Here is a 46,439-nt window from a genome sequence, read left to right as displayed (position 1 = left end):
CAGTTGCGCTCGCGTCACACACCACGGTCTACCGGATCAGGACCCGCCGCGAAGGTGAATCACACAGATTGATCACGACCGAATACGTGCCCTAGTGGGAGTCGAGGAGCGCTCTCACCGTTTCCTCGGTCTGCAACAGACCTGGAAAGAAATGGTTCTCGTACCAGTTGAGTGCCACCGCCTCGGCTTCGTACTTCATGTAGTCCTCGGCGGACGACGGATATTTCTCAGGTTTCAGGAACTGCGCCCCCGCCGCCAGGATCCCCTTCGCGTCGCACATGTCGTCCGCCACCTGCAGCAGGTGCATCGAGGGCTTGCGCCGCCCCGCCTCCATGGACCGCAGGCTCTCGATGCCGTACCCGGCTTCGGAGGCCAGGTCCTCGCGGCTGACGCCGGCACGCGTCCGCCACAGCTTGATCTGGTTGCCGCAGTACTTCCACGACATCGGCGGCGGCGCGGCGGACGAGGGCGCGTTCACGGGATACCTCCAGGCCGATCGGTGCGAAGTTCGACGCTAGACGCCCGATGGCCTGGAGGTATGCGAATCAGCCCGAAACCATCCCCCCGGGTGACCCGAGCAGGTGCGCGAGCCCGTCGGCCAGGCCGCCGCGCCAGCAGGCGTAGTCGTGGCCGCCGTTGAACTCGCGGTAGGCGAGGCCGTAGCCGCGGGCCGTGAGGACGTCGCGCAGGTGGCGGTTCTGGGCGAGCAGCATCCACTCCTGGAGCCCGACCTCGATCCAGAAGCGGGCCTGCCGTCGTTCCTCGGCGGCGAGGCGCCGGGTCAGCCATTCGCTGCCCGCGTCGAACTCGGTCTCGTCGGGCCACCAGAAGGAGCCGGATTGGGAGAGCGCGTTGCCGAAGCGTTCCGGGCGGCGGTAGGCGGCGTAGGCGGCGGTGAGGCCGCCCGCGCTCTGGCCGGCGATCACGGTGGCGGCCGGGTCGTCGCTCGCGCCGAACTCCTCTGCGGCCCAGGGCAGCAGGTGGTCGGCGAGGAGGTCGATGAAGGCCGGGTTGCAGCTCAGGTCGTCCGGGCGCTTCGGCCCCATGGTGTGCACCAGCAGGGTGACGGTGGGCGGGATGGCGCCGTCGGCCGTCAGGTTGTCGAGGGTGTCGCCGACGGAGAGCACCTCGCCCCACATCTCGCCGTCCAGCAGCACCGCGACCGGGTACGGGCCGCCGTCCGCCCGGTGTCCGGCGGGGAGGTGGACGTCGACCCGCCGGCCGGCCACGGTGTGGGCGAGCGTCCGTCCGCGTGGCACGCCTTCGCGCCGCGCCACGTACGGCTGCGCGGGGGCGGCGGGCAGGCTGAGCACCGAGGCGGGGTGGCGGCCGTCGCGGGCGGGCAGCCGGGGTTCGGTGTCGTACGGGTCGGGGCGGGCCTGGTCGAGGACGCGCAGCCAGTCGGGCCGGGTGGTGCCGGGGGCCTCGCCGCGGAACGGGTACAGCTGGTAGGAGGCGCGGTGGTCCTCGCGCAGCCGGTAGGTGATCGCCCATGTCCCATTCGTCTGACGCTCCATCAGATGCGGTGTCAGGTTACCGGAGTGGCGGTCCTTGTCGGTGACGGTGTGCAGCAGTGCGAGCACGCCGTCGCAGTCGCCGTCGTGATGGGTGAAGGTGACCAGGCGGTAGGCGGGGTCGTCGGGGCAGAGGGCGACGAGCGGGGTTTCCACAGCAGTGACTCCAAAAGGCTTAGGCGGGGCTGCCCTTGCGGCCGAGCAGCACCCAGAGCAGGAAGGGGCCGCCGAGGACGGTGGTGACGATGCCGACGGGGATCTCCACCCCGGCGAACAGCACTCGCCCCAGGGTGTCCGCGAGCACGACGAGCAGGGCGCCGGTCAGGGCCGAGCCGAGCACCGGGACCCGGGCGGGCCCGGCGAGTCGTCCGGCGATCACCGGCGCGGCCAGGGCCACGAAGCCGACCGGCCCGCAGACGCCGACCGCCAGCCCGGCCAGGGCGACGGCCAGCAGCAGGCAGGCGAGTCGGACCCGGCCCGGGTCTACGCCGAGTGCGGAGGCGACGTTGTCGTCGAAGCGCAGCACCGCCAGCCGCCGGGCCACCGCCAGCGCGATCGGTACCAGTGCCGCGAGTCCGATCAGGACGGGCGTGGCGACGGCGAGGTCGCGTCCGTTGAGGCTGCCGTTGGTCCAGATGTACAGCGAGCCGGCGGAGTTGAGCGAGCGCCGGGCCATCGCGACCTGGATGACGGCCGAGGCGAGCGCCGACATGGCGAGCCCGACCACCAGCACCCGGTAGCCGCGGGCGCCGAGTCCGCCGGAGGCCAGGGTGACGACCAGGACGGCGACCAGTGCGCCGAGCGGTCCGGCCCACCAGGCGCCGAAGGTGCCCGCGGTGCTGGCGGAGATGAGCACGGCGGCGGTCGCGCCGTCGTTGACGCCGAGGAGTTCGGGGGTGGCCAGGCGGTTGCGGGCGAGGGTCTGGGTGAGGCAGCCGGCCAGGCCGAGGGCGGCGCCGGCGGCGAGTCCGGCGACGATCCGGCCGAGCCGGAACTTCTGCACCAGCAGGACGTCCAGCCGGTCGCCGTAGCCGAACACGGCCTGGAAGGTGCGGGCGAGGTCGAGTTCGCTCTGTCCGGCGTGCGCCGAGACCACGACAGCGGCCAGTAGGGCGCCGGCCAGGCCGAGCGAGGCCAGCAGTGCCCGGCGCGGCAGCAGCAGCGACCATGTTCCGTGCCGCAGGGTCAAGTCCGGCTTGGGCGGCGCCGGTTCGCCGCGTTCCGCGGCCGGCGTGGACTCGGCGGGGTCGGCCATGGCCAGGGCGGCGGAGTGCCGGGAGCGGACGATCGCGATCAGGGCCGGGGCGCCGATCAGTGCGACGATCACCGAGACCGGCGCCTCGAAGGGTCGGGCCACCACCCGGGCGAGCACGTCCGCGCCGGTCAGCACGGTGGCGCCGAACAGCGCGGCGAGCAGGGTGAGTCGGCCGATCCGGGGGCCGGCGACGGTGCGGGCGAGGAAGCCGGAGAGCAGCCCGAGGAAGGCGATCGGCCCGGCCAGCGCGACCGCCGAGGCGGTCAGCAGGGTGACGGCGACGGCGACGGCGGCCCGGGTGGCGCCGGGTCGGTGGCCGAGGCCGCGGGCGAGGTCGTCGCCGAGGGCGAGCGCGGTCAGCGGACGGGTGGTGAGGGCGGCGAGCAGGAACCCGGCGCCGAGCACCGGGGCGAGCTGGCGCAGGGTCGTCCAGCCTTCCACCCCGGCCAGCGAGCCGAGCACCCATACCCGGTACCGCTCGTAGGCCTCGGGGGAGTTGACGATCAGAACGTCGGTGAGCCCGCGGAAGATCGCCGCGACGGCGGAGCCGGCGAGCACCAGCCGCATCGGCGATCCGCCGCCCCGGCTGCTGGCGACCAGCAGCACCACGGTGCTGGCGAGCACCGCGCCGCCGAAGGCGAAGGCGAGGTAGCCGAAGGAGGTCTGCACGCCGAGCACGGCGATGCCGAGCACGACGCCCAGCGAGGCGCCGGCGTTGACGCCGAGCAGGCCGGTCTCGGCCAGCGGGTTGCGGGTGACGGACTGCAGTTGCGCCCCGGCGACGCCGAGAGCGGCGCCGACCAGCAGGGCGGTGAGGGTGCGCGGCAGCCGCAGGTCGCCGACGACCAGGGCGAGCCGGCCGTCGGCGCGGGCGCCGTCGTGGTTCAGCAGGTAGTCCAGCACCCGCCCGGGGCCGACCTCGCCGGCGCCGACCGACAGCGAGAGCACGGCCAGGGCGAGCAGGAGGACCACCGCCGCCGTGACGGCCGGCCAGGTGGGGCGGGCACCCTCGGGCCGACGGCTCCGCCAGCCCGGTGGCGGCGAATCCGGCGCGGTGGCGGGGGGCGCCGCGCGGACGCCGGCTTGCGAGAATGTCATAAGGTAAGGCTAACCTAATGGCCGAGCTCGTCCCGTGGGGCACCCCCGTCCCGTCGAACTTCTCGCACGCCGCTCAACTTCCGTACCACCGTTGCCCGGAGGCACCCATGCCGTTCGCCCGTCGCCCGCTCAGCCCCGTCCGCCGCCGTGCGGCCCAGGCGCTGGCCGTCACCGGGGCGGCCGCGCTCCTGCTCACCGGCTGCGGCTCCTCCGGTTCCTCGGGCTCCTCGGGCTCCTCCACGGCCGCGTCCCCGGCGGCGGACGCGGTGGGCGGCGGGAGCGGCGGCAAGCGGACCGTCAAGGACGCCACCGGCAAGGCCGTCGAGGTCCCCGCCGAGCCCAAGCGGATCGTCACCCTCACCCAGGAGGACCTGGACGCGGTGCTCGCCCTGGGCGTCAAGCCGGTCGGCATCACCAACGGCCAGGGGCTGGCCGAGCCGCCCGCGTACCTCAAGGACAAGGTGCAGGGGATCCCGGTGGTCGGGAACCTGCTCCAGCCCGTGATGGACAAGGTGATCGCCGCCAAGCCCGACCTGATCCTGGCCGGCGACATGCAGGACGAGCAGGTGCTCAAGCAGCTGCGCGAGATCACCCCCGCCACGCTGGTCACCATGGCGCCCACCGACGACTGGAAGCTCGCCTTCCGCGGCATCGGCAACGCCGTCAACAAGCTCGACCAGGCCAACAAGGTGATCGGCGACTACGACGCCAAGGCCGCCAAGGCGGGCGCCGAGCTCACCAGGAACAAGGGCGCCGCCGTCTCCATCGTGCGCTGGAACCCCACCGGCCCGAGCTGGATGGAGAAGAAGCAGTTCGCCAGTGGCGTCGCCCTGGACATGGGCCTGACCCGCCCGGCCGCGCAGGACAAGGACGGCAACGCGCACAGCCCGGCGCTCAGCCTGGAGAAGCTCAACGAGATCGACGGCGACTGGCTGTTCCTGTCCACCCTGACCGACGACGGCAAGGCCGCGCTCAAGGACGTCCAGTCCAAGCCCGCCTACCAGGACCTGGGCGCGGTGAAGAACAGCCACGCCGTCACCGTGGACGGCTCGGTCTGGTCCACCCGGGGCGGCCCGCTCGCCGCCGACGTGGTCATCGGCGACTTCGCCAAGGCGCTCGGGGGCAACTGAGCGCACGTCGAACCAGGGGGAGCTGCCATGGAGTTGACCATCCAAGGGCTCAGTGCCGGCTACGGGCCGGGGCGCCCGGTGCTCAGCGGCGTCGACCTCACCGTTCCGGCCGGACAGGTGGTGGCGGTGGTCGGCCCGAACGGCTGCGGGAAGTCCACCCTGCTGCGGTCCGTCGCGCGGCTGCACCGCCCGGACGGCGGGCGGGTCCTGGTCGGCGGCGAGGACGTGTGGCGGCTGCGCCCGCGCCAGGCCGCCCACCGGGTCGCGCTGCTGCCGCAGAGCCCGCAGGCCCCGGAGGCGGTCACCGTCGCCGGGCTGGTCCGCTACGGTCGCCATCCGCACCAGGGGCTGTTCCGCCAGTGGTCGGCGCAGGACGAGCGGCTGACCGCCGAGGCCCTGCGCGCCACCGGTGTGGAGGGCCTCGCCGACCGTCGCCTCGACCGGCTCTCCGGCGGCCAGCGCCAGCGCTGCTGGCTCGCCATGGTGCTCGCCCAGGACACCCCGGTGGTCCTGCTCGACGAGCCGACCAGCGCGCTCGACCTCGGGCACGCGGTGGAGGTGCTGGAGCTGGTCCGCCGGGTCGCGGCGGGCGGGCGGACGGTGGTCATGGTGCTGCACGACCTCGCGGCGGCCGCCCGCTACGCGGACCTGCTGGTCGCGCTGCGGGACGGCGCGGTGGTGGCCTGCGGGCCGCCGCGCGAGGTGGTGGACGCGCCGCTGGTGCGGGCGCTGTACGACATCGACAGCCATGTGCTCGCGGCGCCGGGCGACGGTGCGCCGGTGATCGTGCCCCGGGCGCCGTCGGTCTGACGGGTACGGAGGAGCGGGCGGGGGGGAGGGAGGAGGAGCGGGCGGGGCGGAGGGACGGGCGGGGCGGCTGCTTTCGAGCGGCCGCCCCGCCCTTTTCGTCTCCTCGATCACTCGTTCGAGTGGTTTGAACTTTGCATGTCACGGCCCGAGTTCACCCCGCCCGTCGCGTTGTCAGTGGGCCTCGCTACGTTCCTCGCATCGCTGGTCAGCAGGCGATCGACAAGTGTTTCCCGGTGGGAGGAGTACGGCCGTGGCATGGGTGGAGACGGACGCGGGAGGGTACCGCGTCGCGCTCGACGGGGAGGGCAGGGTGGCGTGCCGCAACGCGGCGGGGCGCGACCTCAAGTCCCTGCCGTCGAAGCTCGGTGACGACCGCGTGGTCATCCAGCTCAAGCAGCTCGCCGAGTGGCTGGCCGCGCACGAGCGCGGCTGCCTGGAGGACGTCGAGCGCTGGATGGTCCGCTCGCTGCCGGTGCCGGCCGCCGTGCTCACCGCCGTGTGGCCGGACGAGGCCTGGCAGGGCGTCCTGAAGGACCTCGTGGTCACCACCACGGACGGCTCCGTGGCCGGTTTCCTGCGCGGCGCCGACGCCGAGCGCGGCCTCGGCCTGGTCGACCTGGACGGCGACACCGTGCGCCTCACCGACGGCGAGGTCCTGATACCCCACCCGGTCCTGCTCCAGGACCTCGACGAGCTGCGCGAGTTCGCCGTCGAGCTCGGCGTCTCCCAGCGCGTCCAGCAGCTCTACCGCGAGGTCTGGCACCGGCCCGCGGAGGCGCCGGCGGGCACCGAGGTCACCACCTACGCCGGTGGCCGCTACCGGGAGCTGCGCGAGCTGGTCGGGCGCTGCATCCGGCTCGGCTGCCGGGTCCGCGGCGGCTCCGCCGTCCAGCCGGTCACCGAGGGCGGGCGCACCGTCGAGGCCCGGGTCTGGGTCGGCGACTACTACGAGTACGACGCGTGCGAGACCGGCGCGCTCAGCTGGGCCGGCCCCGACGGCCGTGCCCTGCCGCTCACCGAGGTCGGACCGGTCGCCTGGTCCGAGGGCATGCGGATGGCCGCCGCCCTGTACGCCGGCCGCACGATCCAGGGAGAGGAAGCCGCATGACCGTCACCGCCGCCACCCACCGGGCCGCCTCGCCCGAGGAACTGCTCGACGCCGGAGCCGTGCTCCCGCCCGGCACCCTGCCCGGGGCCGGCCGCCCCGACAGCGCCGCCGACGTTCTCACCGCCCGCGGCTACACCCACCCCGCGCTCGACGGGCGCCGGATCGTCCGGCTCGTTCCCGGGGCGCTCGGCCCGGCCGAGGACCTCGCCCTCGACTTCCTCGGCCTGGCGCCGGAGGCCGCGCCCGCCGAGGTCGGCCAGGTCCGCCAGGAGGCGCTCGGCTTCCCCGCCTGGGCCCTGGTCCACGACCCGGCCAACGGCCACCACGCGCTCGCCCTGGTCAAGGAGCTGGAGCGGCTCGCCCGCCAGGCCGCCTCCAAGCCCGGCGCCGCCAAGGACGGCTTCGGCGAGCTGTCCGTCCGCCTCGGCCGGGCCGTCCCGCACTTCCTGCCCACCTTCTGCGAGGAGGTCGGCCGGATCTTCCTGCGCCACGAGAACCGGACCTACGCCGCCGCCTGGTTCGGCAAGGCCCGCGAGGCCGAGCGCACCCACGGCCTGGCGGTGGACGAGGAGCGGCTGCGCGCCGTCTTCCTGGAGTTCGCCCTGGCCGGCGCGCTCACCGTCAAGTCCCTGCGCCAGTACGTCAAGGAGCTCGCCCAGCGGCTCGACCCGCTGACCGCCTGGCAGCGCTTCCGCCAGCTGTGCACCGAGCGCTCCGCGGCCGGCATGGCCCCGTACGCCGGGGTCGCCGAGGACGCCCGCGCGCTGATCAAGGCCGCCGGGCTGGACCGCGCCGAGCACGAACGCGCGCTGCTCGCCGAGCTGCTGGACTCCCCGGCGGTCACGCGGGCGCCCGCCGCGTTCTGGAAGTCCTGGCACGGCGCGCTGGTCGAGCTCGGCCGCAGCGACGCGGCGGTCCGCGCCCGCTTGCTGGAACTGCTGCCCGACCCGTCCTCCTCCGAACCGGCCGCGCACGACACCGTCTGGCTGGCGCTGCTCGCCGAGACCGGCGCCGAGGACCTGCTCACCGGCCCCCGCCCCGAGGGCGCCGAACCGGCCGCCGCCTGGCTGCAGCGCTGGTGCAACCACCTCGGCCGCGGCTGGCGCAGCCGGCCCAGCTGCCCGGACACCCTCGCGCTGGCCCGCCGGATGGTCGAGCGGCTCAAGGCCGACGCCGTCCCGGTGGACCTCCACACCGGCATCCGCACCAGCCGGACCAGGATCGACCTGCTGGACCTGCTGCTCACCGCGGGCGTGCCGGTGGCCGGTCCGCCGGACGGCCTCGGCATCGAGCTGCACGACTGGGTCTCGGAGTGCGGCCCCGACAGTCCCGCCCTCGCCGCCGTCGGCGCCGACGAGCGCTACCGGCCGCTGCTGCGCCGAGCCGCCCCGGCCGCCTGGAAGACGGCCGCCGAGCGCGAGGTGCCCGCCCTGCCGCTGCTGAACGAGCTGTTCGCCGAGTGGGCCGAGGAGCGCTCCGAGGAGCTGTTCGCCGCCCGCGGCCTGGCCGCCGCCGCCGACCTGGTCCGCGCGTTCGGCCAGCACCGCACCGCCGTCCGGACGGTCGCGCCGGCCGTCGCCGACCGGGTCGCCGCCCTCGACGTTGCCGCGCTTCTCACCGACGCCCTCCGGGCCGGCATCCTGGACGAACTCGGCTGGCCCGCCCTGGAGGAGGCACTCGGCAAGATCGCCGACCCGCCCGCCGCCGACGCCCCGCAGCACCCCGTCCCCAGCCTGGGCGGCGCGGGCCTGAGCGGCCTGGTCGTCGAGGACGCCTGGCCGCACCTGATCCTCGCCCGCCTCGACCGGGCCGTCGTGGTCGGCCCGGAGGGCATCGTGCTGGAGCACACCCTCCGGCTGCCCGAGGAACTGCACCAGCGCAACCGGATCCGGCTGCGCCTGGTCGACGGCGAACTGCTGGTCGTCTGGTCCCACGAGGGCAAGCAGCTCGCCTACTGGTCGAGCCGCCCGGACGAGCGGTTCGAGCTGGAGGGCGAGACCATCGCCGGCTACTACTACGGCGACCGCGAGCCCGAGCCGCCCTCGCTCCAGTTGCCCGACGGCGGCCGCACCACCGGCGAGCGCCCGCTGCACGCCGGCGACACCCGGATGCCCGACGAGCACCCCGTCCTCGGCGACGGCACCGGCTACTGGACGGTGCGTTACGCCTCCGACGGCGAGGACGTCCTGCGCGAAATCGACCCGGCCACCGGCGCCCTGGGCCGCGCCGCCGAACCGCCGGTGATCGCCGCCACCGCCCAGGCCGGCCGGCTCGTCCGGAGGAGCACCTGGCTGCTGCCGCTGCAGCCCGGCCTGGAGCGGACCCCGCTCGGCACCGACGGCGCCGTGCTCGGCAGCTGGGCCAGGGTCGAGCCCCACAAGGCCGTCACCACCTTCACGGCCGACGGGCAGCGCATCGTGCTGCCGCTGACCGGATACCGGTCGGACACCGTCCCGGTCGGCCGGCTCGCCCTGCCGGGCGCGGCCGCCCCGGTGGTCAGCCACACCTCCGGCGAGCACTTCTCGCTCAACCTGCCCGACCTCACCGGCCGCGCCGACCGCACCGTCGACCTGCACCCCTGCCGCGCCGGTGAGCTCTCCGCCGCCGGCACCCCGCTCGTTCCGCCGTTCCCGCACTGGCACGCCCTGCGCCCGCGTGACGAGGCCGGCTCCACGGTGCTGCGCGGCGTCACCTCCGAGCAGGCCGCCCGGCTGATCGACGCCGCCTGGCCGACCGACAGCGAGCCGGTCCCCGAGGACGAGCAGCGCTGGCTCACCGTCCAGGGCGTGCGCCGTCCGCTCGCCCGGCGCACCCCGCGCACCCTGCCCGTCCCGGAGGTCGGCGCGATCCTGCCCGGCATCGCGGACCAGCGGCTGCTGGCCGGCGTCGCCGGCCTCGCCCGCCTCGCCGCCGACCTGCTGGACCGGATCGCCCGGTTCGTCCCGCAGCCGGAGGCCGAGCGCCCGAGCACGAAGCAGGACACCGAGTGGCAGCCCGAGCACGGGCGCGACCACGAACTGCGCGACGCCGTGCGCGCCGTGCTGCCCGAGATCGGCGGCTTCGGCAACAACTGGGGCTCCGCCGCGCACTGGTGGGTGCTCAACAACCTGCGTGCCGTCACCGGGGTGCTGGCCGCCCCGCCCGCCGCCGACGGCGAGGGCTGGAGCAGCCCCGCCACCGTCACCCTGCGCAACGGAGACGTCAGCCACGGCTGGCTGCACCTGCTCGGCCGGGTCCACGCGCTGGCCCACGCGGTGGCCTCGCCGTTCACCGAGCCCGCCCACCGCTCCTCGCTGGTCCTGCTGCTCGGCGAGCTGACCAAGGGCCCGCTGGCCGGCCGTGGCACCACCCTGCGCGAGATCGTCCTCGCCGAGCAGGTCCCGGTGGCCGTGAACGCCAACGGTGGCCGGCCGGTCGCCCAGCGCCAGGGCGAGGTGCTGCGGCACGGCGGGCGCACCGTCGTCATCATCGGCCACCAGCGGCAGTACGCCGACGGCATCGTGCACTGGCTCGCCGTCGACCACGACCCGAGCGGGGAGTTCGGGCCCGTCGCGCACTTCACCACGGTCGAGGAGCGCGACACCGGGGAACTGGTCGACGCCGCCTGGGTCGCCAAGTTCTGGCGGGTCGCCGCCCTGCGCGGCGCCGTCCCGTACGACCGGGCCAGGGCCGAGGCCTTCAGCGGGCTCACCGGCATCGGCACCGCCCGCTCCGCCCTGCTGCTCAGCCCGCCGTCCGGCCTGCTGTACTGGACCGACATCGCCGTGCCCGCCGAACTCGGGCTCAAGGCCGCCGATGTCAAGGCCGCCCGGAACTGGCTGCGGGGACGCGACCACACCGGCCTCGCCGCCGTCTGGGGCGCCCTGCTGCCCGCGGACCCGAAGACCCTGTGGACCGACGGCCCCGACCTCGCCGCCGGGGCCGAGGAGTGGATCCGGCGCTTCGGACGCCTCGTCACCCTCCCCGAGGAGGCGCTGGCCACCGTCCAGGGGGTGTCCATCGACACCGTCGAGGCGGTGCTCAACCCCGCCCACACCCCGTGGCTGACCGGCCGCACCGGCTTCCGGTTCATCGACGTGGGCGGAGCCGGACCGCGGCTGGCACCCGAGGACGAGTCCGCCGTCCCCGAGCGGAGCGCGCTGAGCTCCACCATCGCCGCACTGCGCTGGCTCGCTTACCACCTGCCCGCCGACAGTCCGCTGCGTCCGCTGCTGCCCACGGCCGCCGAGGCGCTGCGCGACCGCCTGGCCGACCCTGAGCTGCTGCTCGACTTCGACCTGGTGCGCACCGCCAAGGGCACCTCGCTGTCCGCCGTCCTGCGCACCCACTTCGGCCTGCCCGCCGAGGGCGGCGGCGACCGGGACGGCCTGGTTCACTGCGGACCGGCACTCGTCCTGACGCCGTACCACGAGGAGACGGAGCGGGTCTGGCTGCGTCCGGCCGCCCTCACCGGACCGGACGACCCACTGCTCGAACTGCTCGAAGGGCTCTCCAACAGCTACTGGTACCAGGCCGAGCGGCTGGCCATCGAGTCCGTGCTGCGCGGCGAGCCGGAGCGGCTGGCCGCCTCCGCCGCCGCGGTGCCGGCCCCCGACGAGGGCCCCGCCTGGCTGCAGAACCCGCAGCTGTCCGTCCCCGGGCTGGTCGCCGAGGTGTCCCGCACCCACGGCCTGGGCGAGGATGCGGCCGTGCTCTACCTCCAACTGCTCGCCCTGCCCGACCCGACCGACCGCAACGCCGCCCGCTGGACGGGCTGGAAGCCCGCCCGGCTGAAGAAGGCCCGCGCCGAACTCGCCGCCACCGGCCTGGTGCTGGAGGCCAAGCGGGCCCGGGCCGGCCGCGGCCTCTTCCTGCCCGGCGGCTGGCAGGAGGCCAAGGCGCCGGCACTGCCGGCCGAGACCTGGAAGGCCGCCCTGTACGAACTGCACACCCACCGGCCCGCGCTGGTCCCCCTGCCCGTCCCCGAGCTGTTCGCCCGGGCCTGGCAGCGGACCGTCGACGGCGACGCCCCCGGTTACGAAGAGCTCCAGACCAGCAAGCGCAGGAAGGCCCGCCGATGACCGCCACCGAGACCACCCCCGGCGCGACCGCCACCGTCGCCGCCGCGGACCGGCAGACCGTCCCGCCCGAGGAGAAGTACGCCGCCGAACTGGAGTTCCTGGCCGCCCACGACAGCGGCCCGCGCCCGCCCGGCTGGCGGCTGACCCCGCGCGCCGTGGTCACCTTCGTGATGGGCAGCGGCGGCGAGAAGCTCAAGGCCGGGCGCAAGGGCCTGGTCATCGAGCCGAAGTTCGTCGGCGAGCGCGCCCTGGTCGAGCGCTGCGTCGTCACCCTCGCCGGGGAGCGCGGCCTGCTGCTCGTCGGCGAGCCCGGAACCGCCAAGTCCATGCTCTCCGAACTGCTCGCCGCCGCCGTCTGCGGCACCAGCGCGCTCACCGTCCAGGGCACCGCCGGCACCACCGAGGACCAGCTCAAGTACGGCTGGAACTACGCCCTGCTGCTCGCCAAGGGGCCCAGCCGCGAGGCCCTCGTCCCCTCGCCGGTGCTCACCGCGATGACCGCCGGCGCGGTCGCCCGGGTCGAGGAGGTCACCCGCTGCCTGCCCGAGGTGCAGGACGCCCTGGTCTCGCTGCTCTCGGAACGGCGCATCGCCGTCCCCGAGCTGGCCGGCACCCCGGACGGGCAGCTGCACGCCGCGGCCGGCTTCACCCTGATCGCCACCGCCAACCTGCGGGACAAGGGGGTCAGCGAGATGTCCGCGGCGCTCAAGCGGCGCTTCAACTTCGAGACGGTCGGCCCGATCGGCAGCCTCGCCGCCGAGGTCGACCTGGTCCGCCGCCAGTCCACCGCCGCCGTCGCCCGGGCCGGCGCCGCCTACGCCGTGGACGACGCCGTCCTGGAGGCCCTGGTCACCGCGTTCCGCGACCTGCGCACCGGCCGCTCCACCGAGGGCTGGGACGTCGAACGCCCGTCCACCGTGATGAGCACCGCCGAGGCGGTCTCCGTCGCCACCTCGCTCGGCGTCAGCGCCGCCTACCTGCCCGACGGCGGGGACCTGCTCGGCCGGCTGCCCGGCCAGCTCCTCGGCGTGGTCCGCAAGGACGAGCCGGCCGACGCGGCCCGGCTGCTCGGCTACTGGGACGGCCCGGTCCGCCGCCGCGCCGAACAGGGCGCCGCCACCTGGCGCACCCTGTGGGACCTCCGCTCGGCACTGGAGGCCTGATCCGATGAGCAGCGCGGAGATTCCCCGCCCGGACGACGCGGACCGGATGGTCCGGGCCGAGGCCGACCGGCTGGCCGCCTCCGGCACCGGCCGCCCCGGGCCCCACCTGATCGGTGTGCGCCACCACGCGCCGTCCCTCAGCGCGGTCGTCCCCGCGCTGCTCGACGCCGCCCGGCCGGACGCCGTCCTGGTCGAGCTTCCCGCCGAGTTCCAGCCCTGGCTCGGCCGGCTCGCCGACGAGGCCACCCTGGCCCCGGTCGCCCTCGCGGCGGCTCCGACCGGGCCCGAGGAGGCGGCCGGGCCCGCCTTCTACCCGTTCGCCGACTTCTCCCCGGAACTCGCCGCCCTGCGCTGGGCCCGGCGCAACGGGGTGGAGGCCATCGCCTGCGACCTCCCGCTCGCCCACCGCGCCGCCGCGCGGGCCGGCGAGCGGGCCGGGGAGTCGAGGCGCACCGACGGGGGCCCGGAAGCGCCCGGCGTCGCCGACGCGCTGCGCCACCGCCTCACCGGCCGGGACGCCGACGACGACCTGTGGGACCGTCTGGTCGAGACGGCCGCCCCCGGCTCCTCCCCGGAGGCCGTCCGGCGCGCCGCCCTGCTGGTCGGCTGGGCGCTGCGCCGGGACGCCGAGAGCGGCCCCGGCGTAGACCCGTACGACCTGCGCCGCGAGGCCTGGATGCGGGCCCGCATCCAGGACGCCTCGGCCGGCGGGCGCCGGGTCGCCGCCGTGATCGGCGCCTTCCACGCCCCCGCCCTGCTGGACGGCCCCCTCGCCGCCGAGGAGCCGCCGCACCCGGACGACCCCGGGCACGTCCTGTCCCTGATCCCGTACACCTACCCGCTGCTCGACGCCCGCTCCGGCTACCCGGCGGGCATCCGCGATCCGGAGTGGCAGCACACCGTCCTGGACGCCGGCGGCGACCCGGAACGCCTCGCCGAGGCGCTCACCACCACTGCCGTCCGGATCTGCGCCGCCCTGCGCAGCCAGGACCACCCCAGCGGCCCGGCCGACGCCCGCGAGATCGTCCGCCTGGCCGGCGACCTCGCCCGGTTGCGCGGCCACGCCGCCCCCGGCCGCGGCGAACTCGTCGAAGCGGTGCAGACCGTCCTCGCCCAGGGCGAACCCCTGGGCCGCGGCCGGGCCGTCGCCCGCGCCCTCGAACAGGTGCTGGTCGGCACCCGCACCGGCCGTCCCACCCCCGCCGCCCCGCGCAGCGGACTCGCCCCCGCCGTCGAGACGCTCCTCGCCGGCCTCGGCCTGCCCGGCCCCGCCGACCCCGGCCCGCGGGACCTGCGCCTCGACCCGCTGCGCAGTGACCTCGACCGCCGCCGCGAGATCCTCCTGCACCGGCTCACCGTCTGCGAGGTTCCCTACGCCGAGTCCGTCGCCACCACCGGCGCCGGCGGCACCGAAACCCTCGGCACCCGCTGGCGCCTGCACTGGACGCCCGCCAGCGCCGCCATGCTCACCGTCGCCGGCACCCGCGGCGTCACCCCCGCCCAGGCCGCCGAGGGCGCCCTGCGCGCCGGCCTCACCGACCAGCCGACGCCGCGCGAGATCATCGACGGCCTCACCGCCGCCGCCTCCTGCGCCCTCCCCGCCCTCGCCGAGACCCGCCTCGCCCAACTCACCACCGTCCTCCCCGCCTCCGCCACCCTGCCCGACCTCCTCGACGCCCTGGCGCTCGTCGACCGGCTGACCGCGGGCCACTTCCCCGGCTACGCCCCGGTCGCAGGGGAGGCGTCCGCCTCCGCCGTTCCGGCGGGTCGGCCCGTGCTCGCCGCGGCCGGGGAGGTGCTCACCATTGCCGCCGTGCGGCAGCTGGAGGGCGTGGGCGGGTCGGACGATCCGCAGGACGCGCGGGCGCTGGTGGAGCTGGTGCGGCGGGCGGACCGGCTCGGCGGAGTGCGGCTGGCGTACACGCTGGCCGAACTCGCCGAGCGGGGGAGCCCGTTGGTACGGGGCGCGGCCGGTGCGGTCCGGGTGCTGCTCGGGCAGGAGCCGGCCGAGGCGCTGGGCGGCCGGGCCGCCTCCTGGGTGGACGGTGCGACCGGTCCGAAGACGCGACAGGCGCTCGGGCGGGCGCTGGTCGGCCTGCTGACGGCGGCGGAGGGGCTGTTCGACTCCGCGCCGCAGGCACTGGAGCCGGTGCTGGAGCGGGTCACCTCGCTGCCCGACGACGCGTTCCTGGACCGGCTGCCCGCCCTCCGCGGCGGGTTCGACACGCTCAGTCCGGCCGCCCGCGACCGGCTGCTGACCCTGGTCGAGGAGAGCCTGGGCTCCCGGCTCGCCGCGCTGCCCGAGGAGGCCGGCCCGGTCGTGCTCGCCGGCTGGGTGCGGGCGGATCTCGCGGCACGGGCGGCCCTCGCCCGCCGCGGCCTCCTGCCCCCGGCGGCGGCCGACACCCCGGCGGCGGAGCGGCCTCCCACCCGGCTCCCCGCCACGACCACCACGATTTCCACGACCACCACAACCACCGCGCCCCGCACCCTCGCCCCCGCCGAGCGCTGGCGGCTGCTCCTCGGCCGCCCCGGCGACGCCGGCCTGACCGGTCGCGGTGCCCGACTCACCACGGCCCTGGACGAGTTGTACGGCACCGGCCACGGCGAGGGCTCCGGCCCGGGCCTGGACAGCCGGGGCGGCAGGGGAGGCCGCGAGGCCCCGTACCCCGGCGTGCGGGAGTGGGCCGAGGAGCTGGACTCGCTGTTCGGCCCCGGCGTGCGCGAGGAGGTGCTGGCCGCCGCTGTCGCCCAGGGCCGTACCGACGTCCTGGAGACGATCGACCCCGCCGCCGTCCGCCCGTCCGTCGAGCTGCTGCGCACCGTGCTGGACCACGCGGGCGGTCTGCCCGAGGCCCGGGTGGCCCGGCTGCGCCCGCTGGTGCGGCGGCTGGTGGACGAGCTGAACCGGGAGCTGGCCACCAGGCTGCGCCCGGCGCTGACCGGGATCGCCGTGCCGCGCCCGTCCCGCCGCCCGGGCGGCGGGCTGGACCTGGACCGGACCATCCGGGCCAACCTCGCGACCGCCCGGCCCGGGCCGGACGGCGGCACCCTGATCGTGCCCGAGCGCCCGGTCTTCCGGACCAGGGCGCGGCAGGCCAACGACTGGAGGCTGATCCTGGTCGTGGATGTCTCCGGGTCGATGGAGGCCTCCACGGTGTGGGCCGCACTGACGGCCTCGATCCTGGCCGGGGTCCCCTCGCTGAGCACCCACTTCGTGGCCTTCTCCACCGAGGTCCTGGACCTCACGGCACGGGTGGACGACCCGCTGAGCCTGCTGCTGGAGGTGAGGGTCGGCGGCGGCACCAGCATCGCGAGCGGGCTGCGCTACGCGCGGGAGCTGGTGACGGTGCCGTCCCGCACGCTGATCGCGGTGATCAGCGACTTCGAGGAGGGCGGGCCGATCGGCGGGCTGCTGGCCCAGACCCGGGCGCTGGTGGACTCCGGCGTGCACCTGCTCGGCTGTGCGGCGCTGGACGACACCGGGACGGCCCGCTACTCGAAGGCGGTCGCGGGCCAACTGGTCGCGGCCGGAATGCCCGTGGCGGCGTTGAGCCCGCTGGAACTGGCCCGCTGGGTGGGGGAGAAGGTGCGATGAGTGTGACGGCGCGGACGAGCGACTGGCCGAGTGTGCGGCCCGAGGTGGTCGCCGAGGTGGTGGCCGGGCTGAGCGCCCGGCTGCAGAAGCGGCTGGACGGTGCGGCGGCGAAGCTGGCGGAGCGGCCGGTGGCCCGGGAGGGCGACGAGTGGCGGGTGGAGGTGGACGAGGAGACGCTGCTGGTGCTGCGGGCCCCGGGCGGGGTGGTCGTGGTGGAGGCCGCCGTCCGCTGCGGCTGCCTGCTGGCCCCGGCCTGCGTGCACCGGGCCGCCGCCGTCACCCTCTGCCCGCTCGCCGAGGCCGAGCCCGAGCCCCAGGTCGAGCCCGAGCCTGAGGCCGAGGCCGGGCCCGAGGCCAGGTCCGGACCCGCGCCCGACGGCGGCACCGGGTCGGCGGCCGCGGAAGGCCGGGAAGGAGCCCCGGAGACCCCCGGGGCGCCGACCGGTCAACCGGCCTCCGCCCCGCTCACCACCGCCGAACTCGCCGCCGTCCGCCACCTCCACGCGGCCGCGGCCGCCGTCCTGGCCGCCGGGGTGAGCGGGGCGGGCGCCGTTTCCCAGGCCGAGCTGCTGCGCGCCGCCCACCGGGCACGCCTCGCGGGCCTGCACCGCCCGGCCTCGGCGGCGGTCACCGTCGCGACGAGGGTCCGGGCGGCGCGTTCCGGCGCGCCGGACCACCGCCTGGTGGATCTGGTGGCGGGCCTGCGCGAACTGCTCGGCCTCACCACCGCCCTGGCCGCCAGCGCCGCCCCGGCCGCCGGCGTCGCCCCGAATGCCGAGTTGCGCGGCACCGCGCGCCAGGCCTACCGGGAAGAGGGGGGTCTGCGGCTCTACGGCCTGTTCGCCGAGCCGGTGCTGACGGCGACGCACGCGGGCGCGGTCAGCTGGGCGGTGGATGCCAACGGGCGCCTGAGCACGATCGCCGAGGTGATGCCGCACGACGACGTGTCGGCCGCCGCCCCGCAGGCGGTCGGGGCGGGCAACCGGACGGTCCGGCTGGGTGATGCCGCGCTCAGCCACCGCGAGTTGAGCCGGGCCGGGCTGGCCGTCCAGGGCGCGACCAGGTCCACCGGCGGCCGACTGGGCGCCGGCGCCTCGGTACGGGCGGTGCGTGCGGCGGGCGCGGCGTGGACGGCGGAGCCGGCCGCCCGGCTCTGGTCCGAACCGGCTCCCGCACAGGTGGCCCGGGCGCTCGCGGCACAGGAACGGCCGTACGAGAGCCGCCCGGCCGGGAGTGACCTGCTGTTCCTGGACGTCACCCTGCTGGGCACCACCTCCACCGGCCCGGCCGGGACGCCGCAGCTGCTGGCGCGCTGCACGGCGGGCGGCCCGGCCGAGGGGGCCGCGGGCAGCCCGGCGGAGGACAGCCCGGCGGAGGGCGGTCCGGGAGGCCCGGGCGGTCCGGTGATCGTCCTGTGCCCGGCGCACGAGCACCCGGACCTGCCGTTCCGGGCGAACCTCGCGCTGCTCGCCACCGCGCCCGGCCTGCGGCTGCGGGTGATCGGCCGATTGGAGCGCGCGGACCGTCCGGAGCTGCGCCTGCTCGCGATCGGCACGCCCCCGGGCACGCCGGACCGACTCGCCCTGCCCGCGGCCCGGGCGGGCCGGGTCAACCTCGGCCTCGAACGCCTCCAGACCGCCGACCTCGCGGGGCCCGGCCCGGTCGGTGGGCCGGCGGACGGGCCGACGGCCCCGGCGCCGTACGGCCCGCCCGTCCACGTGCTCGGGCGCCGGGTCGAGCAGACGGTCACCACCGGCCGGCACGGCCTCGCCCCGAGCGAGGCCTCAGCGGCGGCCGACCGCGCGCTGCTGCGCGCCGCCGGGCTGGCCACGGCCGCCGAACTCCTCGACGCTCTGCGGGCCACCGCTGCCAACCGGCAGCGCGACGTCTTCGGCCGGATCGTCACGGACGACCACGAGGACTTCGCCGCCGCCTGGCTGGCGGCGGCCTCCTACACCGAGGAGCTGGCCACGGCGCTGTGCGCGGCGGCCTGGTCCGGGGAGGGGTGAGGGGACTTCCACGGCAGGCCGGCCGGGGAGGGGACGCCGGGGTATAAGTCGAACTATTTGCACAGACCGGTATTCCGCGCCAACTGGCATACTTGTCGTAGGAAGACACAGGACGAGACCTCGTACGAGAGTCGGTACGAGACCTTGCACGGGGCCTCGTCCGGCACACGGCACGAGCAGCGCGACGGAAGGGTGGGCGAGCCATGGGAATCCGCGACGATGCGGCCGAGGTCCGGGCCAGCGGCTGGCGGACGCTCGCCGCGCTGCACGGGATGATCGACACCGCACTGGAGAAGGCGCTCCAGGCCGAGTTCAAGCTCTCGGTGGTCGAGTACACGGTGCTGGACGCGCTCTCCCGCCAGGACGGCTGGCACATGCGGATGCAGCAGCTGGCCCGCGCGGCGGCGCTGAGCAGCAGCGCGACGACCCGGCTGGTGAGCCGCCTGGAGGACCGGGGCCTGCTCAGCCGCTTCCTCTGCGCGGACGACCGGCGCGGCATCTACACCGAGCTGACGGTCGAGGGCCGTGACCTGCTGACGGCCGCCCGGCCGGTGCACGACGCCGCCCTGGAGGCGACGCTGGCCGAGGCCACCGAGGTCCCCGAGCTGGCCCCGCTGGTCGGGTCGCTTACCGAGCTCCACCCGGTCCACAGCAAGGCCTGAGGCCGAATCGGCCCGCTCGCTCGGGCCGGCGGGCCACCCGGGCCGGGGCCTTGCCGCCGTCCGGCGGCTCCGGGTCTCGTGCGGGAGCGGGGTGAGCCGGAGCGGGGTGCGCCGGAGGGCGCGGGACCGCTCGGCGTCCGGTGGTGATCGTGCGGGGGCCCGATGCGCCGCGTCGTCACTGTTCGCCCCGGGGCACGTCCGGCCCGGCGTCGAGGGCCCGCCGCGGCAGGGTCCGGGGCGCGCGCGGTCCGCGGTCCGGGTCATCGCCCGTGCCGTCCTTCGGGTCGGTCCCTGGGCCGGTACCCGGGCCGTCGGCGCGGCTGACGGCGGGCAGTCCGGCCGTGTGTCCCCCCGTGGGGCTGCCCGACAGGTCGTACATGCGAGGCAGTACGGGCCGGGGCACGACCACGGCGCCGGGCAGCCCGGGGATCTCGGCGCCGACGGCCAAGCCCCCGTTGGCGGGCGGCGGATCGGCGCGGACGGCACCGGCGACACCCGCGACCCCGGGGACACCAGCAACACCGGTGACATCGCCGAGCCCTGCGGCGCCCGCGCGGGGGCCGTCCGTGGCGTAGGGGACAGGGGGAGCCCCGGGGAGGCCGAAGGGCCCCGGAGCCTGCTGGACCCCGCCCAGCGGCCCGCCGAGCCCCTCTGTCGCCGCGTCCGACGGTCCCGGCCCGAGGCCGTCGGGCCCGGGACCTGAACCGGAGCCGGACCGGCCGTCGGAGCCGGAGCCGGAACCGGAACCGGAATCGGAACCCGAGCCGCCCTCGGCCCCCGCCTGCCCCGCCTGCCCCGGAGGCCCCTCGGACACCGGAGCCCGGGTGATCCGGGCCCCCGACGGCAGCCCGGGCACCGCGGCCGGGTGTCCGGCCTGCTCCAGCAGCGCCGAGGGCACCAGCACCACCGCCCGGGTGCCGCCGTACGGGGACGGCCGCAGCGATACCCGGACCTCGTGCCGGGAGGCGAGGCGCGCGACGACGAACAGGCCGAGCCGCAGGTCGTCGCCGAGCGCGGAGACGTCCAGCTCGGGCGGGGCGGCCAGGTACGCGTTGAACCGCTGGTACTCCTGCTCGGTCATGCCGAGCCCGCGGTCCTCGACCTCGACCGCCAGGCCCTCGGTGACCTCCTGCGCCGAGACCTGCACCTGGGTGTACGGCGGGGAGAAGGTGGTGCCGTTCTCGATCAGCTCGGCGACCAGGTGGATGACGTCGGCGACGGCCTGCCCGTCGAGCGAGACGCGCGGCACGCCCTGGACGACGACCCGGGAGTAGCTCTCGGTCTCCGAGACGGCGCTGCGCAGCACGTTGACCATGGGCACGGCATTGCGCCAGCGCCGGGCGGGCAGGGCGCCGCCGAGGATGACCAGGTTCTCGGCGTTGCGCCGCATCCGAGTGGCCAGGTGGTCGACCGCGAACAGTTCGCGCAGCAGTTCCGGGTCCTCGTGCTCGCGTTCGAGCGCGTCCAGCATGCTGATCTGCCGGTGGATCAGGATCTGGGTGCGCCGGGCGATGTTGAGGAAGACCTTCTTCGTCCCTTCGCGCCCCTGGGCCTGGTGGACGATGGCGGCGATCGCGGCCTGGCGGACGGCGGCGAGGCCCTCCGAGGCCTGCTGGACGTCGTCGCCGGCCCGCCGGGACGGCGCCCAGACGGCCGGGGCGGGCACCTGTTCCCCGGCACGCAGCCGTCCGACCACCTCGGGTATCTCCTGCTGGGCGAGCGCGAAGGTGTCGGTCCGCAGTCCGGACAGCCGCGCGGACAGCGCCCAGGCGGTCCGGATGCCACGGACCAGGCTGATCAGCAGCACCAGGGCGACGGCCGCGCTGCCGGCCAGCACTGCCGTGCGCTGTCCGGAGTCGCGGAGCAGGTGGACGGCGTAGCCCCAGGCGGCGGCGAGGCCCAGGCTGGGGACCAGCACGAGGGAGAGGAGCGGGCCGCGGAGCGAGCCGGACCGGCCGGCGCGGTGGCCCGTGCGGGGGGCCGGTATGCCTGGCATCTGATTCCTTGCTGCAGGGCCGAGTCGCGGGACCGGGACGCCGGTCCGGACCGGTGGGTCCGAGCGGCGGGGTCGATCCCGTACGGCGCGGCCGGGCTTCAGGGAGTCGGGGCCGGGGGTGCCGGAGCCGGTGACGTGCTGTCACTGCTCCGGCGCGGTGCAGCACGGCCGTCGACGGCACGGAACGCTATCAGCCCCGGGCGGCGTCGACGCAATATCAACTGGCCCGGCCCGAGGGGCTGATGGCGTCGGACTGGCGTCGGAACGGGGTTCGGGCCGGAGCGTCCGCCGGTGCATCGCCGCAGCTCGCGGCCCCCGCCCCGATGGTGCCGACGGTTCCCGGAGGGCGAGGGCAACCCCCCGAGGAATTCGCCAGGAACAGGTCAAGTGTCGTCGTGGCGGGCGGGGCCTCAGCCCGCCAGTGGCATCGGCAGCACCCGTCCGCCCCTCCCCGGCGGCTTCTCCACCGAGGCCTCCCGCTGGGCGGCGAGCTCGCTCCAGGCCCAGCTGGTCAGGTCGGACAGCTCCGCCGACCACTGCTTGCCGTACGTGCCCGAGGCGAACTGCCCGAGCCGCAGCCGCTGGACGTCCGAGGTGCCGGCCGGCGGGTAGACGTGGGTGGCGTCCCGCAGGTAGCGCTCGATGCCGAACTCGGGCTGGAGGCCGCGGGCGGCGTGGATCTCCATGGCGTTGCGCGCGGAGTCCAGCGCGTACTCGGTGTTGATGAGCTTGGCGTTCATCAGCTCGGCGTCGCAGGCGCGGCCGTGGTCGAGCAGGTGGGAGGCGTGGTAGGCGGCGAGCCTGGCGGTCATCAGCCGGGACTGCATCTCGCCCAGCTTGAGCATGATGTTCGGGAGCTGGCTGAGCGGCTGGCCGTACAGGACGCGCCCCCCGGCGAACCGGACGGTGTCCTCGACGATCGCGGTGTGGATGCCGAGCGCGACGGCGGCGAGGTTGATCCGGCCGTAGAGGGTGGAGGAGGAGTAGGCGACGTCCAGCCCCTGCCCCTCCCGGCCGAGCCGGTTGCCGGCCGGGACGCGGCAGTCCTCCAGGAGGATCTCGCCGAAGCTGAAGCCGTGCAGCCCGCTCTGCGACCCGGGGGAGCCGGTGCGGAACCCGGGCCGGTCGCTCTCGACCAGGAAGGCGGACAGGCCCCGGCTGCCCCGGCCGGTGCGCAGGACCACGCCGTGCACGTCCCCGATGTGGGAGTTGCCGACGAACCACTTGCGGCCGTTGAGCACGTACTCGTCGCCGTCGCGCACCGCCGTGCCGGTCATCCCGAGCACGTGCCCGCCGGATTCCGGTTCGGTGACGGCGATGGTCGGCAGGCACTCCCCGGAGGCGAACTTCGGCAGCCACTTGCGGCGTTGGGCCTGGGAGCCGTAGTGGAGGACCTTGGCCACGCCCAGCTGGGAGGCCTGCGCGATCGAGCCGGCGGCCCCGCTGACCCGGGCCAGCTCCTCGATGATCACGGTCTTGGCGACGTGCCCCAGGCCGAGGCCGCCGAACTCCCGCGGGATCGTCACGCCGATCCAGCCCTGGCGGGCGATCTGTCGGGCCAGCTCGAACTCGATCTTCCGCTCGGCCTCCATCCCGGCCACCCGCGGACGCACCTCCTTCTCCGCGAAGTCACGGACCTCGGCGCGAAGCTCCTCGTGACGGTCGTCGGTGAAGTAGTCCATCGCCATGCTCCGGTCCTCTCGGTGGGTGCGGTGCCGTGCCTCCGTTCGTGCCGTCGATGCCGCTCCGGCAACCCCGCGGGGGGCGGTGGGTGTGCGGGAGTTCCGGCCGGTCGCCCCGGTGCGATCGGCGCATGCGTCACCGGGCGGTGTCCCGGTGGCGGGCATCGTCCGTGTCTTCGGCAGGGCTCATTGTTGTATGGGGTGCCGGGGCAGCCCAGAGTCGATCTTGGATTGGCGCGATTCGGCCCGTCCCCGCCCGGAGGGGTTTCGCCCCGGCCCCGGCCGGGAATCGATCTTCGCTTCCGTGACGGTCCGTCGACCGGTCGTTCACGTGCAGTTTTGACTGGCCATCGGCAAGGCTGAGGAACGGTCGATCGGGACGGTCCGGCTGTTCTGATGTCTGGTTACATGTGCGCCATGACTGATGTGATGAGCACTCAAGGCCAGTTCCCGGGTGCCTCCGGCGAGTCCGCGCGAACCCGCAGGCTGCGCGGCCTCGGGCTCAACGACCCGTCCGCGGACGAGGCCTTCGACCGCTTCGCCCACCTCGCAGCCAGTATCACGCGCGCTCCCATCGCGATGGTCAACTTCATCAATGACGAACGCCAGATGTTCCGCGGGCTCTACATCCCGCCAAGTTCGACCGATGCCAGGGCCGAGGACGGATCGTCCTGGGCGGACCGCGGCATCGCGTTCGACCTCCCCACCCGCGAGATGCCGCTGAGCCACGGCTTCTGCCCGCACGTCGTCGCCCAGCGCTCCCCCCTCGCCCTCGACGACATCCTCGCCTACCCCCGGTTCGCCGGGAACCCGGTGGTGGACGAACTCGGCGTCCGCGCCTACCTCGGCGCTCCGCTCGTCGACGACACCAACACCGTCATCGGCACCGTCTGCGTCCTCGACCGGGAACCCCGGCAGTGGGGGCGCGAGCGGCTGCGCGACATCCAGCACCTCGCCGAGGCGCTGCTCTCCGAGATCCGGCTGCGCGACAGCCTGCTCGCCCAGCGCCAGGAGATGTTCGCCGCCTTCGACGGCTCGCCGTTCCCCATCATGCTCACCGAGGGCCCGGTCCAGGAGATCCGGTACGCCAACGCCCAGCACACCGACACCTTCGGCGCGCCGACGGCCTACGGGACGATCGGCGCCGCCTACCCGCAGCTCGGTGCCGCCGGCCTCGAACAGACCGTCGTGGAGGCGTACCACACCGGTCGCACCGCCGTCCTCGACGGCGTCCGGATCGATTCCGCCCGTCCCGACGCGCAGCGCGGACGGCAGGTGTTCAGCTTCACCTGCACCCCGCTGCGGGCCGCGCTCACCGGACGGATCAACGGCGTCCTCACCGTCGGCATGGACATCACCGCCCAGTCCCGCACCGAGGAGGAGCTCGGCACGCTGGCCGCCCTGCTCGTCGACCGGCTCCAGCAGAGCGGCGCCTCCGTGCCCGGCCGCTCCGCCGTCGCCGGCGGGGCCGGACCCGGCCTGCCGGCCTGAACCCCGGCCGGGTGCGGACCGTCCACCACCGTGGCGGGGCGCCTCTCACCCCCGTGGAGAGGACCCCGCCACGCTGCCGTCCGGCGCCGGGAGTCCGCCGGAAGTCCGTCGGGTGCCGTTCCCGTGCTTGTCCGTGTCCGCCGGGCACTGCCGGAGGCCCGCCGCCCGGGCCGAGCGGGTGAACCCTCCCCGCTCCGCCGCCCCGACCGGGCCCGTGCCCGGGGCACCGGATGGTAGGCATGGGCCGCATGGACTGGTTCGCCGCCCCCGACTACTGGCTGAGCCGGCTGCTCGTCCAACGCCTGCTCGCCGCGCTCTACCTGATCGGATTCCTTGCCGCCGCCGGGCAGTTCCGCGCGCTCATCGGCGCCGACGGGATGCTGCCGGTGCCCCGTTTCACCGCCCGGGTCCCGTTCCGCCGGTCGCCCGGCCTGTTCCACCTCCACTACAGCGACCGGTTCTTCGCCGCCGTCGCCTGGAGCGGTGCCGGGCTCGCCGCAGCCGTTGCGGCCGGGCTCGGCGACGCCGTCCCGCTCTGGGCGTCGATCCTGCTGTGGGCGGTGCTCTGGATCCTCTACCTCTCCATCGTCAACGTCGGGCAGACCTGGTACTCCTTCGGCTGGGAGTCCCTGCTGCTCGAAGCAGGCTTCCTCGCCGCCTTCCTGGGCGACGCCGACACCGCCCCGCCCACCCCGGTGCTGTGGCTGATGCGCTGGCTGGCCTTCCGGGTCGAGTTCGGCGCCGGACTGATCAAGCTGCGCGGCGACAGCTGCTGGCGCGACCTGACCTGTCTCCAGTACCACCACGAGACCCAGCCGATGCCCGGACCGCTCAGCTGGTTCTTCCACCACCTGCCCGCCCCGCTGCACCGGGTCGAGGCCGCCGTCAACCACATCGTCCAACTCGTCGTACCGGTCGGCCTGCTGCTGCCGCAGCCGGTCGCGAGCGGCGCGGCCTGCGCCGTCATCGCCACCCAGCTCTGGCTGGTCGCGTCCGGCAACTTCGCCTGGCTCAACTGGCTGACCATCGCCCTCGCCCTCGCCGCCGTCGAACCGGCCCGCCTCGGCCTGCCCGTCCAGCCCCGCGCCTACCCCGGCACCCCGGTCTGGTACGAGGTGCTGGTGATCGCGCTGACCGCCGCCGTCGTGGTGCTCAGCTACTGGCCGGTGCGCAACATGATCTCCCGCGGCCAGGCCATGAACCGCTCCTTCAACCGCCTGCACCTCGTCAACACCTACGGCGCCTTCGGCAGTGTCAACCGGTTCCGCCAGGAGGTGGTGGTCGAGGGCACCGACGAGACGGTGCTCACCCCGCACACCGTCTGGCGCGAGTACGGCTTCAAGGGCAAGCCCGGCGACGTGCGCCGCCGCCCGCGCCAGTTCGCGCCCTACCACCTGCGGCTCGACTGGCTGATGTGGTTCGCCGGCATCTCCTCCGCCTACGCCCGCCCCTGGTTCCTCCCCTTCGTCGCCCGCCTGCTGTCCGGCGACCGGGCCACCCTGCGCCTGCTGCGCCACAACCCCTTCCCGGACGCCCCGCCGACCCACGTCCGGGCGACCCTCTACCTCTACCGGTTCACCGATTGGCGCGAATTGCGGGAAACCGGCGCGTGGTGGCACCGCACCGCGCTCGGCGAATACCTCGCGCCGGTCGATCTGCAGGCCCTCGGCCGGGCCGGCTACCGGCCGCCGCTCGGCCGGCCGGGCCCGGCGCGGGGACGTGGCGTCCGGGAGATGCCGATGGAGCGGTTCCGCCGCGGCGACCGTCGGGCCGAGGGCCGTCCCGACAGCCGTCCCGACAGCCGTCCCGGCGGCCGTCCCGGCGGCCGCACCGGCGGCCGCACCGGCCGCCGGCCGGAGCCGCCTGTCGGAGGGCCGCGCGAGGAGCCGTGAGCAGCGGAGACACCCGTCCGGACCAACGCCCGACCACCCGGGCGGACCGCCCGAGTGGCGGCCAGGCGGGCGGTATGGCATACGACACCCGCCCGTCGGGGCGGTGGGTGCGTGCAAGCCTCGAACGGGCACCCGTATTCTGGGCCTCCACAACCGGCAGCCCGCCCGCGCGCCCCCCAGCCCCGCCTCAGGGGCGAACCCGCGCAACCGGTCCGCCGCCCCCTCGCCGCCAGCCCCGCCGTCGTCGCCCAGAACCGGACCTCACATGACAGTGCTTCACTCGCGCAACGCCGACGCAGCCGACCCGGCGGACGTCGCCGACGCCGCAGACGTCAAGGACCCCCAGGACGCCGCCGCGGAGCCCGACCTCCGCGAGGACCTCGGCCGCTACGCCGAGCTCGGGGCCTTCACGCTCACCGCCGAGACCCACGCCTGGTACGCGGCCGTCGACACCGTCGCCACCCCCGAGGACGCCCGCGCCGCCTCCACGGCCCTCGCCGAACTGCGCGGCAGCGACCTCCAGCAGACCTGGGAGGCCGTCACCGCCCTCGCCGCCGACGTCAAGCTGGATGAGCCCGACACCGTCGCCAAGACCGCGCTGCTGGTCGAGATGCTCCAGCGGGTGCACCGCACCTCCACGGCCCTCTTCCCCGCCGCCTACGATGCCGACCTCGGCACCCTCGCCGCCGCCACCGCCGACAGCACCTGGCGCCGCGAGAACGGCGTCAAGCTCTCCTGGCTGCGCGGCCGCTCGCTGCGCAAGCAGGCCGTCGCACTCGCCACCGACCGCCGCATCCGCCGGGAGGACCTGCACGAGGCCCTCACCTCCGCCGAGATCGAGCGCCGCGCCTGGGCCGCGCTCGCCCCGGCCGGCACCCTCCCGCGAGTGCCCGGCGACGGCGCCCTGGTCGACCGCACCGCCCAGGCCTTCGAGGCGATCAACACCGGCCTGCGCGGCCTCGCCCGGCTGCTGCCCGACCACGACCTGGACGGGCTGCCCTTCGCCGAGCTGATCGACCTGGTCGAGCGGCTCGCCGCCGACGAGGGCACCCTCTACCGCCTGCCCACCATCCGCGGCCTGCGGGTCGGCCTGGAGGAGGCCGGCCTCGCCGACCTGCTCGCCGAACTCGCCGCAGCCAAGGCCGACCGCCGCGCTGCCGAGGCCGCGTACACGGCCCGCCAGGCGCTGGTCGCCGGGCAGCGGGACGGGCTCGGGGAGAAGGCCACCGCCACGGGGGATGCGGCGGTCGAGGCGCAGCCCGAGGCCGAGGTCGCTGCCGAGGCGACGGACGAGGTCGCTCCCGAGGCCGCTGCCGAGGTCGACGGCGAGGCCGGTGCCGAGGAGGTTGTGGCCGAGAAGGCCGGGACCGAGGAGTCGGCGGACCTGGCTGACGCCGAGGCGGCTGCCCTGCAGGCGCTGGCCGGTGGGCAGCGGGACGGGCTGGGGGAGAAGGCCCCGGCTCCGGTGAACGCTCCGGTGGAGGAGGCCGACGAGGCGCCCGCGGCCGCTGAGGCAGAGGCCGAGGTCAAGCCTGAGGTCGAGGCCGAGATCAAGTCTGAGGTCGAGACCGACGCCGACGCCGAGACCGACGCCGAGGCCGAGGCGGAGACGTCGTCGGACACGGGTGTCGCGGACGATGAGCCGGCGACGGAGCAGGCCGACGAGGAGGCCCAGGCCGCGGTGGTCACCCTCCCGGCGCCCTCCCCGGCGGCCGACGACCTGGTGGCGGCTGCGACCGCCGCCCTGGCCGAGGCCGAGGCCGAGGACGACACCCCTGCGGAGACGGAACCGGAGGCCGACCCGGCCGCCGAGGTCGTTGAGGTCGAGGAGCCCGCCGCCGAGGTCGTGGCCGAGGAGCCGGTCGTCGAGGTTGCGGCCGAGGTTGCGGCCGAGGCTGAGACCGTGGTCGAGGTCGAGGTCGAGGTCGCTCCGGTGGCCGAGACGGAGCCCGAGTCCGTCGTGACGGAGCCCGACGTCGAGGAGCCGATCGCCGAGGTCATCGACGCCGTTGAGGCTGAGGTGAACGTGGTGGAGGAGCCCGCCGCCGAGACCGATGCGCCGGCGATCGAGATTGCCGAGAGTGCCGCCGAGGTCGGGGCCAAGGCCGAGGTCGAGGCCGAGCCGGTGGCTGTCGCGGTGGAGCCCACCGTCGACGAGCCGGCCGCGGAGGTGGACGAGCCTGCCGTTGCGGTCGAGGCCGAGGTTGAGACGGCTGAGGCCGTGGTCGCCGAGGCGGCTGCCGAGCCCGAGCCGGTCACCGAGCCCGAGCCCGCTGTCGAGGAGCCCGTCGTCGAGACCGAGCCCGAGGCGGTTGCGGTGGAGGCGGCGGAGCCGGTGGTCGAGGCCGAGGAGCCTACCGTCGCGCCCGAGCCCGAGCCGGCCGTTGAGGTCGCAGCCGAGCCCGAGCCCGAGCCCGAGCCCGAGCCCGTGCCCGTCGCCGCTGCCGAAGCCCCCGCCGCCGAGCCGGAGGCCGACGTCCGTCCCGTGAAGCCGGACTTCACGCCCGGTCGCCCCGTTACGGCCTACTCCGCCGACGAGTTGCTCGCCGTCGTGCGGTGGGTGGACGGCGACGGCGTCGAGCGGACCGACGAGGAACTGCTGCGGGCGGCCATGAAGGAGCTGGGCTTCGCCCGCCTCGGTCCCCGGATCAAGGAGGCGCTGGGCGCCGCCGTCACCGCCGCGCGCGGCTGACGAAACAAGCCGGTACGGCCGCAAGGCCGCAGGGCACAGGGCCCGGGACGCGAACACGCGTCCCGGGCCCTGTCACGTTCCGGGGCACCCGCCCTCAGCCGGTGCCTTCCCTCCCGCCCTCGCTTCGTACCCCCGTGTCATCGGCGGCCGTCGGTGAGTGGCGGTCGTCCTACGAGGCGCCTGTTCCGCCGCCCGGACCGTACGGGTGATCGAGGGCCCGTCGCAGCACGGCGGGGGCGTTCACCAGCGAGGGGCCGTACCAGGTCAGGTGCCGTCCGCTGACCAGCGCCGCCGGCGTGCCCGGGAACGCCTCCGGGCCGTCCTCGGCGGTGAAGCGGTACGGCTCGTCCGGCAGGACCACCAACTCGGTTCGGCAGGCGAGCAGTTCGGGCAGTGGAACGGCCGGGTAGCGCTCGGGGTGGTCGGCGTGGACGAGCCGCAGGCCCAGGCGGCGCAGCAGGTCCCCGGCGAAGGTGTCGCGGCCGAGGACCATCCACGGGCGGCGCCAGATCGGCACGACGGTCCGCGGGCCGTCGCCCGGCGCGGGAGTGCCGCCGCTCCCGACCGGGGCCCAGGCCGCCTCCGCCTCGTCCAGCCAGGGCGGCCGGGGCAGTCCGCAGGCGGTGGTCAGCAGCCGGTGCAGGGAGCGGAGGGCGTCGTCCAGGGTGCGGATGTCGGTGACCCAGACCGGGATGCCGGCCGCCCGCAGCGCGTCCAGGTCGGGGCGCCGGTTCTCCTCGTCGTTGGCGAGGACGAGGTCCGGCGCGAGCGCGAGGATGCGTGGGACGTCCGGGTTCTTGGTGCCGCCGATCCGGGTGACGGACAGGTCGGCGGGGTGGCTGCACCAGTCGGTGGCGCCGACCAGCAGCCCGGGCGCGGTGGCGGCGACCGCCTCGGTCAGCGAGGGCACCAGCGAGATCACCCGGCGGGGCGGACGCGGCCCGAGCCGGACGGGGAGGTCGAGATCGTCGCGCGGGACGGTGGGGACGGCCATCCGGCCAGCCTACGTCCGGCTCCGGGGCGAGGGGGTGCGCCGACGACGACCGGGCGCGAATCGCGGGGAACCCATCGGCCCGGCCGCCCGACTACCTGGTCCGGGTCCGCAGTACGGGCCTTCGGTACGACCAGCCACGACCCAGCCACGACCACCCACGACAAGCACCGAGCGCGGTCACCAGCGCGGTCACCAACAGCGTCACCGAGCACGGTCACCTACCAGGAGAGAGTTGTCATGCGCCCTCGCGTCGCCTGCGGAATCGCAGCCGCCGTCGCCCTGTTCGCCACGGCCTGCGGAAGCGGGACCGGGGGCGGGCCGAGCGCCTCCGTCACCGTCCGGGACGACCCGGGCGGTAGCTTCCCCGTCAAGGTCGCCGACTGCGCGGGCAAGGCGACCAGCATCGCCAAGGCGCCCTCCAGGATCGTCACCAGCAATGCCGCCGGCCTGGAGCTGATGCTCCAACTCGGCGCGGGCGAGCGGGTGATCGGCACCGGCTTCCCGCCCGGCAAGGGCGCCCTGCCCGCCGCCGTCGCCGAGCAGGGCGCCAAGGTGCCGGTGCTCGGGGACAAGGGCATACCCAAGGAGAAGCTGCTCGGCTCCGGCGCCGACCTCTACGTGGACACCTTCGGCGCGATGCCGATGATGGGCGGCGGCGCCACCGGGCCGAGCGAGGAGGAGTACGCGGCGGCCGGCATCCAGCACGTGTACCTGCTCTCCACGGCCTGCGCCGGGACGCCGAAGGCCGCCAAGGCGCCGCGCACCGACCTCGCCGGGATCGAGGAGGACGTCCGCCGGCTGGGCGCCGTCACCGGCACCGCCGCGCGGGCGGAGGAACTGGTCGCCGGGATGGAGAAGCAGCTCGGCGAGGTCCGCACCGCGCTCGCCGCCGTGCCGGAGGGGCAGCGGCCGAGCTACTTCGTCTTCGACTTCGACGCCGGCACCAAGCAGCCGGTGGCGGTCTGCGGCCGGCAGGTCGCCAACGCCGTGATCACCCAGGCCGGGGCGCGCAACGTGTTCGCCGACTGCGACGCCGACTTCAAGCCCGGCTCCTGGGAGGACGTGGTCGCCAAGAACCCCGACTGGATCCAGCTGGCCGTGCGCAACCGGGGCAGTGAGGAGGCCACCCGCAAGGCCTTCGACGAGGCCGAGGCCTTCCTGAAGGGCTTCCCCGCGACCCAGGGCCTGAAGGCCGTCCAGGAGGGGCACTTCGTCCGGCTCGGCTCCGAGGTGACCACCATCGCGGGGGTGCGCAACGCCGAGGCCGTCCGGCAGATCGCCGCCACCGTCCACCCGGACCTCGTCAAGAGCCCGGACCCCGCGAAGAGCCCCGACCCCGTCAAGAGCGGGCAGTAGCCGGTGACGTCGGCCATCCCTCGCAACGAGCGCGGCGAAGCCCGCCCGGCCCGCACCCTGCGGGCCGGGCCGCTGGCCGCCGCCCTCGCCGTCGCCCTGGTGCTCGCTCTGACCGTCGCCGTCTCGCTCGGCTCGGTGGACGTCCCGCCCGGCGAGGTCTGGTCGGTGGTCGCCCGCCGGCTCACCGGCCGGGCCCCCGAACCCGGCACCCACGACCTCATCGTCTGGCAACTGCGAGTTCCGCGCGCCCTGTTGGCGGCCGTGGTGGGCGCCGGACTCGGCCTGGTCGGCACCGCCGTACAGGCCCTGGTCCGCAACCCGCTCGCCGACCCCTACCTGCTCGGCATCTCCTCCGGTGCCTCGCTGGGCGCGGTCGCCGCCATCGTCCTCGGCACCACCCTCGGGCTCCAGCTCTCCTTCGGCAGCGCGCTCGGCCTCACCGTCTCCCTGGCGGCGTTCGCCGGCGCGCTCGCCGCGTTCTCGCTGGTCTGGCTGATGGCCCGGCGCGGCGGCGGCTTCTCACCGCTGCGGCTGGTCCTCGCGGGCATCGGCATCGCCCAGTTCCTCGGCGGCATCACCAGCTACCTGGTCCTGCAGACCCGCGACGAGCAGCAAACCAGGGGCGTGCTGTTCTGGCTGATGGGCAGCCTCGGCGGCGCCGTCTGGGCCCAACTCGCCGTCCCAGCCGTCGCCGTGGCGTTCGGGCTGGCCCTGCTCCAGGCCCGCGCCCGGGGGCTCAACGCGATGCTGATGGGCGATGAGACGGCCGCCGGGCTCGGCGTGGACGTCACCCGGCTGCGCCGCGAGGTCTTCGTGGTCACCAGTGTGCTCACCGGGGTGCTGGTCGCCGTCTCCGGGGCGATCGGCTTCGTCGGGCTGATGGTGCCGCACGTGTGCCGGCTGCTGGTCGGCGGCGACCACCGGCGGCTGCTGCCGCTGTCCGCGCTCACCGGGGCGCTGCTGCTGGTCGTCGTCGACACGGTGGCCCGCACCGCCCTGGACGGCCAGGAACTGCCGATCGGCGTGGTCACCGCCGTCCTCGGCGCGCCCACCCTGCTCTACCTGCTGGATCGACGACTGGAGCGCAGTTGAGGATCGCCGTCGAGGACCTGAGCGTCGCCCTGGCCGGCCGGACGGTGCTGGCCGGGGCCAACCTGATCGCCGAGGAGGGGGAGATCGCCGGACTGGTCGGACCCAACGGCAGTGGCAAGTCCAGCCTGCTGCGCACCGTCTACCGGCACCTGCGGCCCAGCGCCGGCCGGGTGCTGCTGGCCGGGCGGGACCTCGCGGAGCTGCGGCCCGCGCAGTCCGCCCGGCACATCGGGGCACTGCCCCAGGAGCGCGGCGGGGACTTCGAGTTGAGCGTCCGCGAGGTGGTCGCGATGGGCCGCACCCCGTACAAGCGGGCCTTCGCGGCCGACGACGCCGAGGACCACCGGATCACCTCCGAGGCGTTGACCAGGGTCGGCATGGCCGAGGTCGTCGACCGACGGTTCGCCCAGCTCTCCGGCGGTGAACGGCAACGGGTGCTGCTGGCCCGGGCGCTCGCCCAGCAGCCGGACGTCCTGGTGCTGGACGAGCCGACCAACCACCTGGACGTCCGGCACCAGGTGGAACTGCTCGCCCTGCTCAGGGAGCAGCGCCGCACCACCCTGGTCGCCCTGCACGACCTCAATGCCGCCGCCTCGGTCTGCGACCGGCTGCACGTCCTGCACGGCGGCGCCCTGGTCGCCTCCGGGACACCGCGCGAGGTGCTGACCGCCGAGCTGCTGGCCGAGGTCTTCGGCGTACGGGCGGCGGTGGTCGAACACCCCCTCACCGGCGATCCGTTGATCGCCTTCGACCACCGGTCCCCGGCAGTGGCGCAGGCGGCCGTGCCGGGGCGGTAGCCCGTACCGGCGCTCCTGCTAGTGGCACTCGTAGTGGCTCGGCCGACCGTCCCGCAGGACCAGCCGGCCGAGCCGCGCGGCCTCCGCGCTGCGCAACAACTCGCGCTCGCCGCCGTTGCGGTGGAGCACCGCGGAGTGCCAGGGCGTGATCCAGGCGTCGGCCGCCGCCAGCAGCCGGATGCCGAACTTGGACGCCCCAGCCGGCTGCGGGTGGATGGAGAGCCGGACGGCGCGCGGGTGGTGCTCGGCGATCAACTCGCCCCAGGCGCGGCTGCGCTGGATCACGCCGTAGGCGCGGCGGCGGCACTCCCGCTGGAGGGCGGAGCGGGTGCCGGTGAAGCCGACGGTGTCCTCGGTGAGGAAGCGGGTGATGCCCCGGTAGAGCCGCAGGGTCTCCTCCTCGGTCAGCACCTGTTCGCGCAACTCCTCGACGCTCGGCGCGTACCGGGCGTGCACCCGGGCGCGCTTCTCGTCGTACGGGAGGTCGCCGAGGACGGCCCGCAGGTCGAAGGTGTCGAGGCGGGTCAGGCCCTCGCGGGCGATCATGGCGGTCAGGGCGTCCGAGTATGCGTCTATGTGGTCGTCCGGGACGTTGATCAGGTCGCCGAAGATGTGCCCGTCCGAGCAGATCAGGATCCGGGCGCCGGGTGCGTACAGACGCCCGATCTCGGCGCACAGCCCGTCGAGGAAGGTCAGCGACAGCCGTTCGCCCTCGTCCGGCAGGTGGCCGAGCACCTTCGCGGGGTTCGGCGACTTGCAGGGGAAGCCGGGCAGGGTCAGGACGATCGGTTCGCCGGCGGTGATGAAGTCCGCCAACTGGGCCAGCTGGAGCGGGAAGTGCTCCGGGCGGGCGTCGAACTCCGGGTCCGCGGCCCGACGGTGCGGTAGCAGCAGACCGAGGACGCGGGCGGCGAGCCGCTCGGCCGCGGGGCGGTCCGCGGGGTCGGTGGCGGTGGTGACGGCGGTGACGGCGGTGGCAGGGGTGGTGGCGGCAGGGGCGGTGCCGACGGGCGGCATGGGGGTCCTCCACGGAAGGTGGTGCGGTGCGGCTTCGGGCGTCAGGTGTCGGGCTCCGGGCGGTCGGAGCCGGCGTGCGTGATCGGGGGCGTGCGGGCGGGGGTGCGATGTGCCCCGGGGGTGCGAGGCGCCCTGGGGTCAGCGGCGCTGGTCGTAGGCGACCGGCAGCCGGTTCACTCCGCGCGCCAGGACGGCGGGGATCCAGGCCAGGTCCGCCAGACCGTCGCCGGGCGCCTCGGCCGGGCGCAGGCCGGGCAGCCGGGTGAGCAGGGTGGCGAGGGCGACCTGGAGCTCGGCCCGGGCGAGTGCGGCGCCGGGGCAGTAGTGGATGCCGTGGCCGAAGGCCAGGTGGGCGTTGGGGGTGCGGTCCAGGTCGAGGCGGTCGGGATCGGGGAACTGCTCGTCGTCGCGGTTGGCGGCGCAGAGCGAGACGATCACGGAGTCGCCGGCCGGGACAACGGTGCCGAACAGGTCGCTGTCCTCGGCGAAGAACCGCCAGGTGGTGAGCTCGAACGCGGCGTCGTGGCGCAGCAGTTCCTCCACGGCCCGGGCGAGTCGGCCGGGCTCGTCGATACCCTCGCGCAGCCGGGCGAGCTGCTCGGGGTGGCGCAGCAGGGTGACCAGCATGGTGGTGATCTGGTTGGTGACCGGCTCCTGCCCGGCGACCAGCAGCTGGAAGACCATCGAGTCGAGCTCCGCGCGGCTCAACTCGCCCGCGTCATGGGCGTGGACGAGCCGGCCCAGCAGGTCCTCGGGGGCCACCCAGCCGCGCTCCCGGCAGTCGACGCGCTTGCGGGCGACGACATCGGCGATGTACGTCTGGAGGCCGCGCAGCCGTGCCTCGTACGCCGGTCGGCCGGGGTCCTGCGGGCCGACCGGCTGGACCACCTTGCCCCAGTCCCGGTCGAAGCGCTCGGCCAACTCGGGCGGCAGGCCGATGACTTCGGAGAGCACCCGGAATGGGTAGTGGGCCGCGAAGCCCGCCACCAGGTCCGCGCCGCCGTACGGCGGCAGTTCGTCGACCAGCGCGTCGGCCAGCTCCTGGAACCGGGGTCGAAGCGACTCCACCCGGCGCGGGGCGAAGGCGTCGAGCACGAGCCTGCGCATCGAGGTGTGCTTGGGCGGGTCCTGGTGGAGCAGATGGACCTGGAGCTGCGAGTGCTGCGGCTCGGGCATGATCGACGCGAGGCGGCGCCAATTGTCGTTGCCCAGGCTGTGGTTCTTGCCCAGGCGGGGGTCGTTGAGGGCTGCGTGGGCGGCCCGGTGGCCGGTGACCAGCCAGGCGTGGATGCCGCTCGGGAACTCCACCCGGTGCACCGGCCCGGCCTCGCGCATCCGCCGGTAGAGCGGGTACGGGTCGCGCTTGTAAGCCGGGCCGTACAGCGGGACGGGGGAGGGGAGCCGGTCGTACCCGTACGGGCAGCGCGGGGCTTCGTCGTCGGCGGCGGCCGGGGCGGTGGCCGTGTCGGTGATCGAGTCGGGGCTCGTGTCGGTCATCTGGGGGTCCTTCGATGCGGGGCGATGCGGGGCGATGCGGTGTGTTGTGGCGTGTTGTGGGTGTGGGGCGGATGTGGGACAGATGCGGGGCGGGGCGGGCGGTGCGGGGTACTCAGGCCTCGGGGCGGCGGTGCAGGGCGAGCAGGACGACGGCGGTGGCCGCGACCAGGGCGGCCAGGGCGATCCCGGCGCGCGTCCCGGTGGTGTCGTGGGGCGCGGCGAGAGCGGCGGCGGTGCCGAGGGCCGGGCCGAGCGCGAAGCCGAGGCTGCGGGCGAGTTGGACGGCGGAGCCGGCGGTGGCGAGCTTCCCGGGCGGGGAGGCGGACATCACCAGGGCCTGGGTGGGGCCGCCGTTGAGGCCCATCCCGGCGCCGGCGAGGGCGAGTCGCGCGGCGATGTCGAGGGCGGACCAGTTCGGGTCCAGCGGGGCGAGCAGGGCCAGGCCGAGGGCGGTGACGGCGGCACCGGTGAGCGCGGTCGGGCGGGCGCCCCAGCGGTCGGCCAGCCGGCCGCCGACCCGGCCGGCCAGCACCATGCCGAGCGGGAACGCCAGCATGGTGAGTGCGGTGGCGGTGGCGCTCTCGCCCAGGGGGCCGCGCAGGTGCTGGGCGAGCAGGTAGTGGCAAGCCGCGAATCCGGCGGCGAGGGCCAGCACCGAGGCATTGGCCCCGGCGGTCCCGGCGGCCCGAAGTACCTCGGCCACCGGCCGGCCGCCCGGGCGGCGCAGCCAGAGCAGCACCAGCGGTACGGCGGGCAGGGCGAGCAGCAGCCACAGCGGCGTCCGCGGGGCCAGGGTGAGCCCGAGCAGGGTGGCGGCCACGGCGGCGCCGATCAGCGCGGCGTCGCCGAGCGAGGACCGGTCGGGCGGCCGCAGCCCGCCGCGGCGCGGGGCGTGGCGCCGCACGATCAGGACGGCGGCCAGGCAGACCGGCAGCTTGACGAGGAAGATCGCCCGCCAGCCCAGGTGGTCGAGCAGCAGCCCGCCGAGCACCGGTCCGGTGACGGCGCCGAGCGGACCGAGCGTCGCGGGCACGCTCATCGCCCGGCCGCGCAGCTCGGGCCGGACCGAGGTGGCGGCGAGCACCGGCATCAGGACGAAGAGCACGGCTCCGAAGGCACCCTGGAACAGCCGCGCCGCGATCAGCCACCCGGCCCACGGGGCACAGGCCGCCAGCACGCTGCACAGGGCGAAGCAGCCGACGGCGAGCAGCAGGGCAGAGCGGGTGCCGACCTGGTCCAGCCATCGCCCGGCGGGCAGCAGTAGTGCGACGAGCGGGAGTTGGTACCCCAGGGCGGCCCATTGGGCGACCCCGGGGGAGACGTGCAGGCCGGCCGCGATGTCGGTGAGCGCGAGGTTGACCACGTTCATGTCGAGCATCGCGACGAAGGACAGCAGGCCGGCGGCCACCACCAGGCTCCAGCGGTCCACCGGCTCGCGCTGATGGATCGTCAGATTTTCGGCGGTCGGGGGTGGTTGCACTGTCATGAAGTCCCTCCGTCTCCCGTGCTGCCGGACCGGACGCCGCCTCGGCGGCGGGGTCCGGTACAGCAGTCGGTGGCGCAGGGGCTCCGGTTCCGAACATCTGGGGGATTTCTTGCGGAGGTGCGGCGCAGGGCGGTGGCGGGTGACAACTTTCAGCGGACAGATGACAGATTTCGAAATCTGTCATCTGTCCGCTGTCGGTTGTTCGCCGTCGGCCGTCGATCGTTCGCCGCCCGCCCGCCCGCCGACGGCCCGCCGCTCAGCAGGCGGTCGCGAGCTCCCCGGCCTCGGCGGCGCGCAGGCGGGCCACCAGTTCCTCCCGGGCGCGGGCGACCCGGGAGCGGACCGTTCCGACGGGGCAGCCGGCGACTTCGGCTGCCTCGGCATAGCTCAGGCCGACCACCTGTGTCAGCACGAAGGCCTCCCGCCGCTGGGCGGGCACCCGGTCGAGCAGGTCGCCGAGCGCGATGCCGTCCTCGAACCCGGCCGTCGGTGTGCCACCCTGCCGCTCCGCCGCTTCCTGCCAGTCCGGCAGTGCCGTGCAGCGCGGCCGGGCGGCGGCCATCCGGTACCGGTCGATCACCGCGCGCCGGGCGATCGACAGCAGCCAGGTCCGGGCCGAGGAGCGCCCCGCGAACGCGGGCAGGCCGCGCAGGGCGCGCAGGAAGGTCTCCTGGGCGAGGTCGTCGGCGGACTGCACGTCGGTCAGGTGGGCGACGAAGCGCCAGACGTCCCGCTGGGTCGCCCGGACGAAGGCCTCGACGTCGGCCGGCCGGCCGGAGCGGGCGGTCAGTGCCAGCGCGGTGAGCTGATCGTCATCCACGGTGGCCCCCCACCCGGCCGGTCCCGGCATCACGGCCGTGCGGGACGATGGTCATATGAGATGCGCGCAGTTTCGGACAGCTTTGTCCGCCCGGCTCGACGGCGAACCGAGCGGCCTGCCGGAGGCCCGGCTGGACAAGCACGTCGCGCGCTGCCACGGCTGTCAGGAGTGGCTGGCCCGGGCCGAACAGCTGCGCGCTCGGGTAAGAGCGGGCGCTGCCGACGGGCCCTCGCCCGAGTGGTCGGCCCGGCTGCTGGCCGGCCTCGGCGAGGACCGGCCGGGAGATCGTGCTCCGAACGGTCCGCAGGCCGTCGAGCGGTAGGCGCGGCCAGGGCGCCCGAAGGGGCGGGAACGGCAGGACGGGGGCGCCGGCCGGAGCCGGTGCGCCGTCGAAGTGAGGCATGGGAAGGTCCCGAGGGGAAGGCGGGGGCGGCACCGCGCAGCGCGGCACCGTCGGCGTCCGGGGGCAGCCGCGCGGCACGCCGGCCCTGAGGGGGCGCGGCGGCGGACGCGGGCCCGCGCCCTGGCGGCACGACGGCACAAGGCTTGGCCGTACGGCAGGGCGACCTGCCCGTCGCGAGAGTCCCGATGGCCGGGGGCGGCCGGGGTGAGAAGGGGTGCGGCGGGCGCGTCAGCAGGCGAGGGCGAACGCCGGCGGCCCACGCCGGACCACGGCATGCGTGAGCAGCACCGACCGGGGCGGCCGGGCCCGGTCGTCGACCGGGCGGGGCGGTGCCGGGGCCCGGTGGCCGAAGGGGCGCGCGAACAGTGCCAGCAGCGGGAGCAGCAGGGCCCCCGCGACCACCGAGCCGAGCGCGCCGAGCAGTTCGAAGAGTCGGACCAGTGCCGCGTCGCCGCGCCAGAGCAGGAGCGCACACGCCAGCGCGGCGAGCACGTGGGCGGCGGCCATCCCCGGCGACATGCCGTGGGACATCCCGTGCGCCATGTCGTGCGCCGGTCCCTGCGTCGACCCGCCGACCAGATCCTGCGCCGCGTCGTACGACCCGTCACCGTGGAACGTTCCGTCCGGCATCGCGTGCGGCCCCGCGGGCATGCCGGTCGTGCCTGCCATCCCGGTCGTCCCGGACAGCTTGGGGTGCACGGCCGTCGGGCCCGGCGCCCCGTGGTGCGTTCCCGCCGTCGGCCGCAGGCTGCCGGTGAGCGGCGGGACGTCCGGGTCGATGCCCGCCATCCGTGCCAGCTCGACCGGGGAGAGCCCGCTGGGCGCCCGGTCCGGGTTGCAGAGCAGAAGGGCGGCCCAGTCCGTGGTGGCGAGTCGGCCGAGGCCGCCGCCTCCCCGGGAGAGCGCCCCGGCCTGTTCGAACAGCTGGTGCAGCGCGGTCTGTGCCACGACCATCCAGAGGCTGATCACCCCGAGTCCGCGCCGCTTTCCGGCGAGCAGCCAGGTCAGCCCGAGGACCGCCCCGAACCCACCGGCCAGCACCCCCGGCGAGACCCCGGGCCCGGCCATGGCGACGTGCGCGGTGGCGGCCATCGCTACGCACAGCGCGGCGAAGACCACGGCGCGCAGCAGGCGGATCTGGTCGGTCATCACGATGGCACTCATCGTCGCACCCACCCTGCCCGGCCCGTACCGCACCCTCCGGTCATGGCCGGTTCTGTGCCGTGAGACCATGCCCGGCCGCTCGCCCCGCTGCCCGCCGGACCGCCGCCCGGCCCGGCCCATCGGCCCGGTGCGCCGAACCGAGCCATCACTCGTACGACCATCGGGGCGGTTTGACAGCGCGCATTCCATGGTCACTTAATGTGCAGCACCCAGTACGGTGCGTATCGGGACGACGTCGTTCAGAAGCAGGGAGGTCCGGCCTTGGAGACCCCGACGGATACCTCGGCGCCCATTGCCGACAGTGCCGAGTCCGCTGCCCCCACGGAGCCGACCGTCCCGCAGCAGGCGACGGCCCCGAGAGGGTCGGCGCCGACCGAGGCGGCTCCGGCCGAAGCCGAGGAACCCGCCGAGCGGGCCGAGGCCGCCGAGTCGGCCGCAACCGCCGAACCTGCTGAATCCGTCGCACCCGCCGAGACGACCGAACCTGCCGAGCGCGTCGGGACGACCGAACCTGCCGAGCGCGCCGAGGCCGCCGAGCAGAACGAGGCCGCCGAACCGGCCGACGCCGCCGAACAGCCCGAGGCCGCTGCCCCCGCCGAACTCGCCGAACCCGCCGACCCCGCCGAGCAGACCGACTCGCCGGAGGCCGCCGACCCCGCCGACGCGTCCGCCCCAGCAGACTCGGCCGAGCCCTCCACTCCGCCCGGCTCCGCGGACGCGGCCGAGCCCCCCGCCCCGGCCGAGGTCGTTGCCGCGCCCGGGTCCACAGACCTCGCCGACGCCCGCTTCTGGCAGTTGCCGGCCCCCGACCGCGCCGCCGCCTTCGCCGAGCTGCGCAGCCGCCCCGCCCCGGTGTTCTTCGGCGACCGCGCCTCCGGCCGGGGCTTCCATGCCCTGGTCCGCCACGCCGACGTGGTCGAGGCCAGCCGCACCCCCGCCGTCTTCCTCAGCGGTCCCGGCGTGACCACCCCCGTCCCGGCGCGCTGGGTCCGGCTGCTGTTCGGCGACTCGATGGTCAACCTGGACGATCCCCGTCACGCCCAGCTGCGCCGGATCGTCTCGCGGGCGTTCACCCCGCGGCTGCTCGACCGGGTCGAGGAGGACGTCCGGCGGATCAGCACCGAACTGGTCGACCGGATCGAGCGGGAGCGGCCGGAGGACTTCGTGACCGCGGTCGCCGCCGAGCTCCCGTTCCAGGTGATCTGCACCATGATGGGCATCCCGGAGCGGCCGCGCCGCACCATCCTCGACCTGGTCAACCGCACCTCCGAGGACATCGGCGTGGCCCGACCGCTGCGCCGCCGCCTGCGGGTGCCCGGGCGCGGGCTGCGGGCGCTCGCCCGGATGCAGGGCATCGTCGCCGGGATCGGCCGCCGGCGCCGCCGCCGGCCGGAGGAGGACCTGATCTCCGCGCTGGTCACCGCCGACGTGGACGGCCGTCGGCTCACCGGGCGCGAGCTCGGCGCCTTTTTCAGCCTGCTGCTGGTCGCCGGGGTCGAGACGACCCGCAACGCGCTGGCCCACGGCCTGCACCTGCTGACCGTCCATCCCGAGCAGCGCGCCCTGCTGCTCGCCGACCTCGACGGGCTGCTCGGCGGCGCGGTGGACGAGATGGTCCGCCATTCCACGCCGATCATCCAGTTCAACCGGACCCTCGCCGTCGACCACGAACTGGGCGGATCCGGCGGGCCGCTGCTGCGCGCGGGCGAGAAGGTCGCGCTGTTCTACGGCTCGGCCAACCGTGACGAGGAGGTCTTCCCCGATCCGGACGCCTTCGACATCACCCGCACGCCCAACCCCCACCTCGGCTTCGGCGGCGGCGGTCCGCACTACTGCCTCGGCGCGCACCTGGCCCGGCAGGAGATGACGGCGCTGTTCCGCGAGCTGTTCACCCGCCTGCCCGAGGTGCGGTCGGTCGGCGAGCCGCAGCTCGTGCCGTCCAGCTTCGACCACCGGGTCCGCTCGCTGCGCTTCACCTTCTGAGCCCCGGGCGACCCCGACCCGTCCGTCAGGTCGGCCTGGACCTTCAGGCCGACCTGAACCTCCGGGTCGACCTGGACCTTCGGATCGACCCGAATCCTCCGATCGATCCGACCCCCTGGAGCGGCCGGCGCTCCCGCACCGGGCTAGTCGGTCGCCTCCCAGACCGCGTGGTCGTGCGCGAACAGCACGCGGTGCGGCCCGTGCTCCGCCATCCGGTCGAGCCAGGCCCGGAACCCGGGCAGTGGTGCGGCCAGCCCCTCGCGCGCCGCCCGCCGGGCGAGCATCGCCTGCCCGTACTGGGAGGCGAAGTCGTACGCCTGCCCGGCCAGCAGGACCGGGCCGCCGCCCGGGCGGTCGATCAGCAGTGACTGGTGGCCCCCGGTGTGGCCGGGCGTGGGCAGCACCCGCACGCCCGGCCAGACCTCGGCCTCGCCGTCGAGCTCGCGGTACTCGGCGCGGGGGAAGTCGACCAGCGCGTCGATGGTGTACCCGCCGCGCCGGGCGGTGGCCAGCTCCTCCGCCTGGACCAGGACGGGGGTGCCGGCGAACAGCGGGTTGCCGCCGCAGTGGTCGAAGTGCAGGTGGCAGTTGACCACCAGGTCGATGTCGCCGACGGCGACCCCGGCCGCGGCGAGCGCCTCCGGCAGCGGACGGCGGACCGGGCGGTAGTGCGCCTCGGTCTCCGGCTCGCCGCCACCGATCCCGGTGTCGAACAGCAGCAGCCCCTCCGGGCGCCGGACCAGGTACGCGAGCACCGGCTCCACGCGCGGCTCCGGGCCGCCCGCCTCGGCGGCCGGCCGGACGAAGTACCCCAGGTCGAGACGGCGGATCACGCGCAATTCAGCCCCCATGTCGCAGTGCGTCGCCCTGCCCCCGTACGGACGGTCGCACGGCCCCCGGTTCGCACCCTACCCGCCGACCGGCAGCCCCCGGTCGGCCTTCACCTGCTTCATCGTCAGGTGCGAGTTGACCTGCGCGATGCCCGGCAGACCGGAGAGCACGTCGGTGATGAAGCGCTCGTACGCGGCGATGTCGGCCACGGCGATCCGCAGCAGGTAGTCGGGCTCGCCGAACAGCCGGTGCGCCTCCACCACCTCCGGCAGTTCGGCCACCCGGCGCTCGAACTCGGCGACCGTCACCTGGTCCTCGTGACGCATGGTGATCGTCACGAAGGGCTGGAATCCGCGTCCGACGGCCGCGCCGTCCAGCACCGCCCGGTAGCCGCGGATCACGCCGTCCTGCTCCAGTTGGCGCACTCTGCGCAGGCAGGGGGAGGGGGTGAGGTCCACCCGGGAGGCCAGATCGGTGTTGGTCAGGCGCCCGTCCTGCTGGAGCTCGCGGAGGATTCTGCGGTCGATTCGGTCCATGGCGCAACATTCTGCCAAAAGGCGGCTCCGACCAGCGGGAAGTCGCCATCGCGTGCCAGCCCCGTCCGGCTACCTTCAGTGACCGCACCGGCCGCCGGGCCTTCCCGGCCCACCACCGGCGCACTCCGGCCGACCGCCGGGAGGCCCTCCGGCTGATCGCCGGAACCACCCCGGCCGATCGCCGGGGCACCTCCCGGCCGACCCGCCGGGCCCACACCGCGACGAGCACGACAGGCCACGCCACGCCCATGGACACCCACGCCCTCCTCCTCTTCCTCGGAGTCGACCTGTTGCTGGTCTGCACCCCGGGCCCCGACTGGCTCTACATCGCCGCCCGAGGCCTCGGCCAGGGACGCCGTGCCGCGCTGATCGCGGTCGGCGGGGTCTGCGCCGGGTACGCCGTCCACACCCTGCTCTCCAGCGCCGGCCTGGCCGCCGCGCTGCGCGCCGTCCCGGCCGCCCTGCCGGTGCTGCGCCTCACCGGCGCCGCTTACCTGCTGGCGCTGGCCGTCATGATGCTGCTGGCGCTGCGCAAGGGCGGGGGCGCCGCCGCCCTGGCCGCGCCCAAGCCGCAGCCCACCGCGACGGTGCTGCGCCAGAGCATGCTGACCGCGCTGCTCAACCCCAAGGGCCTGCTGCTCTACCTCTCCCTGGTGCCGCAGTTCGTCGATCCGGGCGCCGCACTGCCGGTCGGCGGGCAGGTGCTCGCGCTCGGCTCGCTCAACGTGCTGGCCTGCGCGGTGGTGTACGGGCTGGTCGCGCACGCCAGCGGGCGGCTCGGCGGCCGGTTCGGCGGCACTCCGCAGGCGGCCCGCCGGATGACCGTGGTCTCGGCGGTCCTGCTGATGTTGGTGGCGGGCGTCACGGCGACCGCCTGAAAACCGGAGCACAATGCGGGGCATGACCGATCGTCCGTTGCCAGCAGGACCCACCGGACCCATTGGAACCATGGGATCCGCCAGACCCACAGGACCTACGGGACCCACCGGAACCTCCGGTGCCGTCGACGGCCCCACGGCCCATGCCTGGGAGGCTCTCGGCGGACCGCCCGAACTGCTGGAACGGGTGACCTTCCACGGGCCGGACGACGTCCTGCCCTCCGGTCTGCCGGTGCGCCGGCTCGCCCGTGCGACCGTGGCGGTCTGCTCGCTGGCCGCCGCCGAGCTCGCCGCCCACCGCGGCGGCCCGGCGGTCCCGGTCGCCCCGGCGGTCCCGGCCGTCCCCGCGGTCCGGGTCGACCAGGGCGCGGTCGCCACCGCCTTCGTCAGCGAGCGGCACCTGACGGTCGACGGCCGTACGCCCGTCACCTTCGCCCCGCATTCCGGCTTCTGGCGCACCGCCGACGGCTGGGTGCGCACCCACGCCAACTACCCGCACCACCGCACCCGGCTGCTCTCCGCGCTCGGCCTCGCCGCCGATGCCGGGCCCGAGCAGCTCGCCGAGACGCTCGGCGGACTGCCGGCCGAGCGGATCCAGGAGCGCGCGTACGAGGCGGGAGCGCTCGCGGTTGCCGTCGTGCCGGTGAGCCCGGCCGTGCACCCCCTCGTGGAGCACCAGGACATCGGTGCCGCCGCCAGGACCGCGCCGGTCCGTCCGCTCGGCGAGGCCCCCGTGGACCGGCCCGCCGCCGGGGTCCGGGTCCTCGACCTCACCCGGGTGATCGCCGGGCCGGTCGCCACCCGCACCCTCGCCCTGCTCGGTGCGGACGTCCTGCGCGTCGACTCGCCCCGCCTGCCGGAGGCCGACGACGCCCACGCCGACACCGGCTTCGGCAAGCGCTCCACCCGGCTCGACCTCGCCGTACCGGCCGACCGTGCGGTCTTCGAGGAGCTGCTCACCACCGCCGACGTCGTCGTCACGGCCTACCGCCCCGGCGCCCTCGACGCCCACGGCCTCGGCCCCGACGCGCTGTTCGCCCGCCGCCCGGACCTGATCCTCGTCCAGCTCTGCGCCTGGGGCTGGACCGGCCTCTGGGCCGGACGGCGCGGCTTCGACAGCCTGGTCCAGGCGGGCGTCGGCATCGCCGCCCACGAGTCCGCTTCCGCTTCCGCTTCCGCCTCGGACTCGGCATCCGGCTCCGGCTCCGGGCACGAGGCCGCCCCGGGTGGCCGTCCCGGCGTGCTGCCCGCCCAGGCCCTCGACCACGGAACCGGTTACCTCATCGCCGGCGCCGTCCTGCGCGCCCTCACCGACCAGCGCACCCGCCGCCCCGGTGGCCGCCACCTGCGCTTCTCCCTCGCCGGCACGGCTTCCTGGCTGCTGCACGGCATCGAACCGGAAACCCCGCAGGGGGCCTCGCCCGAGCCGTACGACCCCTCCCACTGGCTGGCCGAGACCGACTCCGCGTACGGGCGGCTGCGTCACGCCCTGCCGCCGATCGGGTACGAGGGGGCGCCCGCCGACTGGTCGCGCCCGCCGGGGCGCTGGGGGACGGACGAACCGGTCTGGCTCTGACGGCCCCGGGCGAGCACTGTCCGAGGCGTCTGACAGCATCGCCGTCATGACCGCACACGCCACCGACTACACCTGGTTCGAGCGCCGCTACCCCGACCTGGGCGAGGCCTACTGCCTCACCCAGGTCCAGGGCCTCGCGGCCGACGAGCTGCTGCGCCGCTTCGACGCCCTGCCGGCGAGCGACGCCGTCGGCCTGACGGCGGTCATGGCCCGCTGGGACGCCTACCAGGACGGAGCGGACGAGGACGACGGGGACGACGGGGACGGGGCGCTCTTCGACCCTGCCGAGGACCGGCTGCTCGTCGCGGTCACCGAACTTGACGGCTGGGCTCTCGCGATCGAGCCGAACGGCTACCTCGGCACCCTGGACACGGTGATCCCGCGGCTCGGCGAGGGCACCCGGCTGGTCTCGCACTTCCGCAACGTCAACGCCGTGGATCACTTCCACTGGTGGGAACACGGCGTCCGGCGGCTGCACTTCGAGCCGCTCTTCCCCGGTCAGCGGGACGGCTCGGACGCCGAAGCCCGCGGCATCCCCGAGCTGCTGACCGCCTGTGGTTTCGACCTGGAGACGGAGGAGTACGCGCAGCACACGGTGGCCGCGTTCGCGCTCGCCGAGCGGCTGACCGACGTCCGGCTCACCCCGGATCGGCTGGAGGCGGCCACCTTCCGGATCGGCTACGCCCCGCGCCCGTGACACCCCGCGCCCATGACGGGCCCGGTCCGTGACGCGCCCTGCCGCGCCGGCGCCCCCGCCCAGCCGTGGGGGCGGGGCCCCCCGCGGCCCCCCCCCACCGCCCCCCCCCCCGGGGGCCCGCCCCCCGCCGCCCCGGCGCTGCCGCCGACGGC

The 46,439-nt window shown here is 75.4% G+C and carries 31 protein-coding genes and 1 pseudogene; 19 read left to right on the top strand and 13 right to left on the bottom strand.

The genetic code is table 11. From position 1 onward, the window contains the following. Positions 1-91: 91 nt before the first annotated feature. The 3 genes and pseudogenes from ACWGJO_RS00795 to fhuB all read right to left on the bottom strand — a co-directional run bounded on the left by ACWGJO_RS00795 (position 92) and on the right by fhuB (position 3,867). Complete coding sequence (locus ACWGJO_RS00795) at positions 92-478, bottom strand: Scr1 family TA system antitoxin-like transcriptional regulator (RefSeq protein ID WP_452181493.1); 387 nt, start codon at positions 476-478, stop codon at positions 92-94. Between the two features lie 67 nt (positions 479-545). Then, positions 546-1,679 (bottom strand): annotated as a pseudogene (fes, locus tag ACWGJO_RS00790) (enterochelin esterase); the annotation flags it as partial. A gap of 10 nt (positions 1,680-1,689) precedes the next feature. Then, positions 1,690-3,867 (bottom strand): Fe(3+)-hydroxamate ABC transporter permease FhuB, encoded by a 2,178-nt coding sequence (fhuB, locus tag ACWGJO_RS00785; protein ID WP_452181492.1) that lies wholly within the window; start codon positions 3,865-3,867, stop codon positions 1,690-1,692. Positions 3,868-3,974: 107 nt separating this feature from the next. Between fhuB and ACWGJO_RS00780 the strand changes: the two genes are divergently transcribed. The 8 genes from ACWGJO_RS00780 (at position 3,975) to ACWGJO_RS00745 (ending at position 19,407) form a co-directional block, all read left to right on the top strand. Further along, the gene (locus ACWGJO_RS00780) at positions 3,975-4,997 is read left to right on the top strand and encodes an ABC transporter substrate-binding protein (RefSeq protein WP_452181501.1); all 1,023 of its coding nucleotides are present in this window, start codon (positions 3,975-3,977) and stop codon (positions 4,995-4,997) included. 27 nt (positions 4,998-5,024) lie between these two features. Next, entirely contained in the window at positions 5,025-5,807 is a 783-nt protein-coding gene (locus tag ACWGJO_RS00775) for an ABC transporter ATP-binding protein (RefSeq protein ID WP_452181491.1), read from the top strand. 250 nt (positions 5,808-6,057) lie between these two features. Beyond that, on the top strand, positions 6,058-6,915 hold the full coding sequence (locus ACWGJO_RS00770) for a DUF4132 domain-containing protein (RefSeq protein WP_452181490.1): 858 nt from the start codon (positions 6,058-6,060) through the stop codon (positions 6,913-6,915). Further along, on the top strand, positions 6,912-11,975 hold the full coding sequence (locus ACWGJO_RS00765; RefSeq protein ID WP_452181489.1) for a hypothetical protein: 5,064 nt from the start codon (positions 6,912-6,914) through the stop codon (positions 11,973-11,975). Before ACWGJO_RS00770 ends, ACWGJO_RS00765 begins: the two co-directional genes overlap by 4 nt. Continuing rightward, a complete protein-coding gene (locus tag ACWGJO_RS00760; RefSeq protein ID WP_387727340.1) occupies positions 11,972-13,138 on the top strand; it encodes an ATP-binding protein in 1,167 nt (388 codons plus the stop codon). Before ACWGJO_RS00765 ends, ACWGJO_RS00760 begins: the two co-directional genes overlap by 4 nt. A 4-nt stretch (positions 13,139-13,142) precedes the next feature. Next, entirely contained in the window at positions 13,143-16,736 is a 3,594-nt protein-coding gene (locus ACWGJO_RS00755; RefSeq protein WP_452181488.1) for a vWA domain-containing protein, read from the top strand. Next, positions 16,733-18,745: a hypothetical protein gene (locus tag ACWGJO_RS00750; protein WP_452181487.1), complete on the top strand. Its 2,013-nt coding sequence runs from the start codon at positions 16,733-16,735 to the stop codon at positions 18,743-18,745. The genes ACWGJO_RS00755 and ACWGJO_RS00750 overlap by 4 nt, the downstream gene beginning before the upstream one ends. Before the next feature lie 203 nt (positions 18,746-18,948). Beyond that, positions 18,949-19,407, top strand: a complete 459-nt coding sequence (locus ACWGJO_RS00745; protein ID WP_452181486.1) for a MarR family winged helix-turn-helix transcriptional regulator — start codon at positions 18,949-18,951, stop codon at positions 19,405-19,407. Positions 19,408-19,582: 175 nt separating this feature from the next. Here the strand turns inward: ACWGJO_RS00745 and ACWGJO_RS00740 are convergent, their stop codons facing one another. Beyond that, a complete protein-coding gene (locus ACWGJO_RS00740) occupies positions 19,583-21,403 on the bottom strand; it encodes an ATP-binding protein (protein ID WP_452181485.1) in 1,821 nt (606 codons plus the stop codon). Between the two features lie 410 nt (positions 21,404-21,813). Further along, on the bottom strand, positions 21,814-23,091 hold the full coding sequence (locus tag ACWGJO_RS00735; protein WP_452181484.1) for an acyl-CoA dehydrogenase family protein: 1,278 nt from the start codon (positions 23,089-23,091) through the stop codon (positions 21,814-21,816). Positions 23,092-23,502: 411 nt separating this feature from the next. Between ACWGJO_RS00735 and ACWGJO_RS00730 the strand changes: the two genes are divergently transcribed. From ACWGJO_RS00730 to ACWGJO_RS00720, 3 genes are all read left to right on the top strand, one after another. Further along, positions 23,503-24,576, top strand: a complete 1,074-nt coding sequence (locus tag ACWGJO_RS00730) for a GAF domain-containing protein (RefSeq protein ID WP_452181483.1) — start codon at positions 23,503-23,505, stop codon at positions 24,574-24,576. 248 nt (positions 24,577-24,824) lie between these two features. Continuing rightward, a complete protein-coding gene (locus ACWGJO_RS00725) occupies positions 24,825-26,468 on the top strand; it encodes a lipase maturation factor family protein (protein ID WP_452181500.1) in 1,644 nt (547 codons plus the stop codon). A 265-nt stretch (positions 26,469-26,733) separates the two neighbouring features. Continuing rightward, entirely contained in the window at positions 26,734-29,160 is a 2,427-nt protein-coding gene (locus tag ACWGJO_RS00720) for a hypothetical protein (protein WP_452181482.1), read from the top strand. Positions 29,161-29,329: 169 nt separating this feature from the next. Here ACWGJO_RS00720 and ACWGJO_RS00715 read toward each other — a convergent pair whose 3' ends face one another. Then, positions 29,330-30,154, bottom strand: coding sequence for a helical backbone metal receptor (locus ACWGJO_RS00715; RefSeq protein ID WP_452181481.1), 825 nt, complete (start codon positions 30,152-30,154; stop codon positions 29,330-29,332). 237 nt (positions 30,155-30,391) lie between these two features. Between ACWGJO_RS00715 and ACWGJO_RS00710 the strand changes: the two genes are divergently transcribed. From ACWGJO_RS00710 to ACWGJO_RS00700, 3 genes are read left to right on the top strand one after another with little or no spacing between them, the layout of a single operon-like run. Beyond that, positions 30,392-31,510 carry an ABC transporter substrate-binding protein gene (locus tag ACWGJO_RS00710; RefSeq protein WP_452181480.1) on the top strand — a complete coding sequence of 373 codons (1,119 nt, stop codon included), beginning with the start codon at positions 30,392-30,394 and terminating at the stop codon, positions 31,508-31,510. A gap of 3 nt (positions 31,511-31,513) precedes the next feature. Continuing rightward, on the top strand, positions 31,514-32,602 hold the full coding sequence (locus tag ACWGJO_RS00705) for a FecCD family ABC transporter permease (RefSeq protein ID WP_452181479.1): 1,089 nt from the start codon (positions 31,514-31,516) through the stop codon (positions 32,600-32,602). Next, complete coding sequence (locus ACWGJO_RS00700) at positions 32,599-33,399, top strand: ABC transporter ATP-binding protein (protein WP_452181478.1); 801 nt, start codon at positions 32,599-32,601, stop codon at positions 33,397-33,399. Before ACWGJO_RS00705 ends, ACWGJO_RS00700 begins: the two co-directional genes overlap by 4 nt. Before the next feature lie 18 nt (positions 33,400-33,417). Here the strand turns inward: ACWGJO_RS00700 and ACWGJO_RS00695 are convergent, their stop codons facing one another. From ACWGJO_RS00695 to ACWGJO_RS00680, 4 genes are all read right to left on the bottom strand, one after another. Then, positions 33,418-34,416, bottom strand: a complete 999-nt coding sequence (locus ACWGJO_RS00695) for an L-tyrosine/L-tryptophan isonitrile synthase family protein (protein WP_452181477.1) — start codon at positions 34,414-34,416, stop codon at positions 33,418-33,420. A gap of 138 nt (positions 34,417-34,554) precedes the next feature. After that, the gene (locus tag ACWGJO_RS00690) at positions 34,555-35,913 is read right to left on the bottom strand and encodes a cytochrome P450 family protein (RefSeq protein ID WP_452181476.1); all 1,359 of its coding nucleotides are present in this window, start codon (positions 35,911-35,913) and stop codon (positions 34,555-34,557) included. A gap of 112 nt (positions 35,914-36,025) precedes the next feature. Beyond that, entirely contained in the window at positions 36,026-37,399 is a 1,374-nt protein-coding gene (locus ACWGJO_RS00685) for an MFS transporter (protein ID WP_452181475.1), read from the bottom strand. Between the two features lie 256 nt (positions 37,400-37,655). Then, positions 37,656-38,219 (bottom strand): sigma-70 family RNA polymerase sigma factor, encoded by a 564-nt coding sequence (locus ACWGJO_RS00680; protein ID WP_452181474.1) that lies wholly within the window; start codon positions 38,217-38,219, stop codon positions 37,656-37,658. A gap of 55 nt (positions 38,220-38,274) precedes the next feature. Here ACWGJO_RS00680 and ACWGJO_RS00675 point away from each other — a divergent pair, with 55 nt between their 5' ends. Continuing rightward, the gene (locus ACWGJO_RS00675; protein ID WP_452181473.1) at positions 38,275-38,541 is read left to right on the top strand and encodes a zf-HC2 domain-containing protein; all 267 of its coding nucleotides are present in this window, start codon (positions 38,275-38,277) and stop codon (positions 38,539-38,541) included. Positions 38,542-38,850: 309 nt separating this feature from the next. Here the strand turns inward: ACWGJO_RS00675 and ACWGJO_RS00670 are convergent, their stop codons facing one another. After that, positions 38,851-39,786, bottom strand: coding sequence for a hypothetical protein (locus tag ACWGJO_RS00670; RefSeq protein ID WP_452181472.1), 936 nt, complete (start codon positions 39,784-39,786; stop codon positions 38,851-38,853). A 795-nt stretch (positions 39,787-40,581) separates the two neighbouring features. On the opposite strand from ACWGJO_RS00670, the gene ACWGJO_RS00665 reads away from it, so the two are divergent. Continuing rightward, positions 40,582-41,769, top strand: a complete 1,188-nt coding sequence (locus tag ACWGJO_RS00665) for a cytochrome P450 (protein WP_387694523.1) — start codon at positions 40,582-40,584, stop codon at positions 41,767-41,769. A 143-nt stretch (positions 41,770-41,912) separates the two neighbouring features. On the opposite strand, the gene ACWGJO_RS00660 is transcribed toward ACWGJO_RS00665, so the two are convergent. Together ACWGJO_RS00660 and ACWGJO_RS00655 are read right to left on the bottom strand one after the other, a co-directional pair. After that, on the bottom strand, positions 41,913-42,620 hold the full coding sequence (locus ACWGJO_RS00660; protein WP_452181471.1) for an N-acyl homoserine lactonase family protein: 708 nt from the start codon (positions 42,618-42,620) through the stop codon (positions 41,913-41,915). A gap of 57 nt (positions 42,621-42,677) precedes the next feature. Further along, complete coding sequence (locus tag ACWGJO_RS00655) at positions 42,678-43,136, bottom strand: Lrp/AsnC family transcriptional regulator (protein WP_452181470.1); 459 nt, start codon at positions 43,134-43,136, stop codon at positions 42,678-42,680. Positions 43,137-43,384: 248 nt separating this feature from the next. Here ACWGJO_RS00655 and ACWGJO_RS00650 point away from each other — a divergent pair, with 248 nt between their 5' ends. The 3 genes from ACWGJO_RS00650 to ACWGJO_RS00640 all read left to right on the top strand — a co-directional run bounded on the left by ACWGJO_RS00650 (position 43,385) and on the right by ACWGJO_RS00640 (position 46,287). Further along, the gene (locus ACWGJO_RS00650) at positions 43,385-44,014 is read left to right on the top strand and encodes a LysE family translocator (protein ID WP_452181469.1); all 630 of its coding nucleotides are present in this window, start codon (positions 43,385-43,387) and stop codon (positions 44,012-44,014) included. Positions 44,015-44,084: 70 nt separating this feature from the next. After that, the gene (locus tag ACWGJO_RS00645; protein ID WP_452181468.1) at positions 44,085-45,590 is read left to right on the top strand and encodes a CoA transferase; all 1,506 of its coding nucleotides are present in this window, start codon (positions 44,085-44,087) and stop codon (positions 45,588-45,590) included. Between the two features lie 46 nt (positions 45,591-45,636). Beyond that, the gene (locus tag ACWGJO_RS00640) at positions 45,637-46,287 is read left to right on the top strand and encodes a DUF6461 domain-containing protein (RefSeq protein WP_452181467.1); all 651 of its coding nucleotides are present in this window, start codon (positions 45,637-45,639) and stop codon (positions 46,285-46,287) included. Positions 46,288-46,439: the final 152 nt, after the last annotated feature.

Source organism: Kitasatospora sp. NPDC054795, assembly GCF_053611565.1.
Note: the sequence above shows the minus strand (reverse complement) of the source record. Positions and strands in the feature narration are given on the sequence as shown.

Excerpts from the sequence above, each read along its gene's own strand:
- ACWGJO_RS00740 (WP_452181485.1), bottom strand. The coding sequence starts at position 21,403 with ATGCCAGGCATACCGGCCCCCCGCACGGGCCACCGCGCCGGCCGGTCC.
- ACWGJO_RS00760 (WP_387727340.1), top strand. The coding sequence starts at position 11,972 with ATGACCGCCACCGAGACCACCCCCGGCGCGACCGCCACCGTCGCCGCC.
- ACWGJO_RS00670 (WP_452181472.1), bottom strand. The coding sequence starts at position 39,786 with ATGAGTGCCATCGTGATGACCGACCAGATCCGCCTGCTGCGCGCCGTG.
- ACWGJO_RS00780 (WP_452181501.1), top strand. The coding sequence starts at position 3,975 with ATGCCGTTCGCCCGTCGCCCGCTCAGCCCCGTCCGCCGCCGTGCGGCC.
- ACWGJO_RS00650 (WP_452181469.1), top strand. The coding sequence starts at position 43,385 with ATGGACACCCACGCCCTCCTCCTCTTCCTCGGAGTCGACCTGTTGCTG.
- fhuB (WP_452181492.1), bottom strand. The coding sequence starts at position 3,867 with ATGACATTCTCGCAAGCCGGCGTCCGCGCGGCGCCCCCCGCCACCGCG.
- ACWGJO_RS00690 (WP_452181476.1), bottom strand. The coding sequence starts at position 35,913 with ATGACCGACACGAGCCCCGACTCGATCACCGACACGGCCACCGCCCCG.
- ACWGJO_RS00695 (WP_452181477.1), bottom strand. The coding sequence starts at position 34,416 with ATGCCGCCCGTCGGCACCGCCCCTGCCGCCACCACCCCTGCCACCGCC.
- ACWGJO_RS00710 (WP_452181480.1), top strand. The coding sequence starts at position 30,392 with ATGCGCCCTCGCGTCGCCTGCGGAATCGCAGCCGCCGTCGCCCTGTTC.
- ACWGJO_RS00730 (WP_452181483.1), top strand. The coding sequence starts at position 23,503 with ATGACTGATGTGATGAGCACTCAAGGCCAGTTCCCGGGTGCCTCCGGC.
- ACWGJO_RS00675 (WP_452181473.1), top strand. The coding sequence starts at position 38,275 with ATGAGATGCGCGCAGTTTCGGACAGCTTTGTCCGCCCGGCTCGACGGC.
- ACWGJO_RS00735 (WP_452181484.1), bottom strand. The coding sequence starts at position 23,091 with ATGGCGATGGACTACTTCACCGACGACCGTCACGAGGAGCTTCGCGCC.
- ACWGJO_RS00660 (WP_452181471.1), bottom strand. The coding sequence starts at position 42,620 with ATGGGGGCTGAATTGCGCGTGATCCGCCGTCTCGACCTGGGGTACTTC.
- ACWGJO_RS00750 (WP_452181487.1), top strand. The coding sequence starts at position 16,733 with ATGAGTGTGACGGCGCGGACGAGCGACTGGCCGAGTGTGCGGCCCGAG.
- ACWGJO_RS00765 (WP_452181489.1), top strand. The coding sequence starts at position 6,912 with ATGACCGTCACCGCCGCCACCCACCGGGCCGCCTCGCCCGAGGAACTG.
- ACWGJO_RS00775 (WP_452181491.1), top strand. The coding sequence starts at position 5,025 with ATGGAGTTGACCATCCAAGGGCTCAGTGCCGGCTACGGGCCGGGGCGC.
- ACWGJO_RS00685 (WP_452181475.1), bottom strand. The coding sequence starts at position 37,399 with ATGACAGTGCAACCACCCCCGACCGCCGAAAATCTGACGATCCATCAG.
- ACWGJO_RS00745 (WP_452181486.1), top strand. The coding sequence starts at position 18,949 with ATGGGAATCCGCGACGATGCGGCCGAGGTCCGGGCCAGCGGCTGGCGG.
- ACWGJO_RS00645 (WP_452181468.1), top strand. The coding sequence starts at position 44,085 with ATGGGATCCGCCAGACCCACAGGACCTACGGGACCCACCGGAACCTCC.
- ACWGJO_RS00640 (WP_452181467.1), top strand. The coding sequence starts at position 45,637 with ATGACCGCACACGCCACCGACTACACCTGGTTCGAGCGCCGCTACCCC.
- ACWGJO_RS00755 (WP_452181488.1), top strand. The coding sequence starts at position 13,143 with ATGAGCAGCGCGGAGATTCCCCGCCCGGACGACGCGGACCGGATGGTC.
- ACWGJO_RS00715 (WP_452181481.1), bottom strand. The coding sequence starts at position 30,154 with ATGGCCGTCCCCACCGTCCCGCGCGACGATCTCGACCTCCCCGTCCGG.
- ACWGJO_RS00720 (WP_452181482.1), top strand. The coding sequence starts at position 26,734 with ATGACAGTGCTTCACTCGCGCAACGCCGACGCAGCCGACCCGGCGGAC.
- ACWGJO_RS00655 (WP_452181470.1), bottom strand. The coding sequence starts at position 43,136 with ATGGACCGAATCGACCGCAGAATCCTCCGCGAGCTCCAGCAGGACGGG.
- ACWGJO_RS00725 (WP_452181500.1), top strand. The coding sequence starts at position 24,825 with ATGGACTGGTTCGCCGCCCCCGACTACTGGCTGAGCCGGCTGCTCGTC.